The sequence below is a fragment of the Baaleninema sp. genome (genome assembly GCF_049974805.1).
In the GTDB taxonomy this organism is placed as follows: Bacteria; Cyanobacteriota; Cyanobacteriia; order Cyanobacteriales; family Geitlerinemataceae; genus Baaleninema.
In genome coordinates this window covers 1-57,671 of sequence record NZ_JBNGCO010000013.1, presented here as the reverse complement: position 1 = coordinate 57,671, position 57,671 = coordinate 1, and the positions used below count along the sequence as shown (strand labels likewise).

Below are 57,671 nucleotides of genomic sequence, written 5' to 3'. Positions count from 1 at the left end.
ATAAAACGCCGCTAGATTCCTCATTAGTGGTGATTAGTCCGCCGCTGCAAGACGAAACCGTTTTAGACATTCTGGGATTAATTCCCTTTTCTAACGGAAACGGCGGAACCTCCTTAGCGAAGCAGGCGGCGGTGAGCGAACAGGTTCGGGATTATTTGAAACAGGTGTACGCGACGGTGAGTCAAAATGCCATTTCTGCGGCGATGGAAGGCGGGAAATCGAGTCTTTGAAAGTCCGTTAAAATTACGGAACGAAACCCAACATCTCAACGGGTCTTTGTTGGGTTTCACCGTTGCCACCTAACCCACACTTCAGACTCGTCGATTTCTCGAAAATCAGCTAATACAGAAGCCGAATTCCAAATACTGGTTTTGCTGAACCTGACAATCCTCCCGGGGTGAGGGCTTCTTGAAACCTAGCTTATCGGGAACGGATTCCGTATAAGCTAAAATATAGATACCGTAGATCGGTTCGCCGAGTGACACGAGACTCCCATGAAAACGAAAACTTTGACGGCTCTAATTTATAAAGAAGACGATATGTATGTTGCAGAATGCCCCGAAGTTGGCACTGCCGATCGAGGGGAAACAATCGAAGAAGCTTTAGCCAATCTCAAGGAAGCCACAAGACTTTATCTCGAAGAGTCTAATCTTCCCGAAACCAGCCCTCGATTTGTCACCAGTATCGAAGTCAGTTATGCCGAGACTGCCTAGAGTATCCAGTCAGAACGCTATAAAAAGTCTAAAACGCTTAGGATTTTATGAATCGAGGCAAACTGGCAGCCATGTCGTGCTTAAGAAAGCGTTGGATAATGGAGAGATTGTTTGTGTCATGCCGCTACACAGAGAATTGAAAAACAGAGAATTGAAAATAGGTACGCTGAGTAACGTTTTACGACAAGCACAAGTTACGGTAGATGATTTTATCGACCATCTATAAATGGTATTAAAACCTATCGATCGAACCCTCTAAAACCGGTTCAAACTCCCGATTGGGCGTCCACTGAATCGCCCCATCAACATCAAGTCGAAACACCGAAACTCCCATCTCCTCAAATTTCGCCTTCGCCGCATCGTTGATATCAGACGCCAAAATTGCGATCGACGGATTCAAAACCTCCAACAATCGTACATCAAGCGATCGACCCCAAAAACACACCACCGACACCGCCGACAACTCCCCCGACGCCAACAACCTCTCCTGTTCCTCCCGCGTCGCATCCCCCAAAATCGCCCAAGTTTCCCCTCCCCCCGACAACCGCAACATCCCAGACTGAGACAAAACAGATTTCATCTCGAACTTTTCAACCCGAATGTTCTCAAATTCCTCAAATTCCCCACCCTCCAACCCGTAAACCCCAGTCTCCGGTAACATCTCCCCCAGCAAATCCCAACCTTCCCCATCCGACATCGCCACCACCATCTCCAGTTGGTTCACCCCTTCACTTCGCAAAAACGGTAACACCGCATATCGCGTATTATCCTCATCTCCCCCGTGAACCAGCATCGTCTTCCATCCCTGCTGTAACACCATCGAAGGCTGTTCCCGCGTCGCCAACACCGTCACCCGCCGCAAATTCGCCTTTTCCCCCACCGCAGGAACCACCACAATCGCCATCGCCGCGAGACACAAACTGAAAAATCCCGCGAATTTGGGAAACTTGGGTTTTTCCCGCGAGGAAATCCACCAAACCATCCCGAGAATTCCATAGAGAATCGCAACTTGTAACACCGAGATTTTATCGACAGCGATCGCCGTTTTGGGAAGCATCGAGAAAAACTCCACAATTTGCAAAAGTCCCCGAATCGGATAAGTTAATCCCCAAGCAATAAAACTTCCCGCAGGCGGAAACACCAACGCCGCCAACCCACTAACAAATCCCCCCAACGTCACCAGCGCCAAAAACGGCGTCGTCACCACGTTTACCACAACGCTATACACAGGCATTTGTCCGAAAGTGTACAGTTGAAGCGGTAACGTCCAAACAATCGCCGCCACAGGAACCGCCAGTAACGGCGAAACCACCGGAGGAAGCCAATCCAACCGCTTCACCAACGGCGGAACCGTCACCACCAACCCCAGCGTCGCCAAAAAACTCAACTGAAAGCCCAAATCCCGAATCCACAACGGATTCACCAACAGCAGCAACGTCGCCGCCACTAACAACGCCCCCACCGGATTGACGCGGCGTCGCGTCGCCAACCCCAGCAACCCCGCCAAACCCATCAACGCCGCCCGCAACACCGACGGTTGAAATCCCACCAAACCGACATAGAGTAGTAGCGTGGCACTTCCCAGGAAAAATTTCGATCGATCGCCCAAATTTCGCCCAACGCCCAACACCGCCCCCAAAATCAGCGAAACATGGAACCCCGACGCCGCCAACGCATGGGCTAACCCCACACGAACGAATCGATCGCGCACGTCGTAAGGTAAATCTACCGCCCGTCGCCCCAACACCATCGCACTCAATAGCGTTCCCTCGGGAACCCCCAGCCGTTCCACTTGCGTGCGGACGATGCGCTGTCGCAACTGCCACCATCCCCACCCAGACGTTGCCGTAGCGGTATTCCAGTCGATCGAATCCCCCTTCAAACCCGCAAAAATGCCTTTTTTAGCCAAATAAGCCCGGAAGTCGAAACCGCCCGGATTTCGCGGCGCTGGCGGATCGTACAAATACCCCGAAATCGAGAGTTCCTGTCCCGGTGTCAACCCCGTTCCCTGCAAAATCGGAACCGTGACGTAGAGCTTTCCCGAGACGGTTTGCGGCTGTTCCTCAGTAAAAATCGCCCGCGTCTCGAACACGAAGCGAACGTTTTGCTCTCGATTGAGAGTGGGGGTTTCGACGACTGTACCGCGAACCGTCACCTCATTTCCCGCATACCGACTCACATCCATCGCTGTCGGTTGTGGAACCCGAAACAGAAAATACAGCGTCGCCGCAAATCCCACCAACCCCGCCGCAATCCAAACTTCCGCCCGAGGTCCCGTCCGCCAAAACCAGGGTATCGCCGCCGCCAACAGACAGCCCCCCGCCAGCCAAACATACGGAATTCCCGGCCATTCCGCCAACAACACGCCGAAAATAAAGGCCAGTAGTAGAACGTACCCCGAACTTCGCACTTGGAAGGATTAGCCAAAATTCAACAGCATCGTAGGGTGCGTGACTTGAAAAATCGAGTGTAAATGGTTAAACCGAGAAATCGTCACGCACCGCTAATATACATCGCCAAAATACAAGGGTGCGTGACTTGAAAAATCGGGTGTAAATGGTTAAACCGAGAAATCGTCACGCACCGCCCATGTATACCGCCAACTCCAACAATTAACCCAAAGACAGACCGAATTTAATACCGAGAATCGTGTGAACCACGAGAAGCAGCATCAAGGTACTCCCAATGTAGGCGTGAGTCATGCGGAGGTCAGCATTATTCCCCCAAAAATTTCGGCGAGAGCTGATACCCTGTACGAACAGCAACACCAACACCATCGTTCCCGTCCAAAAGTGAGGACTGGAGAACACGGGTTCCTTCTGAATGGCTAACGAAAGGACGCCTCCCGTGTATCCGAGAAACATAAATACTTCCATCAAAGGGGCGAGTTTACGGTGACTCGAGCGACTTTGCATCGAGGTTTCTTTATCCTCCGCGAGTCGTCCTCGCCATCCGGTCCAAGCCACGAAGCTACCCATCACCACAACGACAATCCCCATCATGACGGGGTGTCCCCATTGGGTGACGACATCGGGAATTCCCATATCGCGAAAAGGCGCCGCGATCGGTTCTAGCAATTCGTTCGGGTTCATAACGTCTTTCCTAGTTCTCCTCAAAGTCAAATTTCATTGTAGGGGAGTTGAGGAGGTGATGAGATGAGAAAATGTAGTTGAAATGCGATCGCTCCGCTTACTGCGTCACCCCTCATCCCCTCATCCCCTCATCCCCTCATCTCATCGGAAAGCCCAGTTGTTCCCGCTGTTCCAGGTACAGGTGGGCGACGCGTCGGGCGAGGTTGCGAATGCGTCCGATGTAGCGAGTCCGTTCGGTGACGGAAATAACCCCTCGGGCGTCGAGGAGGTTGAAGGTGTGGGAACACTTGAGAACGTAGTCGAGACTGGGGAGAACTAAGCCTTTTTCCGCCAGTTGTGCGGCTTCCTGTTCGTACAACCCGAAGAGGGTAAACAGCATTTCCGGGTTGGACGCCTCGAAGTTATAGGTACATTGTTCGATTTCCCCTTGAAGGTGAACGTCGCCGTAGTTGACGGTATCGGTCCACTGAATTTTAGTGAAGGCTTCTACGTCTTGGAGGTACATGGCGAGCCGTTCGAGGCCGTAGGTGATTTCGATCGAAACGGGTTTGCAGTCGATTCCACCACACTGTTGGAAATAAGTAAACTGCGTGATTTCCATGCCGTCAAGCCACACTTCCCAACCGACGCCCCACGCCCCCAGTGTTGGGGATTCCCAGTTGTCTTCCACGAAGCGGATATCGTGGTCTTCGGGGTGGATTCCCAGGGCTTTGAGGGAATCGAGATACATCTCCTGAATGTTGTCGGGGGAGGGTTTGATGAGGACTTGATATTGGTAGTAATGCTGGTAACGGTTGGGGTTTTCGCCGTAGCGTCCGTCTGTGGGGCGGCGACAGGGTTCGATGTACGCCACCGCCCAGGGTTCGGGACCGATCGCTCTCAGGAAGGTATGGGGACTCATGGTTCCCGCCCCTTTCTCGGTATCGTAGGGTTGGGCGATGAGACAGCCTCGATCGCTCCAAAATTTGTGCAGGGTGAGAACGAGAGATTGAAAGTTCATTCGGTGACTTGGCGTTGAATTCGGCTTTTCTATTGTTGCTCAAGGGGATGTTCTCCACAATCGCCTCGAGGGGGACGACCGGGCCATCGACTCGCCATCCGCCAGAATTTGTAAATTTTTACGACGAAAAAGCGCCGTTTCTGTAAAATCCCAAACCCCGACGCGATAGATTTAAAGGAGACCTTAAAATTCCCCAAACTAGGGCGCGATCGATAGACGAATTTCAGTGAATTTGTTAACTTAGAAAAAATACCGCGATCGCGTTTTCAACTTTTTGTTTGAATTTCCTCGATCGTCTGCTTTCTTGAATTCCTGAGTGGGAGTGAGTTCACTGGCTCTCGACTCCTCTAAATCCACAAGCGATTCCCGATTTTGCCGTCTCGCCGCAAAATTCCGGAATTCGAGCCTTTGAGTGCAAAAAAATACCGATGAAACCCAAGCCACTTCAGTACGTCTCTTCTGGATTGCGTCAGTTGCTTCCATACACCCTGTTGGGGGCGATCGTCTTTGCCGGACTTTCGGGATCTCAGTTTTCTCAGTTTAACGTCTTTTTGAGAGGATACTTCGTTCTATTAGCCGTCCAATTCGGCATCGTCGCCATCTATTTTGGTCAAAAACGGCTCAAAAAATGGCGCAACTTAAAATGGCGTCAGGGCGATTCTTTTTAGGCAGTTTGAATTATCCAAAAATGAGTTTAGAGTCACGGATTATGGCACTCAAAGAAGAACAAATCGTGAAAAACAAAAATGTTGCGATCTTACTCACGTTTTTCTTAGGATGGCTGGGAGTTCACAAGTTTTATTTAGGCCAAAATTTTGCAGGGTTATTATACCTGCTTTTTTGCTGGACGGGTATTCCAGGGCGGCTGGCAATCTTCGATTTTATCGGATTGCTCTTAATGTCAGACTCCGCCTTTAACGCCCGGTATAATCACATGGTTACGGTGGTGCAAAATAATCCCGTGATGACATCTTCTCCAGGGAAAACGAGAAGTGCCACCGAAATTACTCGCGCGTTATCCGACCTTAAAAAACTCTACGAAGTCGGGGCGTTGACAGCGGAAGAGTATGAAGAAAAACGTCAAAAACTGCTAAAAGAGCTATAACAAAAACTATCATTTCTAGTCGTTTCGAGAACTGAAAGCCGTGTCTCAAAAATCCCCGTTTGTTAAAGTCCCGCAATGGGTTTGGTGGTCGTTTGTTCCCGCCTTTGGAGGATTGGCACTCGTTTATGCTGGCTCGAAAGCGAAAGTCAATAAATGGATTTACCTGGGTGCCGGATTTACTGCCTGTTCTTTTATTTTATCAGAATCGGAAATTGTCGGGTTACTTTGGATCGGACAAATTGTGACATCGTTTTTCCTAAAAAACGACTATTTGGTAAAAATGGGTCGCCAAGAACCTGCGATTTCGGGTGAAAGCAATTCATTTCGAGAACTCACTCTTTCGGGACAAAAAATCGATCTGAATAACTGTTCTAAAGACGATCTGGTTCGTCGTTTGGGAATCCCCATCGTGTACGCCAACGATATCGAAACGCTACGCAGTGAAGGGTATTTATTTACTCATATCGAAGAACTCAACGAAATTGTGGGAATTCCTACAGATATGCTCCAAAAAATCGAACCCTTTGTCACTTTTGGCTATTATCCCAGTCAAGAAGAAGAGGTATCCTGGCGTCGTTTGAATACGTTTTCAGTTGAGGAACTGATGGTAGCGGGACTCGATCGCACAGTGGCGCTCACTATCGTCCGAGAACGCCAAAATGGGGAGTTTAAATCGGTAATGGATATCAAACGCCGGACGAATTTACCGCTGAAAGCGTTTCAGCATTTGATTTAAGTGGTTTTTGAGGGGTCTGTAAAATTTCAGATACCCGGCATCTTCAAGATGCCGGGTATCTAGTTTTGCGTCTAGCGGTTTAAGGTTGCCAAAACCGCGAAAAACTCGATTATTTAAACAAAACGCGCCAAACGATGACGCCTGTAATGCTGAGATAACCGATAACCGTTACCCAATCAACCCAACTTCCTGCAATGGTCGTTTCGTCCATCAGCAAACCTCCCTGAAATTGACTTAAATTAAATTAAACGCTGCTAAATTAAATGCTGCAACACTTCAACCAGCCGACGGCGGAAAAAGCGATCGTTCTCTTCGTACCACGATCGACCCCGTTTTCCAAATTCTCGTCGCTTGGCCTCATCGTACCCCCAAACGGTTTCTAAGGCTCGTTCCAGGGTCGATTTTGTCACGTTGTACTTCGTTCCCCACAGGTGCGGTTCGGTGGAGTCGTACTCCGCCAACACCCCCCGTTCCGGCCTTACAATTTCGTTCATCGGCGGCGCGTTCGTCGTGACTGTCAATGCTTCACAACTCATGGCTTCCACCAGACGATGACCGAATCCTTCCATTTGCGTGGGGTAAACCTGGATTCCGTGGCGGTTGAAATAGGTGACGAGGGTTTCCTCGGAAACGATGCCTTCGATATAGTCGATATTGTCCGCCTTGAAGTCCGACGGTGGCGGTTGCTGGCGGACTAGGGTTAATTGGGGAAAGTCGGGACGCGATCGCCACAAGTCTAACAATACCGTGGTTCCCAGGCGAGAACTGGTGGTTCCTAGATGAAAACAGCGATCGTAATTGGGGGAAATATCGCGGCGAGATCGATCGAAACTACTAAAACTAATAAATTCCGTCGGCGCCAAGGGCGAAAACACCGCTTCGGCTAAATGGGTTTTACATAAAATCGCGTCGAATTGCGATAAATAGGGTTTCCACTCCTGGCGAAACCATTCTTGATTGGGAATCAAACAATTTTTGCGGGCGAAGGGAAACCAGCGAGGTACCACATCTTCAATAAAAAGGTTGATATCGTAGCGGGGACGCTGGCGTAGGGTTTGACTCGTCCATTGTTCGACTGCGGTGGTGAGGCGGCGGACTTTGTGAGGGAGACTCGGCTTTCCGACTGCGTAATAACTGACTGAAAAACCTGCGGCTTCGAGAATTTTCGCTAGGAGTTGCGTATCTCGAGTCAATCCGGAACCGTTATCGCGGCCGATGAGGTTTACAGAGATCCCACGTGGCGTCATTTGTTGTTTTCTCCAGTTTGTTGTCCCCAATTCAGACTCGAATCTGTTGCTAAAGCTCCCGATGGCGTATCCTCTACCGCAGGAGAGAATTTTGGCAAGGGGAAAGCGATCCCCGAGGTGGATCGATCTCTACCCTACAACCGACAGACGCGGTAAGATTCGATCGACTACCATCGAACATACTGTCAACCCAATCACAACTCGGGACATATCTAGTTTCCTCTGCGAAGGGTCGCACTTTCGCAGTTTGATTAGGAGATCGACTGATGTTAGCAAACATCTCGAAGCCAGCTATCGGCGATAGTGCTGAAACCCTGGCCGACTGTGCGGGTGTCCTCCTGACAACTCGAAGTATTGTCTTGAGACACCTCCTCAAACAAAGCTGGATTTGGCAAGTTCCCCCCGTCGGACAGTGGGTCGTCCGACAGGCGTTGAGAACCGCGAGAACCCCCGCCGATGGCGCGATACAGTGCGACTGTCGGCGCTACGGCGAACTCGTGGAACTGGTTCGCGCCATCGTCTGCGATCGCGCCTTGCTGTCTCCGCTGATGGAACGATATCCCGCCATCGCCCGAATTGTCGAACAACTCGATCGCGATCCCTGGCTGAAAGTGGAAATCGCCAGTTACTACGCCGACAAACTCCGAGAACTCGAAAACCGCGAACGAGATTCGGTGGCGTCCCGGTAGCGACGAGGAAGTTTGTGGGCTATCATCGAAAATTTTGGGTTTGAAACCCCGCCCTTCTAGGGCGGCTTTACAGTACAATGGACGTGAATGGTTAAACTGGCTAACGAAACCCAAGTTAGTAAGTTTGCCTAAAACTCCAATTGAATGGGAATTTTGGCGGTGGGACACACCGTTACAGCCTGTGAAGCGAGTGTAAGACTTGAAGGATCTCGATCCGGAGAGCCACTGCGAAAAACTCGAGAGAGAAGGAAGCAGGAACCCAAATCGCGAGGTTTGGGAATCACCGTCCTTCCTTCGGCGGTGAGGATGTCAACGGTCACAGTCGCCCGTGCAACTCCCACGCGCGATCGACCTGTTCTAGATGTTTCTAACGCTGCTAAATCGATCGTGAACGACAGCTACGATTCTCTGTACGTCGGCCTCGTCCGCAACCTTGCCAAACGCAAGCGACAAGCACTCTCTGAGGAACTCGGAACCCTCATCGACGCCATCCAAAACGAAGGCTACACCTTCGCCGACCTCATCGGCGCCACCCGCGACATCATCCGCCGCCAAAAGTCGGGAGGCTACTGGGACGACTGTACCAACGACCTCGATCGCGCTTTCGAGTCCGCGCTGAAAGCCCAAGAAAGCCGCGAGTCTCGGGATGTTCGAGAAAGTTTAACCTCCCGCGAACCGCGCACTGAGGAGGATTGGCGCGAACGGGACAACCCGATTACGGGTTAACGGCCGTTTAAATTCAGAAAATCCCCTAACGCCTCCACCATGCGAGGCGGCCAGCGACGCACCTGCGCCACCCACTCTAAATCGCCGTAGCGGGAATCCAACCCGTAAGCCGCCACCCAGTTACTTTCGGCTTCTCCGAGACTTCCTTTCGCCCACAAACTGGCTGTCAACGCCGCCCGCATATCTGCAAACTGGGGGTAACGACGCACGATATTTTTCATGCGACGCACCGCTTCGTCAGTTTCTCCAATTTGATAGAGGGCTAAAGCGCAATTGGCGCGGGCGAAGGCGAAATCTGGGGCGATTTCCACAGCTTTTTGGTAATCTTCCACCGCCTCTTCCCAATTTCCCCGTCCGGCTTTGGCGTTTCCGCGATTGTTGTAGGCGGCGGGGTCTTCCGGAGAGAGTTCTAACACGCGGTTGTAATCGGCGATCGCATCGTCCCAGCGTTGTAAGGCTTCGTACACCGTTCCGCGATTGAGATAGGGGTCGGGAACCTCGGGGGCGAGTTCGATGGCTCGGTTATAGTCGGATAAGGCGGCCTCGAGGTGGTTTTGGCTGACGCGAACGTTACCGCGATTGCTCCAAAGGGCGGGATTTTCCGGAAAGCGATCGATGGCGTCGCTCCAGTCGTTTTCTGCTTCGGTAAAGTTTCCCTGTTGGCTCGATCGAATGGCTCGATCGAACAGATTTTCTAACTGCTCGAACTGGGTTTGAGTTAAATTACTTTGAGCTAAATTACTTTGAGCTAAATTACTTTGAGCTAAATTACTTTGAGCTAACGGTATCGAACCGTTAATTCCCAGCAACCCGAAACACCAAACCCACGCGATCGACACCGTTACGATCCAACCCACAACCCCATCTCCTCAACTTTTAACATTAACCTTTGACCTTCACGATTCTCACAATTAATTCTCACAATTAATTCTCACAATTAATTCTCACAATTAATCCTGATTGAATATTAATCCTGATTGAATCAGCGCGGTTCGCCGTCCTCCTGCGCCACGGGCAATTCTATAACGATTTCCGTTCCCGAAGAGAGATTGTCGTTGACGTATAGTTTGCCGCCGTGAGCTTGGACTACCACTTGATAACAGGTCGAGAGACCCAATCCCGTGCCTTTACCGACAGATTTGGTGGTGAAAAACGGATCGAAAACGCGATCGCGCACGGTTTCGGGAATTCCCGGCCCGTTGTCGCGCACCGCCACCCGCACCCACTCCGCTGAGAGCCGTTCGGTACGAAGGGTCAACTGTCCCGGCACTTCTAAGTCTTCTAAAACGTCCAGGGCGTTTTCAATTAAGTTGAAAAATACTTGATTGATTTGGCCGGGGCGACATTCGACTTCTGGCAAGGTTTCATCGTACTGTTTGCAAACTTTTAAATCTGATTTAAACCGCCGTTGGAGCATCACCAAACTGCTATCGAGACACTCATGTAAATCGACGGGTTTCAGTTCAGCTTCGTTGAGGTGAGAGAATGTTTGCAGGGCGTTAACTACGCTAGAAATGCGCTGGCTACCATCCTTCATGGATTTCATGACTTTAGGAAAATCTTCCCGAAGATAGTCGAAATCCAGGTCTTCTTTTAACTCCTCGACTTCCGCAATATCTAGCGTTTCGATTCCTTCTAAAAGGGAAGTTCCGTATTCACTAGCATAGTGAAGGTTTGCGAAAATGAAATTATTAGCGTTGTTAATTTCATGGGCGACACCGGCCGCCATTTTGCCCAATCCCGAGAGTTTTTCACTTTGAATGAGTTGCAGTTGCGTCGATTGCAGTCGATCGAGAGTTTGTCGCAACTCTTGAGCTTGAGCTTTCGTTTGAGTGTAGAGTTCCGACTGTTGTACGGCAATGGCCACCTGTTCGGCCAGTTGCGAGAGCAGTTCGATTTCCGTTGGTTTCCAAGGACGGGGGGACTCACAGGCTTGAGCCAGGAGCAACCCCCACAACTGTCGCGATTCCGAGAGTTCCCCCGAATCCGTCCGGCGAGTGACGATGGGAACGATGAGATTGGCTTTCACGTGGATGCGATGGAGAAAATTCCGGTGACAGACATCGAGTTCGGGATCGGTGTGAATGTCATCGATCGCCCGCACGCGCCCTTTCAGATACAGTTGAGCGTGTTCGCCGTGGAAACAGTCGTCGCGGGTTTCCTGGGTTAAAATCGACCACTCAGGACGGGCGACATCTTCCACCACCACTTCCCCCTGCCAACCCTCGACAAACTGATAAACTACCACGCGATCGGTCTCGAGGAGATCGCGAATTCCCGTGACAGCGGTTTGTAAAATTTCCGGTAAATCGAGACTGCGCCGCACGCGATCGGTCATCAACCGCAACAAGCTCTCTCGCTGGGCTTGAGCTTGAGATTTAGCGTACAAGTCCGCCTGTCCGATGGCAATGGCGAGTTGATCGGCCAGTTGCGTCATTAAGTGGCTTTCGCGAGTTTTCCAGCGTCGCGGGGCGCGACAGTGATGGGCGATGAGCAATCCCCAGAGTTGGGGGAGGTCGTTTCGCCTCGGTTTCCCCAAGAGAATGGGGACGATGAGATTGGCGCGAACTTGCAAGCGTTCGAGAAACTCCACGTGACAGCGATCGAGCTTGTCGTCAGCCTGCACGTCGTCAATGGCGCGAACGCGCCCTTCTCGATAGAGGTGGGCGTATTCTCCCGAAAAGCAGTCGTCAGCGCCCATATTGCCTAACACCGAAGTCCAGGGTCGAACCACATCCTCAACGACGACGCTACCGTGCCAGTTTTCGTGAAACTGGTAGATGACGACGCGATCGGCTTGTAACAACCGCCGAGCGCCTTGGACGGCAGTTTGGAGGATGGTTTGCGTGTCGAGAGTGTTGCGGACTTTGTTGGTTACGAGGCGCAGAAAAGCTTCCTGGGCGGCAGCGTCGCGAGTAGCTTTGTAAAGACGGGCGCGATCGATGGCGATACCCAGTTGTCGGGCGACCCCTTCGAGGAGTTGTTGTTCCCACGGTTGCCAGACGCGCTCGCGATCGCACTGATGCAGGCCGATAATGCCGTTGACTTCCCCTTGGTGGCGCGTGGCGATGGCCAGCATCGAGCGAATTTGCAGAGATTCCACGATTTGCAGAGACGCTTCCCCCAAACCGGGAAAATCACTGAAGCGTTCGACCGCTACCGCTTTCGTCGTTTCTTGCAATGCCTGTAAGTGGGCGTTGTCCTTCGGGTTGACTTCGATGCCCAATTGCGAGGGATAGTCCCCGTCGTTGTATTCCCCTCGGGTGACGAATAAGTTCCGGGCTTCTTCTTCCCGTACCAGAACGCTGGCGCGGTTGCACTTGAGGGTACGACAGAGCAACCGACAGGCGGTTGACAGCACTTCGTCTAAGTCGAGGGTACTGCTCAGTTGAACGTTAATTTCGTTAAGAAGCGTCGCCAGTTGGACTTGTCGTTCGAGTTCCGAGCGATCCGGACAGGAAGAAGGATTCTCGTCGATCGTCGTTTCTTCGGACGCCGCCTCTTCGGATTTCGGGGCGATGGCGTCGGTTGAAAGGATGAGATCGGAAGAAGAACCGGGGGAAGGCATAGGAATTTCTTGAACGAGGTTCTTGTGACATTGACGAACGACAATTCTGGGCTGCCTCAGCGCTGGGGTGAAGGGGTCGCGCCAATTTTCGAGTTGACACCCTCAGTGATTCGATCGAATCGATTGATTAAGCTTATTGTATCGTCATTAAAAAAATATTAAATTGCCCTGACAGGTGTAGTTTTCCCGACTCCCCCTCACGCCGGCCTTCTCCCTATTCTAACGAGGTCTCTCGAACGATGTCTGATTTTTCCGACCTGCGCCATAACCGCCGTCCCTGGCTGGGGTTGGGCATTGGCAACTCGCGCTTGCATTGGGCCCGATTCGAGGGAGAGGCGATCGCGGCTGCGTGGGACACGCCCCATTTAACGGCAACGGAGATCGATCGCCTTCAAGAGAGCCAGTTCGACTTTTCGCCCTGGTGCGCCGTCTCGAAGCAAGGGGATCTGCGGTTAATCGTCGCCTCAGTGGTTCCCGAACAACTGCGGTTGTGGCGTTCCCGCCTTCCCCTGACGAATTTGAGTCTCGACAACGTACCGTTACGGGGATTGTATCCGACCTTGGGGATCGATCGCGCCTTGGCGGTATTGGGAGCAGGAATCCGTTTCGGGTTTCCGGTGTTGCTTGTCGATGGCGGTACGGCTTTGACGCTGACCGCTGTAGGGAGCGATCGATCCCTCGTCGGCGGTGCCATTTTACCGGGGTTGAGATTGCAATTGCGATCGCTGGCGCGAGATACCGGGGCCCTTCCCGAAATCGCCCTGGACGCGGACGCTTCCTGTCCTCCCCGCTGGGGGAAAGACACCCCCAGCGCCATCGAAAGCGGCATCACCTACACCGTTCTCGCCGGATTGCGCGACTTCATCGAAGTCTGGTGGCACGATTATCCCAATACGTCGGTGGTGTTGACGGGGGGCGACGGTTGGCGGTTGCGAGGGGGATTGGTGCAGTGCGTTCCCCCCTGGGCGCCCCAGCTTCACTACGATGCTCAGGCGTTCTTTATCGGGCTGAAAACTGCCGTTTTTGAGAATTAATCGAGAACAGACAACAAACAGATCCCCGGCCTCTCGAAGAGACCGGGGATCTAGGGGTGAGTTAAATTTGGCAATACCAGGCGTCTCAGAAGCTTGCCCGGTTGCGATGGCGATTAATCGGGATTGACGTTGTAACTTCCCACGATGACGTTGGCATCGTCGAGATAGCGATCGTAAGACTCGTCAATGCCGTAAAGATTTAAAATATAGATGCGAGAGCGGTGCTGTTCGATATAGCTCACCGCATCGACATCTTGACCCTGGGCGTTTTGACCTCGCCAATCGACACGAACGCTTTTATCCGGCTGGAGTTCCGTATTTAACCAGCCGAAATTGTTGTAAGTGGCTTTGTATCGATCGATAAACAGTTCCTCGAGTTCCTCGTCCGTCAGTTGTTGGCTTTCCTCTAAATAGAGAACTTCGCCGCCAAAGTTTCCGTCCGAAGAGAGAAACTCTAACCCGTTGACTCGAGGTTGTTTGGCGTAATCGTCCGGAAACGAAATCGAAAACGCCCCGTTGGGATCTCGATACAGATTCCCGTCCGACTCCGTTGCTTGTGCCTCCTGGCTAGACGCCGCCGGAGACGGAGAAGGCGTCGGCGTCGCAGAAGCGGTAGCGCTCAGTTCCGGGAGAGCCTCCGATTCGCCGTTGGCGGAGGCGTCTGTCTCGCCATCTCCACCGCTACAGGCCGTCAGGAGACAGGCACAAGCAGCGATCGAGAGCGAGAGGCGCAGGAAATCTTGCATAGCTGGTGATTCGATTCAGTTGAGGCTCGATCGTACAGATTCGATTTTACGGGAAAGTCGCAGAAGAGACAGGGCGATCGCGCACCGACCCCAAGCCTGCGATCGCCCTCGACTTTTCGTCCTCTGTCTGGTCGATCGCTCTCCAAGGGGCGATCGTTTTCTCTTCTCTCAGACCGTTTAATGGACTTTTGTAACATCAAAATCGCAATTCATCAACAAACCCATATTTTTGTAAAAAATATTGAATATTTTTGCATTTGAATTTGCTTTTTCATCGAAAATTGGTAGCGTATATATCAGAAAAAATAACCCAATCTATTTAGTCAAGATTTGATGACATTTTAGCCATAAATCGAACCCAACAGATTAAAAATGTCATCGCAAAAGCAGCGAGATCGAGCCATTTGGAGGCTTAAAAAGGGGAAGAATCCCCAAACCTCCGCCGATAAAACAGAATCCAAAAAAAAAGGGAATTCCCCCAAAGTGGTTTCGGTTTCAACCCAGTCAAAACATACTCATTACGGGAGTTTAGCCATGAGCGATCGACGTCTCCTTGAAAATACGAACAACCTTTATCGCGACATTTCGATTTCGACCCTAATCGAACAGCAACTGTCCCATCGAGAACGCTTAGACGGTTATGCCAGCGAACCCGTCGATTTTTACAGAGCCGAATTTCCCACCTACGGCTTAGAAGCCATCGGCATCAAACATCCCGGTCGCGTCTACCGCAACCTCTGCGTCTCCAAACTCATCGAACATACCCTAGCCCGAGGCGAAGGCGTCCTGGCCAGCAACGGCGCCTTGTGCATCAAGACCGGAAAATACACCGGCCGTTCCCCCAACGACAAATTCATCGTCGACGAACCGAGCAGTCGCGACGAAATCCACTGGAACCAACTCAACGTTCCCATCTCAGAAGATAACTTCAACCGCCTGTACCGCCACGTCCGCGCCTACGTCCAAGGGCGAGACCTCTACATTTTCGACGGTTACGTCGGCGCCGATCCCAAATACCGCATGGGCGTTCGCATCATCAACGAACTTCCCGCCCAAAACCTCTTTGCCCATCAAATGTTCGTGCGTCCCACCGACGAAGAACTCGACGGCCACCAAGCGGACTTCACCGTTCTGGCCGTACCGGGACTTCACGGCGACATCGACGACGGCATCAACTCCGAAGCCTTCATCGTCGCGCACTTCGGCAAAAAACTCATCATCATCGGCGGCTCCCACTACGCCGGAGAAATCAAAAAATCCGTATTCTCCCTGATGAACTACTTCATGACCAAACGGAACGTTTTGCCGATGCACTGTTCCGCCAACATGGACGATCGCGGCAACACGGCCTTGTTCTTCGGACTATCGGGGACCGGAAAAACCACCCTATCAGCCGATCCCAACCGTCGCACCATCGGCGACGACGAGCATGGTTGGTCTCCCGAAGGCATCTTCAACTTTGAAGGAGGCTGCTACGCCAAAACCATTCACCTATCTCGAGAAGACGAACCCCACATTTGGGACGCCATCCGCTTCGGGGCTTTAATGGAAAACGTCGTGCTCGATCGCGCCACCCGCAACCCCGACTATCACGACAACAGCCTCACCGAAAACACCCGCGCCGCCTATCCCATCCACTACATTCCCGATGCCGTCATTCCCAGCATCGGCAGCCATCCCAAAACCGTCATTTTCCTAACCGCCGATGCCTTCGGCGTCCTGCCGCCGATTTCCAAACTCAGCAAAGAGCAGGCCATGTACCACTTCATCTCCGGGTACACCAGCAAGCTGGCCGGGACCGAACGGGGCATCACCGAACCTCAAGCCACCTTTTCCGCCTGTTTCGGCAAACCCTTCCTGCCCCTATCCGCGTCCGTCTACGCCGAAATGCTGGGGCAGCGCATCGAACAACACAAAATCCAAGTCTATCTCGTCAACACCGGATGGTCTGGCGGCGGGTACGGCGTCGGTCGCCGTATGGAAATCAAACACACCAGGGCTATGGTCACAGCCGCTCTCAACGGCGATCTCGACGACATTCCCTTCTCACCCCATCCCGTTTTCCGTATCGGTATCCCCGAACGAGTTCCCGGCGTCCCCAGCGAGATTCTCGATCCCAAACAAACCTGGAGCGATCCCGACGCCTACGATCGCCAAGCCCTGAACCTCGCGCGGCGTTTCGCCGAAAACTTCCTTCGCTACCCCGACGCCGCCCCTGAAATCCGCGCCGCCGGGCCGGTATTTTAATCATCATCACTCACCACCTCACCATCACCGTAGAGGCTGAAATAGGCTTGTAACACTTGCAAGACCTTCGGACCCGTAAAAGAACCGCCCCCCTGTCCCGAATGTTCGCCAAAAGCAACCACCACAATTTCGGGGTCGTCCATCGGACCGTAAGCCCCGAACCAGGTATGGGATTCGTAAGGGGGCGCTTCTGCCGTGCCGCTTTTGCCCGCAAACGGCGGAATGTCCGACGAGTTGATTTTCGATCCCGTCCCCATCGTGATGACCTCTCGCAACCCTTGGGCTAAAACATCGAGAGTGCCTTGGCTGATATTGAGAGATTCTCGCCACTGACTGGCTTCCGTGTCGTCTTTCCACAGGTGCGGTTGTACCCGGTAGCCCCCGTTAGCGGGAACGGCGAACATGACGGCCACTTGTAGCGGCGACGCCTGTAAATAGCCCTGACCGATGGACATATTGATGGTGTCGCCCATGTACCAGCCTTCCCCGATAACCTCTTTTTTCCAGGCTTCGTCAGGAACTAGGCCGGCGGCTTCTTCCGAGGCCAGTTCGATGCCCGTTTTCTCCCCGAATCCGTAGCGGCGCGTCCATTGAATCAGGGGTTTTTCGCCGATAGCTTGGGCAATTTGATAGAAAAACGTATCGCTACTCCAGGCCATCGCCCCCGCAAAGCCCAGAGGGCCGAAACCGACTCGGTTCCAATCCCAAAACCGGATCCCCCCGGCAGTAATGTAGGGATAAGTCGGAAGAACCGTTCCGGGGGGAAACTCGCCCGATTCGATCGCCGCAGTAGTGGTCACAATTTTAAACGTACTGGCGGGGGGAAAGCCCTGTAAAGCGCGGTTGACGAAGGGGTGGTCGGCGCTTTGGAGTTCTGCCCAATCCTCGCTACTGATGCGCGTCGAGAAAATATTGGGGTCGAACGCCGGACGGCTGACCATCGCTAAGACGGCACCGTTGCGGGGGTCGATCGCTACGATCGCGCCTTTGGTGTTGCCCAGGGCAGCTTCAGCGGCTTTTTGCAACTCCAAATCCAGAGTGATTTGTACGTCTCGACCGCCTCGCGCCTGTTTTTCGCCCAAGACGCGCACGATTTGACCTCGGCTGTCCACTTCCACTTGACGGCCGCCCCAATCGCCACGCAGTTGGTCTTCAAAGGCGGCTTCGACGCCCATTTGACCAACAATATCTCCGAGGCGGTATTCTTCTTCGCCGTCTTCTCGATACTCAGCCAGGGCTTGTTCGTCGATTTCTCCGGTATAGCCCAGAACGTGGGCAGCAACAGAACCGTTGGGATAGGTGCGGACGGCTTCGACGCTGACTTCGATACCTTTTAAGTCCTGGCCGTACTCTTCGAGGGCGGTCACTTGGGCGGAGGTGAGTCGGCGAGCCACGCGAATCGGCAAGGCAGAATTGTAGCCGATTTGCTCGAGGCGATCGAGTACAGCATCCGTGGGAAGGTTGAGGATTTCACACAGCCGTTCGATGGTAGCCGGCCAGTCCTCGGGTCTTTGTGCCAGCGGCCAGAGATAGACCGTGTGAGACAAACTGGAACTGGCCAGGATATTACCGTGGCGATCGAAAATATTGCCGCGAACCGGTTGGGTGGGAATCAAGCGAATTCGGTTATCTTCAGCCAGTTGGCGGTTGCGGGAACCTTGAATCAGTTGCAAGTACGCCAGACGCGCCCCGATTCCACCGACGAGAACCAGGGTAATCGCCAACATCATGACGATCGAGCGGGAAAATTCCCCGACAGTACGAGTGTTAGCGCGGTTTCCGAAGTGGGAAGACGGGATGGAGGTCATGTCGAGCTTTTGGAGAAGGGCAGAAGGACAGATGGGGAGATGGGGAGAGGGGGAGATGAGGAGAAACTATCAATTATCAATTATCGACTGTGTTCGCTGTCGAATTCATTATGCAACATGGGTCAAAGGTGAAAGGCGATCGCGATCGAGAAGCGATTCCGGGTATCGCGACGATCGCCCGTCCTCCCGATACAATGAAGTGAACGTGCGATAAAGACGAACAGTCAACCGCTACCACGCGCCTCGTTCGCCGCGCTCGGGGTGGCCGTCAGACCGTCCCGACTGCTCGATCGTTCCTAAACCCCATTGGAGACCCGACGCGCGATCGGGGATACGACTAACCAGGAGCCGCTATCATGCTGCAAACTGCCACCCATAACAGCGATTTGCCCACCCTCGATTCCGACTTCGACGTCGAACTCCGTAAAGTCTTCAAAGTCTTCAACGGTGAAACGGCCGTGCGCGGCGTCGAGTTTAACATTCGACGCGGGGAGTTTTTCAGTATCCTCGGCCCCTCGGGATGCGGTAAAACCACCACCTTACGCCTCGTAGCCGGGTTCGAGACGCCCTCGGCGGGGGAAGTCCTCATCCGGGGGAAGTCTATGACTCACGTTCCGCCACACCGACGCCCGGCCAATACGGTGTTTCAGAATTACGCCCTTTTCGACCACATGACCGTTTGGAACAACGTCGCTTTCGGCTTGCGAATCAAACGCCTCAGCCGTAGCGAAGTCCAACAACGGGTGGACGAGGTGTTGCAACTGGTGAAAATGGAAAGTTTCGCCAACCGCTACCCCAAACAACTGTCGGGGGGTCAGCGTCAACGGGTGGCTTTGGCCCGAGCGTTGGTGAACCGTCCGGCGGTGTTGTTACTCGACGAACCCCTCGGCGCGTTGGATTTAAAACTTCGCAAGCAGATGCAGGTGGAACTGTCGAACCTGCACCAAAACTTGGGGTTGACCTTCGTGATGGTGACGCACGACCAAGAAGAAGCCCTGTCTCTCTCCGATCGCATCGCCGTGATGAAAGACGGCAAAATCGAACAGGTGGGGACGCCCAACGAAATTTACGAACGGCCGCGAACTCCCTTCGTCGCGGACTTTATTGGCGATACCAATTTATTTGAAGGCCATCTCGAAAGCGCCGATAGCTCGAGTTTGCTGGTTCGCACCCACTCCGGTTTGAAAATCGTCGTGGCGCGAACCTCCGACTGGAGCGATCGCACCCGTCAAACCATCGTCAGCGTGCGTCCTGAAAAAATCCACCTGCACCTCGAGCGCCCCGACACCGCGCACAACATCTTGGAAGGACGCCTCCAACACGCCATGTATCTCGGCACCCACGTCCATTGTGTCGTCGAACTGGCTTCGGGAGAACCGTTAACCGTGCGTCAATCGACTCGTCTCGAAACCTTACCCGAAGACGGTGCGACCCTTTATCTGTCCTGGTCGCCGTCGGACTGCATCGCCCTTGACGCGCGAGCGACCTGAGAAAAAGTCTGGTGAACCCTCCCCGGAGAAAACCACGCCGCCTGTCGCGGTAAGATACTCATGAATCGTCGCGTTTTGACGTTTCGTCCGATAGCTCGCTCTTGGTGCCGTGCCTTCGACTCGTGTCTCGTTTCCGGGCGGTCGCTCGACCCGCCGTCAGTTTTTGAAAGCCTCTGCTGCCGCCGCCTCCGGTTTGGCACTCTCGAGCTGTGGTTGGACCCTGGCCAACGTCCGCACGAACGTCCGCACTGCCTCTGACGTTCTCTATATCTATACTTGGGCGGGTTATACCGATCGCGAACTGATCGACCAATTTTATAAAGAAACTCAAATTCGCGTCATCGCTGACGTTTTCTCTTCCAACGAGGAAATGTTGGCGAAGCTGCAAGCGGGGGCGGGTGGGGCCTACAGCGTCATCTATCCCTCCGATTACATGGTGCGGAAACAGATCGACCTCAATATGTTGATGGAACTGGATAAGTCCCGTCTGCCGAGTCTCGATCGCCTGTTTCCTAAATTCCGCGATCCCAGTTACGATCGCGAAAATCGCTACAGCGTTCCCCTGAGTTGGGGAACCACGGGTCTCATCTACAACCGCAAAGCCCTCAACCCCACCCCCCAAGACTGGCAGTATCTTTGGGACTACCGCCAACAGTTGACGAAACGCCTGACCCTTCTCAACGACCAGCGAGAAGTCTTCGGCGCCGCTTTGCGGTCTCTCGGATACTCTTACAATTCCACCGACCCCGATCGCATTCGCGCCGCTTACGAAAAACTGGTACAACTCAAACCCGCCATCGCTGCCTTCAACTCCGACGCTTGGCGCACGCAAATTTTGACGGGAGACCTCAAAATCGCCATGTGCTACTCTTCCGACGCCAACGAGGTCATCCCCGAAAACGCCGATCTCGCCTACGTCCACCCCGAAAGCGGCTCTTCGATTTGGACGGACGCTCTGGTGATTCCCCGCACCGCTCCCAACGTCGAAGGCGCTTACGCTTGGCTCGAATTCATGCTGCGTCCGGAAGTGGCCGCCCGCATCTGCGAACGTCTCAGTTTCGCGACCCCCAACGCCGCCGCCTTCAACCTGTTACCGCCGGAGGTGCAAACCAATACAACGCTATTTCCGCCCGAATCGGCCATCGAAAAGTCCGAAAGTCTCGAACCGATTCCCCCAGAAGTCGGGGAAATCTACAATCGCTATTGGACTCGCCTCACGAGCGGCTGATTTCCGTCAAGAGGGAAGCGGGAAGAGTGAAGACCCAGAATCGATCGTTTCTCCCCCTCTCCCCGGCTTCCCGGCTCCCCCTCCAGTTTCTGTCGTCCACCCAAAAACCCGTGTCTGTATCGCCTCCCCCGTCTTCGTCAAGTTCCGATGTGACCCCAGACGCCAGCCAACCGCGCTTGGGGACTCGCTGGGTCGGCCCTTTGGTTCTGTTGGGTCCGGCTGGGCTGTGGCTGCTGTTACTGCTGGTGCTGCCCGCGTTGGTGATTTTCCAGTTAAGTTTGGTGCCGAACATCCGTCCCGGCGATCTCGTCAATCCTTCGGGCATCGATAATTACCTGCTAGTTTTCAATCCCACGAACTTTCGCGTGATCGTGCGCTCGGTGGGTTTGGCAGTGGGAACGACGCTTCTGTGTCTGGTGTTGGGCTTTCCCGTGGCCTACTGGATTGCCGTTCTCGCCCCCAAAGGCTGGCGTAACCTGCTGCTGTTGGGTTTTATTTTGCCCCTGTGGACGTCGTCGCTGCTGCGAACCTACGCCTGGATTACCATTTTGCGGCCGACGGGGGTTCTCAATTCCATACTTTCGGCGATCGGACTGCCGACGCTGGAAATTCTCAACCGCACGCCAGCAGTGTTGGTGGGGATGAGTTACAGTTTTCTGCCCTATATGGTGTTGATTTTGTATTCGTCCCTGGAAAAGCTCGATCTCGCCTTACTGGAAGCGTCGGCGGATTTGGGGGCGACGCCGCCTCAAACCTTTTGGAAAATTACAGTGCCTCAAGCCTTTCCCGGTATCGCGGCCGGTTCTCTATTGGTGTTTATCACCAGTCTCGGCGATTTCATCGACCCGGAACTCCTCGGCGGCGCTTCCAGTATGACGGTGGCTCGCTTGATTTACAACCAGTTTTTGGGACAAACTCAAAATTGGGGATTTGGCTCGGCCTTGAGTATGGTGTTAATTTTTGCCGTAAGTCTGTCGATCGCCTTGTTGCTGAAATACGGCGATTCCTCTGCCACCCAGCGCTAATCGATCGCGAGGGCATGGGCGCGAGGCGGTATCCCCGATGCGATCGACGCTTCGACCTGTTTTCCCGAAACTTCGGCGGTGCCTGTTTCTCCCCCCGTTTGAGTCTATGACCGAAATCGTTCGTAACGCTCAATCCGACTCCCCCGATACCCTCACGTCTCCAGAGGAGCTTCCCCCCAACATGGCAAACCCTTCGCCCCTACCGCGCATCTCCTGGCAAGCGTTGTTTGTCGGCGCGATGTTTGCCTTTATGTACCTTCCCATCGCGGTTTTGGCGGCTTACAGTTTTAACGAATCTGCCTACAGTGCCAATTGGGAAGGTTTTACCCTGCAATGGTACCAACGGCTGCTTACGGACGTCCGCATCTTCTCCGCCCTCAAAAACAGTCTGATCGTGGCGCTGACGGCCGTGGTGGTTTCGGCGGTTCTCGGAACGCTGATGGCGGTGGGTTTGGCGCGATATCGCTTCCCCGGGAAAAAACTCTATCTGGGGATTTCCTATCTGCCTCTCATCGTGCCGGACATCGCGATCGCCGTGGCCACGTTGGTTTTTCTGGCGGCGGTAGGGTTTTCCCTCAGTTTGTGGACGATCGTGGCGGCTCATATCGTCTTCTGTTTGGCTTACATCGCTATCGTCGTCTCGACTCGTTTGGCGGATTTAGATCCCAACTTGGAAGAAGCCGCCCTGGATTTGGGGGCGACGCCAACTCAGGCGTTCTTGAAAGTCTTGTTGCCTCAGTTAATGCCCGGTATCGTCTCGGGCTGTTTGCTGGCTTTCGTCCTCAGTATGGACGATTTTCTCATTGCCAGTTTTACGGCCGGGGCGGGGGCGACGACGCTGCCGATGGAAATCTTCAGCCGCATTCGCACGGGGGTGAAACCCGATATCAACGCTTTGAGTGCGATTCTGATCGGCGTGTCTGGGGTGTTAGCGTTCGTGGCGGAATATTTGCGATATCGCAGCGAAGCGGGAAAAGCTAGATAAACTCGAATTTCAAGCGGGCCAGCAAAAGCTAGGCAACCCAACCGAACGGTTGGGTCAACCTAGCTGCGTACAGTTGAGAACCATTACTGATTCAGACGATTCAGCTTTTAGCTGAGTTCCGTCGGAAGAGTCGCCCTTCACACCACACTAACTTTATCGATATTAGTCGAGGGTTGAGGGGCTTGAAAAGCTCGACTGTGACAGTTGAACGGCGGAATCGAGCGGAGGTTGCGCGATCGCATCTGTATCTGCCAACGGCTGACAGGCGAGAACCCCGGTATCTTGGAAATACCGGGGTTCTCTATGGCAGAGGATGTCAAGGGATTTGCTCTCGTCATCCTGTCGTCCAATTGTTTCAACCCCTCTTGTTTCAACCCCTCATTTCCCACGTCGATGAAGTTTCAAACGCGAAAGTCGAACGCAACCGGGCCCAAGGCGACGCGGTGGTGGCGTTTCGGCGGGTTTCTGGCATGGGTGGCGATGGTGGCCACCTGTGCGATCGCGACCGGGGCGCTGGCACAGGTTCCCTCGGCCGGGCAGGCTCCGGCAGTGGAGGCTCCGGCTGGAGAGGCTCCCCCAGAAGAAACGGTCGATACAGATCGAACGGCTCGGGCGATCCTCGATGGTGAAGTACTGTTCGAGGTCAGTTCTTCGGGTCAGTTCTTCGCCCCCGAACGCGCCAATTTTATTAACGAACAACTGCAAAAAGCGGCCGAGCGTCCTGGGGTCGAAGCGGTGGAGGTAGTCGAACGCAACGATTTGCCGACGATTTTACTCGACGGCATTTATTTGATGACCGTCACGGAACGGGACTCGGAAGCCGGACGCACAGCCGAAGAGCAGGCGGAAATTTGGGCCGACAATATTCGCCAAGCCCTTCGCCAAGCTGATCGAGAACGGAGTCAGACGTTTTTACAACAGTCGATTTTGCGGGGCGTGGCTTTAATCGTGGCGGCGGTGGTTCTCCATTGGTCTTTTGGCAAACTGGCTCACCTCCCACCTTGGGGAACGGAGGACGACCCCACGGTTCGGGCGTGGCGCTCGCTGCTGCTGGTGTTGGGACGAGTCGTTCTCTGGATAGCCACCCTCTACTATCTGGTGGATTTGCTACCGGTGACGCGGCGGTGGAGTTACGAAGTTCGCCAACTGGTCTTCGACAGTCTGACGGCGCGGATTCTGCCGGTGGACGACGATACGTATTCGGTTATCGACTTGCTGATTTTGGCGGCGCTGTTGGTGGGGTTGGTGGTGGCAGCCAACCGTTTGACGCAGTTGGTGCGATCGCGGGTCTTGCAAATTGCCAGCTTGAACCGAGGCGCTCAAGATACCATCGCTACGGTTCTCAAATATTCTCTGATCGTGGTGGGAACGGTCGTCGTCTTCAATCTTTGGGGTCTTAACATTACCTCGATCGCGATTTTTGCCGGGGCGTTGAGCGTCGGGATCGGTTTCGGTTTGCAAGATATCGCTAAAAACCTCGGTAGCGGCATCGTCTTGCTCTTCGAGCGTCCGATTCAGGTGGGGGATTTCGTGCAGGTGGGGGAATATATGGGAACGGTCGAGCGCATCGGCAGCCGCAGTACAGTCATTCGTACTCTCGATCGGGTGTCGATTATTGTACCCAACTCCCGGTTTCTGGAAACGGAGGTGATTAACTGGAGTCACGATAATCCGGTCTCTCGTTTGCGCCTCCCGGTGGGCGTCGCTTACGGCTCGGATATTTCGGCGGTGAAGTCCGCTCTCTTGGAAGCGGCGCAGCAAAACGCTCAGGTGTTGAAAGTGCCGCCGCCTCGGGTGCTGTTCGTGGAGTTCGGCGACAGTTCGCTCAATTTCGAGCTGTTGGTGTGGTGCGCCGATCCCAGTCAGCAGTACGTTCTCAAAAGCGACTTGTATTTTGCCATTGAGGAGCAACTCAAGGCGGCTGGGGTGGAAATTCCTTTTCCTCAGCGGGATTTGCACGTGCGATCGGGTCAGTTTCCCCTCTCCTTGTCCCCGGATTTGGAACGGTTGGTGATGCGATTGTTGGAAAAATGGACTCGGTGAGATGGGGGTTCGGGGGGAGAACGTTCGTTAGCCTTTCGCGATCGCCGGGGCCGCCGATGGGGGAATTTCCCGTTTTGCGGGCGCGTCCGGGCAGTAGCGGACACGGGACTCGGTAGAATATATCTCAAGACCCGCGCGACGTGACGGTAAATCTAGCCCCACTCGGCCGGCCTCCTGGCCTCGATCGCTCGCTTCGGTAGCGGGGGGATAGATGCGGGACAGATGTATTTATTGTTTCAATTGATTGAGATTGCTTCGTTCAATACTGTTCGACGGGAGAGACCATGTTGTTACCGAAAGGCTTTGAAGTAGAAATGTACACGGGAACCCCCGAGGGGGAGATCGTGGGTCTCTCCGATCGCATCGTGGCCGACCTCGATCGCTTTTCTCGGGAACCGGATAAGCGCAACGTGGAATACACCACCGCGCCCCTCTGTAGTTACGACCAGTTACTCTGTGAATTGGTGCGTCCCCGCCAGATTTTACGGGACTATTTACACCGCCTCGGCTCCTATACGCTCGTTCCCGGCAGTACTTTGTCTTTGGGGGACTCTGGCCAGTTTTTCCGCTCCGACCCTAACAATCCCTACCACGATTTTATCGAACGGTCTTATGGGTCTACGGTGGTGACGGCCAGCGTTCATATCAATGTGGGAATCGGCGATTTGGAGGTGTTGATGCGGGCGAACCGCTTGATTCGCGTCGAGGCGCCGTTGTATTTAGCTTTGAGTGCGTCTTCGCCGTTCCTCGATGGGAAGGTGACGGGGGACGATTCGACGCGCTGGCAGGTGTTCCCGCAAGTGCCGGAGGAAGTACCGCTGTTCGACAGTCACGGCCATTTCGTGCGCTGGACTGAGGAACAGTTGGCGCTCGGTACGATGCAAAACGTGCGCCATTTATGGTCTTCTGTCCGTCCTAACGGCGATCGCCGTCCTTACAATCTCAATCGTCTGGAACTGCGAATTTGCGATTTGATTGCCGATCCGATCGATTTGTTGGCGGTGACGGCTTTGTTAGAAGCTCGGATTTGGCAGACGATCCTCGATCCGAGTCTAGACCCCCTCGCCAGCAGTCGGCTTCCGGAAAATACCCGCGCCGAGGCGTTGTTGGAACTGACGCGGGACAACGAACGAGCTGTTGCTAAGGACAGCCTCGACGCGACGTTACGTCATTGGGAGGACGGCCGGGAAATTTTAGCTCGGGATTGGATCGAACAGATGTATCAGACGGTGTTGCCGACGGCTAAGGAGCGGGGAATTCGCTGTTTTCTCTCGCCGATTCGCCAGATTTTGCGGGAGGGCAATCCGGCGCAACAGTGGCGGCGAGCCTGCGAGAATGGAAGTTCGCCACGAGAGCAGATCGTTGGGGCGATCGAGGCGGAAATCCGCCGGGAACGGGAGCTAGAGGACAAACTCTGTCGTTTGTTGGTGGCCTAGACAGCACAATCAGAATATTTAATCGATCTGCCTTTTGCCGATCTGATTAGGAAAACCTATCGATCCGCCTCACGGCTGACGGCCTTGAATTGGGGCGATCGCAGGGTTTTTCGGATTGTTTGATGGCTGGATTTCGAGTTTTTTGTTGTTTTTGGGTAAAATGCCGAATTTAGTTTTAGTTAACCCTCAAATTCCTCCGAACACGGGAAATATCGCCCGAACTTGTGCGGCAACTCAAACGCCGCTGCATTTGGTGGGGCCGTTGGGGTTTGAGTTGAGCGATCGCTATCTCAAACGGGCGGGGTTGGACTACTGGCCTTATGTGACTTGGCACTACCATGAGACGCTCGAGCAATTTCGCGGCACTCGTCAAAGCGAGAGCGGACGTTGGATTGGATTCAGCACTCGAGGACGGTGTAGTTATACAGAGTTTGAATTTCGCTCCAACGATTGGTTGTTGTTTGGCAGCGAAACCGAGGGTCTGTCCTCCGAAACCCTCGAGGACTGCGACGAGACGGTGTTCATTCCCATGCTGGAGCCTCGCGTTCGCAGCCTGAACCTCTCAGTCAGTGCGGCGTTGGGCTTGTTTGAATGCCTGCGACAAACGAATCGTTTTCGCGACGCCCCCTCTCCTAAAGGAAACACTTCGCCCTCGGTTCTCGAATCGTAACGGGGGAGGGGGGAGCGAGAGCGTCGATCGCCGGTGGGAGACCTCAAAGATCGCCGGACGCCCAAGTGGCCGTTTCCCCACCCCTGAGAGCGATCGCCCGCGTTGTGTTTCCGACTCCCTTTCCCCCCAATTCTGACGCGATCGCGCCACCGTTATCGGGCGTAAAACCGATAAGAAATTTCTATCGACCGATCCCCACTTGGGCGAGGTGCGGCCGATAGATTTTTTTATTCGACTTTTCTCGTTTGAGAACCGAACAAACCCTCGACGGTTCTGCGATCGAGCCGTTTTCCACAAGTCTGCGATCGGACCTCAACTTAAGATCGAGCGATCGCTTCTCCGCAAATTCTCCAGTAGACGAAGGGGCTGAGTTCGGCGTACAGTTTCGTCGATATCTAGAAATTGTCGAGTTTGACAATTTCAGCAAATCGTACCGTTAAGACAACCCGCAAATCTCCGACCGTTTAACGGGCGATTGGGGTGTGTCTGTTCCCGAAACCCTCGGTGGCCATCGCTTAAAATCTAGAGCGAACAAGGTCTTCAGCCGTGTAACCTTGTGTAAATCAAAAAACCAGGGTACGCTGTCCTAAGCATTATTGCTGTCAGCGATCGACATCAGCTAATCAGCGTGATTTGTATCACTAATAGCCCGTCGGTTCGGGAAATCAAAAGACTGCTACTTACTCGCTATATCGTCTAGGAGGTCGTTGCTTGAAACGAGCGTTCCCACACCCAATCCACCCTGTCCCTGCTGGCGCGGCCAACCCGCTTCTCTCGGCAGGGCAGACGCGGTCAGTCGTGCCAGAAAGCTATCGTCGAGTACGAACTTCGGCGGCTGCCCTCGGCATCGCGCTATCGATGGGCGCTTCGGGCGGACTGTTACCCAAACAAGGGGACGCGGCGTTCGCAGCCGAACCCGCGACTGCTAAAACCGCCGCGACGTTGATGCCCCCGTCCGTTGATAAAACGGCAGTACTCCCACTCGACAAAGTGGCGACGTCGGAGGCCACAGCCCAAGCCGCCCCATCTCTCGAGGTGCGAGCGCAATCTGACTCGTCCGAGTCTGTGACGCACCTCGTGCAGAGCGGTCAAACCCTCTGGCAAATTGCGAAAGCCTACCGCGTCGAGGCGAGTCTCATCGCAGCCGCCAACGGGATCTCCATCGACAGGGTTCTAGACATCGGGCAGATTCTCGAGATTCCCGTCACCGAGGGTATGGTGTATCCCCCCTTGGAAATTCTCGCCCCCGAGTCGGAAAGTGTTGCCGCACTCTCACCGAGCGAGACGAAGGGACTCGATAAAAGAAGCGAGGTTGGCAGTGAACCCTCTCGCATCGCCCGACGTTCTCCCAATTTTAACTCGAAATACGAACTGGCTCGCCTCGAACGAAGCGGTTCTCTGTCGTCTTCGGAATTGGCTTTAGCGAAAAAGCCCCGTCTGGACGATCGCGATGGAAGCGGTATCCTCGCCGCCGTCGAGTCGCCCGAGGAACTCGACAGCATTCCATCCGAGATTCCGGAAACAGCAGAACCCGAAACGCAAGCTACCGAGGCAGATTCCTATCAGATTTCCGAAGGGGAAACTCTGGTTCAGGTCGCCAGCAGCCACGGCGTCACGGTTGAAGATCTCGTTCGGGCTAACCAACTCGACGATCCCGATCGCATCGTCGCCGGACAAGAAATCGAAATTCCTGCCGCCAGCGATGGCCAACCTCAACCGCTGACGGTCTTCGGTCGCGAAACCACGCTCGCGGCTCTCCCCGATAAAAAAGTCCGGACGATCTCGGAATCGGAAGACAGCGAAGTGGAACTGACGGCTCTGCCGAACGTGGTTCTCCCCGACTCCCCAATCTCGGAAAACGACGTTCCCGACCTCGTGTCTTCCACAGCTTCGGACGCACGCGAACCCTCGGAAGTTCCCGTCCTCAGCGCAGAAGATACGACGCCAGTCACTCCTTCGCAACTTCAAGCTTTTAACTTACCCGAAGCTGAAAATCCCTACGCTAACGGATTGCGCTCCGATATCGATCGCCTGCGCGATCGCTACGGCCATACTGACGACGACAGGTTGGCAACATCCCTCAACCCCCGGTCGTCTCGAAACGCCCTCCGCCGGGAATCTCGGCAACTGGCCGCCGCCACTCGGGTAAACCCCGACTTCGACGCCGAACGCCAAAACGCTCCTGAAAGCCGCGAAACGGAGTCCGCCGAACGGGTCAAACCCCAAAGCGATACCCAAGAAGTGGCCGTCGCCCCGATGGGATCGGCCAACTACGCCCCTATCCTGCCTCCTCGAGCTGTGTCTCCCGATTTACCGGCTCTGTCTGCTCCCGGTGCGTACTTGCCCAAGCCCCAAGCTCCTGAAGGAGCTGTCGGGGCTGATATGGACTTCAACGGCTATATCTGGCCGGCACAAGGGGTCTTGACTTCTGGATACGGTTGGCGCTGGGGTCGCATGCACAACGGCATTGATATCGCCGGACCCATCGGCACTCCTATCGTGGCTGCCGCTCCCGGGGTGGTGACTTACGCTCAGTGGAACGCTGGCGGGTACGGGAATTTAGTCGAGATTACCCACCCCGATGGCAGTTTGACTCTGTACGCCCACAACCACCGCTTGCTGGTTACGGAAGGACAGCAAGTCGCTCAAGGGCAACAGATTGCTGAAATGGGGAACACTGGGTTCACTACCGGACCCCACTTGCACTTTGAAATCCATCCCTCCGGACAGGGTGCTGTCAACCCTATGGCCTATTTGCCGTAAGTGAGGGTTGGCTGTAACTGGCGGAAGCTGCCGATTTTCGAGCGACTTACCCGTGTGATGTGTGTGTGAGATCCATCTAGAGAGAGAGAGTCGAGGGATTCTCTCTCTTGTTCGGTCTCGGCTTTGTTTTTTCCTACAGGGGAATTTCATAACTCTGAGGCGTTTTTCTGGCTCCCTAGGGGGGTGTTGACTAAAAAATCAATATTTTAGCAATATTTCCATTATATTAAAATAGCTTTATCTTATCCCAAAACGGCGTCGAAGTCAAGAAAAAAAAGCGCCGCCGTCGAGCAAAAAGTTTATTTTTTTTAATAAAAAATACTTTTAATAGTATTGAATCTTATATTTATATGGTCTACCCATAGGGAGTTTCTTGTCAAGGGGGCATCGGACTCAATTGGGCTGAAACGATCGATCCTGCCAGGGGTGCGATACAATCGCATCAAGTCCCAAAAAGACCCGAGATCGAGCATTCTCGCCATGGGCATCATGACAGAAGACCGTCCGTTGGTCGTTGAAACCTTCGACCTCAAAAAAACCTATCGCACGGGATTTTGGCTCAACCAAAAAGTCCGCTCTCTCAAAGGTTGTTCTCTTTCCGTCAGCGAGGGCGAAACCTTCGGCTTACTCGGACCCAACGGAGCGGGAAAAACGACCCTATTGAAAATTTTACTGGGAATCCTGCGACCGAGCGGCGGTGGGGGAACTCTCCTCGGACGTCCCCTCGGCGATCGCTCCGTCCGCCAGCGGGTCGGCTACCTTCCGGAAAATCCCTATTTTTACGACTATCTCACGGCGAACGAATTTCTGAACTTTATCGCCGGACTGTTCGACATTCCCGAAGGGGATCGATCGCACCGAATCGCCCAACTCCTCGACTGGGTGGGCATTTCCCAAAAAAACGCCCGTCACAAACAACTTCGACAGTATTCCAAAGGAATGTTACAGCGGTTGGGCATGGCTCAAGCCCTGGTGGGAAATCCCGATGTCTTGTTTCTCGACGAACCCATGTCGGGACTGGACCCCCTCGGACGCTATCAAATGCGAGAAATCATCCTCGCCCTCAAAGACCAAGGAAAAACCATTTTCTTCAACAGTCATATTTTGTCGGATGTAGAAACCATCTGCGATCGAGTGGCAATTCTCGCCGAAGGCGAACTCCTCTGTAGCGGACGCTTGGGCGAACTCCTCGGCTACCCCGAGGGCTACAAAGTCCGAGGCTGGGGCGGAAAGCTAGAAGTCCTCGAAAACTGGCTTCCGGACTTAGACTTTGAAGACGGACAGTGGCAAGGCACCCTGAAAGGAGAACTGCCCGATTTCCTCTCCACTCTCAATTTAATGGATGCCAAACTCACCCACCTCACCCTCGCCCGTCCCAGCTTAGAAGAATTCTTCGTCCAGCAATTGCGCGATCGCGGCTTCGTCGTCAGTCAGGGGTGATGGGGAGGGTGATGGGGAGAGGGGGAGACAAGGAATCGGTGCGTGACGCGGTAACATCCCATTGACCGGATTTCAGCGACCTTTTGACGCCCGCGTCACGGCATCCTACCCCTGTCGACTGTATAAGGCGCGTGTGGCGTTGGCGATAGCGAGTAAGGCCACTCCGACATCGGCAAAAACGGCTTCCCAGAGGTTGGCGAAACCTAAAGCCCCGAGTACGATGACGATGCCTTTGACCCCTAAGGCGATGGCGATATTTTGCCAGACGATGCGGCGAGTGCGACGGCCGAAATTTACAGCAGTGACCAACTTGGAGGGGGCGTCCGACATTAACACGACGTCGGCGGTTTCGATGGCGGCGTCGGACCCCAAACCGCCCATGGCCACGCCGACGTCCGCCCGGGCGATGGCGGGGGCGTCGTTGATGCCGTCGCCGACAAAGGCGAGGGTTCCCTCGGCGGGGGCTTCGTGAAATACGTCGTCGAGGGCGTTGGCTTTGTCTTCGGGTAAGAGTTCGGCCCGCACGTCGTCGATGCCGATCGATTTGGCTATGGCTTCGGCGACGGCTTTTCGATCGCCCGTCAGCATGACTATACGATCGACCCCCAAAGCTTTTAACTGGGTCACGGTCTCGGCGGCGTCGTCCCGCAATCGATCGGAGACTAAAATATCGCCGATGTAACGGTTGTCAACGGCGACGCGCACCCCCGTCCCCAGGGTCTCAAAAGGGGGAAAACCAGCGGACTCGAAGAGTCGATCGTTGCCCACGGCGATCGATCTCTCGATGCCTTCTCCGTCCGTTACCGTCACGCGCAGGCCTCGGCCGGGGATTTCTTGGTAATCGCCGAACGTCGTCTCGGAAGGGGGAGGGGAAGCGGCGCGACAGATGGATTGGGCGATGGGATGGGTCGAGTGGGACTCGGCCAAGGCCGCCCACTGCAACACTTCCTCCGTCGTCCAACCGTCGGCGGTTCGTACCTGCGTCACTTCAAACGAGCCTTCAGTGAGGGTTCCGGTTTTGTCAAAGACGACGGTTGTTAAGGCGGCCAGTCGATCGAGAAACACCGATCCTTTCACCAAGACCCCCTGTTTGGCCGCCCCGCCGACGCCGCCGAAATACCCCAAGGGAATGCTAATGACCAAGCCGCAGGGACAGGACACCACCAGCAAAATCAACGCCCGATAGCCCCATTCGAGGAAGTTGGCCTCGGGCAACACCAACGGCGGAATCGTGGCCACGGCCAGGGCTAAGCCCACGACGATGGGGGTATAGCGACGGGCGAACCGTCTCATAAAGGTTTCGGTGGGGGCTTTCTGGTGGCGGGCGTTTTCGACGAGTTCTAGGATTCGCACGATCGACGATGCGCCGAAGGGTTGGGTGACGCGGACGGTTAACGCCCCGCTTTGGTTGATGGTGCCGGCCAGGACGCGATCGCCGTCTTGGACGGATCGGGGAACGGATTCGCCGGTTAAGGCGGAGGTGTCGAGATAGCTGCGTCCGGACAACACTTCGCCGTCGAGGGGAACTCGTTCCCCCGGTTTGATGAGGATTTCTGCGCCGACTTCGACGATTTCTGGGGAGACGGTTTTCCAGCCGTCGGCGGTTTTGATACGGGCGAGATCGGGACGGACTTCCAGCAGCGATCGAATGGAATCTCGGGAGCGATCGACTGCCACATCCTGCACGGCTTCGCCGATGCGGTAAAACAGCATCACTCCCACGGCTTCCGGGGCGGCGTCGATGGCGATGGCGCCCAGGGTCGCGACGCTCATTAAAAAGGTTTCGTCGAAGGCTTGACCGCGTGCGACATGGCGTCCGGCGGTTTTTAAAACGTCCCAACCGACGGCGAAGTAAGCCGGGAGAAACCAGGCTGAAATCCAAATTCCCGTCAATACTTCGCTGCTAATGAGTACCAGTCCGACAGCAAACCACAGGCTGACTCCCCCGAGAAGCCAGATTTCTCGGCGTTGGGCGGTTTGAGACGAAGAGGATGCGGTTTCTCCGTGACAGCTACAGCAGCCCGTGGTGGGTTGGGTGGAAGTCTTCATCGACGCCAGCCTCAGAAACGACTCTTGAACAGTTATTCAGATTTTAAGGAATTTTCCTCGATCGAGCGAGCCGCTTGAGGTGATGGCAATTCTGCGCCGATCTGGAGCATCTTCCCAGCTTTCTGAAGGGCTTCGAGGGGTTATTACCATAATAAAACACAAAAGTCAAGGTTTCGGTCAATTCCCCAATTGTGTCTAACGAGAAGGGTCTAACGAGAAGGGTCTAACGAGAACTGGCAACTCGAACCGCATAGATATCTCGTTCTCGTCCTAGGGCAAAGCGCAGCGAATGGGGAAGGTCTTTACTGTTGCGGGTTACAAAAATAGTAAAGGCCAACACCGCCAAGGCCGCCGCGATGGCGAACAATACCGAATAGCTCACGTAGTCAGCGATCGATCCCAACAGCGGCCCGGCGATGGCGATCCCCAAATCGAACCCGCCCACACAAATCGAAAACACTCGTCCCCGTTCATCAGGGGAAGATCGATCGGTAATCAGGGCGATGGTGGTGGGAATGAGAATACCAGCGGCCATTCCTTCAATAAAACCGGCCAGCAAAAACAAGGCGCTGCGGTCGGCCGCCACCAGCGTCAGCATCGAGAGGGCGTAACAGACCAATGCCCCACTAATAAAGAGTCCCCGTCCGAATCGATCGGAAGCTTGGCCGGCCAACAGGCGCATACTAAAACTGGCGATGGCGGTAGCCGTATAGAACCACCCCGGATTGAGATCGATCGAACTCGCTTTAATATGGAGCGGAACGAAAGTCGTCAGCGTCCCGAAAATCAACCCCACCGTCAACATCACCAACGTGGGAACCCGCACCCGAGGACTCGCTAACAACTGCCAAAACGTCGAGGGTTTCTCCCTTGAATCCCCCTCATCTGCCTCCATTTCCCCAGACCCTTCCGACATTTCCAGCGGTGGTCTCGCCGACGCCTCCACCTCAAACGAGGGTGGTTCCACCAACGGCCAGCCACAGAGTCCGCTGACCGCCCCAAGGGTAGCCGTGGTCAAAAACAACGCCGGATAGCCCCATCCCTGCTGAATAAAACTGCCCAATGCCGGACCGAGACCCACCCCCAAAGGAGTCACGAGGGTCATATAACCGATGAGTTCCCCCCGTTGTTGGGGCGGTGACAAATCGGCCACCAAGGCACTATAAGCTGTCGTAAAGGCGGCGATACTGATTCCGTGAAAGGTCCGCAACAGCATCAAACTGGGAATCGACGACACCAAAAGATATCCCAACGGGGCCACCGCCGCCACGGCGGTTCCGACGCGCAACACCAGCGTCCGGCTGCGGGCGTCAGCCCAGCGTCCCAAGGTCGGCCGGGACAGCAACAAGCCGATGGCGAAAGACCCCATAACCAAGCCGATTTGTTGGTCGGAACCGCCGACGAATTCCACATAAAGGGGCAAGGTCGGCAACAGCGACGCCGTACTCGACCAAAAAAACAGCCCAGCCACAAAGAGCAGGGACAAACTTCGTCGTTGCGATGGAGTTAATGCGTTAAAAACAGTCAAAACGCGCAATCTCCGGGAACCCACCTCTGAGTCGATCGTCGAGACCGCCAGAACTAACCGAACCGAAGACGCGGATCGTCGTCAGAGGATTGTTTACGAACTTATGTTAACAAAGCCTTTTCTATCTGGGAGTTGCAACCTTTTTTAACCAACAGATTGTAACCAACAGACGACAAAATCAAATGGCGACCGCTACACTGAAAAAGCCTATATGGTCTGAATTACGAGTTTTCATTGTTTCTCAATTGTGGAACCGACTTCTTTTCGCTTTAACAACGGGAATACTGCCACAGGCATCTATTTGGAGTCTCCAACAGACTTTCAACGCGGCCTCGAAAAACTGCAAGTATGCCGTTCCCGCCCCGTTCTCGTCCTCGTCGGCGGTGCCAGCAAAATGGAACCCGCCGCCTTCGATCGACTCAAAACCCTGTTCGACGAGGTTCTCGCCCCCACGATCGATCGACTCGACGCCATCGTTATCGACGGCGGCACCGATGCCGGGGTCATGCAACTGATGGGACAAGCCCGCAACCGCCTCAGCGCCAACTTCCCCCTCATTGGCGTCTGCGCCGTTGGAACCGTCGAACTTCCCGACGGAACCCCTCCCGCTTCCGACGACGCCGCCCCTCTCGAACCCAACCACAGCCACTTCGTCCTGGTTCCCGGTTCCGACTGGGGGGCAGAAAGTCCCTGGATGGCGCAACTGGCCAGCCACATCGCCGACGACGCCCCAACCTGTACCCTCGTCAGCAACGGCGGCGAAATCACCTGGCAAGACGTGACCTACAGCGTCAAAGAAGGACGAACCACGGTCGTTTTAGCCGGAAGCGGGCGCACCGCCGACAAACTGGCCGCCGGACTGCGAGGGGAACCCACCGAAGATCGCGCCGAACCCCTCATCCGCACCGGATGTTTGCAAGTGTTGGATTTAGACAACGAGATCGAGTTTCTGCAAACCGTCCTCAGCGACTTGTTAACCCGGCCGGCGGCGTAACCCGAAAAACTCGATCGCCACACTGTTCGCCCTTGGCAAATTCCCATATACTGCTTTTGAGCGCCCTCGCTGGCAGCAGGTTCCAGTAACCGGCGTTTTGGGTAAAAGGCGTTTTGACCCTCGAAGCCATTCGGATATCGGTTGAGAAAAATCGTTTGAGACTGTTCCCCTCAAGCGTTCCCCTCTCGAGATTTCCCCCCTCGAGATTTTACTTGGAAACGTCGCGAGCTTCGATCGTTCGAGAAGACAACCATGGCCAAAAAAGATTCCTATACTGCATATCTCAAAGAACAGTTTGGAGAGTTAATCGACCAACTCGACATCACCGAACTGCAAAAACAATTTCTCAAATCCCGTTGGCTCGACCAACTGATTTGGCTCGAAAAGAAATCCGGTCAAACTCAGAAACAATATTATCGCCTGCGATTAGTGACGATTATTGGCGGTGTCATCATTCCGGCAATGGTGAGTTTGAACGTTCAACAGGGCCGCATCAAGGAATTCCTGTTTTGGGGAACTTTCGGTTTGGCGCAAGTGGTGGCGATTAGTGCCGCCATCGAAGAATTTTTCCACTACGGCGACAAGTGGACGCAATATCGAAAAACTGCTGAAACTCTCAAAACTGAAGGTTGGCAGTTTTTCCAACTTAGCGGTCCTTATAAAGATGCCAAAAGTCACGGGAGCGCCTATCGCAGTTTTGCCAGTCGCGTCGAACAAGCGATTCAAGAAGATGTCTCCGCCATTACTGAGGTGGTGCAAGACAAACAAACCGACGAAGAGAAAGAAAAACTCTACGAAATGGCCAGTTCCATCGGCGCTCAGTACCAGCCGACGCCGAGGCCCTCGCCGGGTGCGCCCCTGCCCCCTCCACCTCGCCCTCGGGAGGTAGCCGCAGCGCCGCCAGCCCCCGCTACGGAACCGACGGTGCCTCGTTATGGTGACGATCTCGCCGCCGACGCCGATACCGACTTTCCGCCAGCTGCGCCGATTACTTCCAGTCCTCCCCGTCGCGTGCCGCGCAATCAGGAGGAACCGGATACTAGCGATCTCGAAAGTTTGAATATCGATGAGTCGAAACCCCCTGGCGCTCCTATTACTTCTCGTTGGGAATAGCATCCCGTCTTCGGGGGCGATCGATAGGGGACGCCCCCAGTTTTCAACCCTTAATTTTCAAATCTTAATTTTTAAATCTTAATTTTTAAATCTTAATTTTTAAATCTTATTAATTTTTAAATCTCAAACCGAGCTGTTTTGGGGATTCTGAAGGCTGTACGAAATTATAAAAAACTAGCTGCGTATCGATTTCAGCCGCTCGTATTCCTTCGAGGTGTTTGATAAAAACAAAACTATAGCCATAGGAAATGATTCGTGGCCAAATCCCCGATCGATCCAGGGCTGTGCTAGATCCCCGGCATCTTGGAGATGCCGGGGATCTAGAGACAGATCTAGAGACAATCCGATCTTCGTTCGATCTTGAGTTTCACTTCTATGAATTGCCACAATTGACTTAGGATTGCTATATATTAAATAAATATTATTTTTTTTGAATATTTTTGAGTTGTAGACTATCGGTCTCATAGTGGGTCGAGGCTTTAAAGGGTAAGATTTTTAGGGTCTCCGCCGTTTGCGGGGGAAAATGTATAGCAAAATACAAATACCTGGAGAATCGAGAGCCAAAACCCCTGAAATCTCGTGAAGTCAGTTTTTCTGTCACCCTAAACGGCGAAGAGCCGATTTTTACAATATATCGCACCGCAATATTGGGATTTTATCTCAATATTTCAGGAAATTCGTATCATCGGTATCGTTTTTATCGAACCGAACCAATGGTATGTTAAAAGCGTTGTTGAAACCGCGCTGCCGAGCGTGTTTGCAACATCAAGGGTCACAGATTATCTTAACCAGAAATTCTCGTACCAGGCCCTCTCGCGACCGAAAGTCCCGTGTCGGAGATGCTCGTAGCCAGAAGTCTCGCGATCGAACTTTCCGCGTCGCCGCTTCTCATACGAAAAAAATCCTGTGTGTCTAACCATTAGGAGAACCGATCGTGGGTGAAGAAAAAACCCCTCAGACCTTAGCCAAATCGACCCACAAAACCCAGTGGCTCGTGCGGGCGGCGGCAGTCTTGGGCGCGGTCAGCGTCTTGGGCACCCTAATTACCGCCGTGTCCTACATCAGCGAACGCAATCGCAAAATCGAAACGGCTACCGAAGGTGCCATTGCCGAAACCCACCGGGCTGTCGAAGAAGTCAATAGCGAACTGGAAAACCTCGAAGGCGTGGTCGATGGCTTAGCCGAGGACTTAAACAGCGGTGAAGTGAGCAAAGAAGACCTCGACGACTTGCTCGAAACGCGCTTGCGAAACGACCAAAACCTCTCCAGTGTGGGGGTGGCTTATGCGCCCTACGGCTACAACGCAGAAACGCGACTGTACGCCCCCGTTTACAAACGGATTGTCAACCCAGAAAACCCGGACGAAACGACAATCGAGCGTTTTAACGTCGAAGATACTTACGATTACACCGAACCGGATATCGAGTGGTTCAACCAGCCCTTAAACGAAGGCGCTCAGTGGTCCGAACCCTATCTCGGACGAGTTCTCAACCAACTGCTGGCTGAATATAGCGTACCCTTTACGACCCCGGAAGAGGCAGAAGCGCCCGAAGAAGAGGCGGAAACGCCGGAGGAGGAGGCGGAAACCCCCGACCCCAACGGTATCGTTTACGCCAACTACGATTTCGATCGTCTAGCGACCTTGATGGAATCCCTGGATTTGGGAAAAACCGGCTACGGCTTCGTCATCTCGAAAACCGGGAAGTTCGTGTACCATCCCGTCGAAACCTTCGTAAAAGAACGCCAGTCGATTTCTGACCTGGCCGAACAATGGAAAGCGCCCGAGTTTAAAGAGCTGGCCGAAGCTATGCTGGCCGGCGAACAGGGCATCATGCAAATTAACCGGGGCAGTCGTTCGTCAGCTTGGATTGTTTACGAACCCATTCCCTCCACGGATTGGTCTTTTGCGGTCGTCTTGTTTGAAGACGAAGTGTTTCAGAATACGACGGGGTTAGAACGGAAACTGGTTTGGCTGACGCTGTTTGTCGTGGCCAGTTTGGTGTGTGGTGCTGTTCTGGTCGTTCCGCCCAGGGACGATCGAATCGATCGACTGTGGGGCTTGGTGATTCTGATTTCCGTGGTTTTAGCTGGGGGAATCGGCGGGATTTGGGGCTTGGAAATGAGCAAAACCAGCCTCGAAGACGATACGGGTATCAAACTGGCCAACCCCGCTCGCTTGCAGAAGTTTCTCGCCGAACAAACCCAACAGGCAAAAGCCGCCGGAGAAACGCCTCCGGTTTTCGTCCCGACTGGGATTTTCTTGCAGTCGTTGGAGTTCAGCGGCGCCAACGATATATTTTTTACGGGATATGTTTGGCAGCGGTATCTCGATGGCGTTCACGATGGCTTGTCGCGGGGTTTCGTGTTACCCGAGGCGATTTCGCCGAGTATCACTGAAAGCTATCGTCAGGAATTCGATGGCGGAGAACTTATTGGGTGGTACGTCGAAGCCAAGTTACGACAGCCGTTCGATTACTCCAAGTATCCGTTCGATCGCAAAGACGCTTGGATATGGATGTGGCACGAGGACTTTACCAGTAATGTGGTGCTGACGCCGGATTTTGCCTCTTACGACATTTTGTCTCCTTCGACCTTACCGGGACTCGAAGAAGGCGAAAACTTCGTGTTACCGGGGTGGGTTTTAGAAAAAACCTTTTTCCAGTACAAACTCAACAGCTACAACACCAAATTCGGCTTCCAGGGCGAAACTCAGCTTAAAAACTTCCCCGAACTCTATTTCGATGTGGTGATGCGCCGCGATTTCCTGACCGTATTTATCTCGAAAATGATGCGGACGATCGTGGTCTCGGTGCTGTTGTTCGGGGTGCAAACGACGATTCGCTTTAAACTCGAAGAGGACGAACTCGGGTTTAGTGCCTCTGGCGTGATTTCGGCTTCCGGCGCTTTCACGTTCATTCTGATTCTCGACCAAATTAACTTGAGAAGTTCTTTGCCCACGGGTGGAATTCTTTACATTGAGTATTTTTACTTCGTCTTGTACGTAATGATTCTGCTGGTGGCCATCGACGGTTTGCTCGTGGCGAAGCGATCGAACGCTTTTCTGTTGCGTTACCGCAACAACCTGATTCCCAAACTCTTGTACTGGCCGGTGTTGCTGACGTGGCAACTGCTCGTCACGGCCATGGTGTTTTATTAAAGTGTGCGGCCGAGGTAAATGAGTTTCGCGGCGTGGCGAGGGTGTTTCTTGAAAAAAATGCCCTCGCCATCTATCTCCCGATTCAGAGAAACCTGTTGAAAACCGACCTCGAGAAGGCGGTCAAGCGCCGTTCCGCCTCGCTCCCTCCCTTCGGCCAATGAGTCCCTCAATTGTCCCGAGTCGATCGTGAAATTTAAACAAATTTTAAAAGTTACGTAAAGCCAACCTTTTTTACCGTTACAACTGCCGGGTGAATCGAGTACGCTAGAACATATCTTCCGAATCCAGTATCGCCACGGGTAAGCCGATGAGCATCTCCCTCGTCAACGTTGCCAAGTATTACAAAGACCTTCCCCATCAAGTCAAAGCTCTCAAGCGATTGCAAGAACAAATCGCGGCGGTGCGTCCCGATTTACTCGCCGATAACTCCGAATTTCTAAACATCTGGCGCAAGTCTTCCAAAGCTAAAAAAGGCGCTGTCGCGTCAGCCAGCAGTACTTCCGCCGGACAAACGGCCAGCAAAACCGCCGCCGTCAGCCAAGCCGTGGCGGCTGCCGTTACCCAAGCGACGGCTACCGCCACAGCGGAACCGCCGAGTTACGTCAAACCGGACGGTTCCGTCAAACTCGACGTTCCCTTTCTCAGCCAACTGGACAATACCAACAATCCTTACGGCTCTTGTAACGTCACCTGCGTGTCCATGTGCATGGCGTATTTCGGCCATCCCACGAAAAACAGCAGCGGCCAGCAACTCGAAGACGAACTCTATCAGTTCATGCTCGATCGCGGTTTGTCCCGCCACTCCCCCCACGACCTCGAACAACTCCTGAAACTCTACGGCTACCAAGACGACTTCCAAGAAGCGGCCAAATGGGACGAGGTGAAAGCCTGGTTGCGTCAAGGGAAACCCTGCATTACCCACGGTTGGTTTACCAGTTCCGGCCACATCGTCACCATCATCGGCTACAACGATAGCGGTTGGATTATCAACGACCCTTACGGAAAATGGAGTCGCAGCGGTTACGACACCTATGCCAGCGGTGCGGGTGTGGTGTACAGCTACGCCGATCTCAAAGATGTGTGCGGTCCCGACGGCGACCTCTGGATTCACTACGTAGACGGCAAACCGGGACAGGCGACCCCGTTACCGAAAGGTTCAACCGCCAGCAGCGGCAGTTCTGCGGCCGCCGCGACAGCTTCGGGAACGACGCAACTGAAGCTGCAAGATATTCTGCGCGAAAATAAAACCTTACCCTTGGCACAGGCGGCGAAATCCCAAGCTCTCGTCAAACAGATTCAAGTGCGATTGCGGGCGCTGAAGGTGTTACACGATAAAGCCGATGGCTTGTACGGACCGAAAACCAAATCGGCCATCGAACGGTTTGCCAAAGCCTTCGACTTACCAACCGACCAAATCACACCGCAATTTGCCAAGAAAATTATCGAAGTGAAGGAAGTCCCGGGACTCAACGATGTCAGTCAGTGGATTGACTTCGATACCGCCGCTCGCGTCATGGGGGCGAAACTCGAAGACGTTCAAACCTACTTACCGCCGCTGATTCAAGGGTTAGAAGAGCGGGGCATCCTCAACAAACCGACGCTGATCGCGGCGTTGGCCACGATTTCGGTGGAAACGAACGGTTTCCAACCGATTAAAGAGTGGGGCGGTCCTCAGTATTTTACGGATATGTACGAAGGCCGCGAAGACCTGGGTAATATCTATCCCGGCGATGGCGTGCGGTTCCACGGACGGGGTTTCGTACAGATTACCGGTCGCGCCAACTATAAGCACTATGGTGAAAAACTCGGCGTCGATCTCGAAAACAATCCCGATCTGGCCCTCGATCCCGATGTGGCGTCGAAGATTCTCGTGGAGTATTTCTGGGAGCGATCGGTCGACCAACGAGCGTTAGAAGGAGATTGGCAGGGGGTGCGACGGGCAGTCAACGGGGGGTTGAACGGTTGGGATCACTTCTGGCCGGTGGTGCAAGACCTCCAACAAGCGATCGGTTAAGGGGGTGGCGTTGGCCGCCGTGAGTTTCTCTGTGCGGGAAACCCGCCCAAGGCGCCACGACTCAACGCATGACGAACCCACACATAACGACTAGATTTGTACTGTTGATTTAGGGGCGATGACTATCTCACTTGTAAACGTTGCCAAATACTACGAAGGTTTAGACCATCAAGACGAGGCGCTGGCCTATCTCGAACGGGAGCTGCGACGAACCAATCCAGAACTGCTCGAGGCTGAATCCGATTTCGCGACGATTTGGCGCACGCCTCCCCAACCGGAAGCGGTGCAAAAGACTAAACCCGGATTGGCGGCTCAGGTGAATTTACCGATTCCCTATTTGTCTCAATTGGACAATGCCAACAATCCCAGTGGTTCCTGTAACGTCACCTGCGTGGCCATGTGCTTGGCCTATTTGGGACATCCGGCGAAGAACGCCCAGGGACAACAGCTTGAAGATGAGTTGTATCAGTATTGTTTGGATTACAACTTATCCCGCCATTCTCCCATCGATTTGGCGAAATTGGTGCGGGCTTATGGATACAAAGATAACTTTCAACCGGATGCAAAATGGGGGGAAGTTAAGGAATGGTTAGCTTCGGGGAATCCAATTATTACCCACGGTTGGTTTACGCGGTCGGGTCATATTGTGGTGATTCGCGGGTATAACGATCGAGGGTGGGTTGTCAACGATCCCTATGGAGAGTGGTACGAATGGGGATACGATACCCATCGTACTGGGGAAGGACTGACTTATTCTTACGGCATGATGAGCCACGTTTGTGGAAGCGATGGCGATTTGTGGATTCATTACGTTGCCAAGTAGCCGCAGCCGTATTCCCGAGAAACCCAATCTGCTTTCGTTTCCCAACTTTCGGACGAAGGCGAGCGCCGCCTGTGGCGCTTTGTTGCTGTTTTCCGTTCGGGAGGGACAGCATGGATTATGGGGGGCGATCTCCCCCGACAGCAGCGATCGATTTGTTTCGATCGAGACGGGCGATCGATCTCAAAAGTTCCCGAAACTTGCCGTTCCTTGTCCTTGAGGCATTTAACCGTTTATCTATCCTATATAACCCAACACCAGTGCATCGAGCCAAACCATGACAGACGCTTTCATTTCTTACTGCCGCCGAAACAAAGAGTTCGTCCAGCGCTTACACAAAGCCTTCTCCGAACACCAACGAGAAGTGTGGGTCGATTGGGAAGACATTCCCCTCAACGCCGATTGGCGACAAGAAATCTATCGGGGTATCGAAGCCGCCGATAACTTCATCTTCGTGCTGAGTCCCGATTCTGTGGCGTCCCAGGTTTGCCGCGAAGAAGTCGAACATGCCATCGAAAACAACAAGCGCCTAATTCCCATCGTTTGCGAAGAAGTCTCCTACGACGAAGTTCACCCAGAACTGGCCAAACTCAACTGGATTTTCTTCCGCGAAACCGACGATTTCGACGCCACCTTTCCCAAACTCCTAGCCACCGTCGATACCGATCTCGACTACGTTCGCGCTCACACGCGACTGCTCAAACGGGCCATCGAATGGGACAGCAAAGAGCGCGACGCCAGCTTCACCCTGCGGGGCAACGACCTGAAAAACGCTGCCGTCTGGCTCAGTCAAAGCCAAAACAAACAGCCCGAACCCACGCCCCTGCAAACCCAGTACGTCCTGGCCAGCGAACAACAGGAAAGCAAACGCCAGAAAATGACCCTCGGGGGCGTCGCCGCTGGCTTAGTCGTCGCCGTCGTCCTAGCCGTCGTCGCCGTGAAAGAACGGGCGGTTGCCGTCGGAGAACGGAACCGCGCCCAAGAACAGAGCGTCCGCGCCCTGGCCGCCCTCTCCGAAGCCCGACGGCTCACCGACGACGGCCTCGAAGCCCTGCAACACGCCGTTCACGCTGCCCGCGAACTGCCCAAATCCAAGCCACCTGCGGACCTGGTGGCCACCACCACCGACGTACTCCGTCAAGCGGTGTACGACGTTCAAGAACGCAACCGATTGGACGGTCACGAAGACCAAATCAACCGCGTCACCGTTTCCCCAGACGGTCAACTGATTGCTTCAGCCAGCGACGACGAAACCGTTCGGGTTTGGAAAACCAACGGGGAAGTGTTGCATATCCTCCAACACGACGACAACGTTCGCCGCGTGACCTTTTCGCCGGACAGTCAAATCGTCGCCTCTGCCTCCAAAGACGGAACGGCGAAACTGTGGAACGCCGAAGACGGGTCGTTAGTCCAAACCCTCGACCACGGGGCGCGGGTGCGGGCGATTCGCATAACTCCCGACGGCGAACTCGTCATCACCGGAGACGACGACGGACAGGTGTGGTTGTGGACAGCGGACGGAGAGCTGTTAACCCGCTTTATCGCCCACGAAAGTGAAGTCAACGACCTCGATATCAGTCCCGATGGTACGAGTTTCGTCACCACTAGCCACGACCTGGAGGTGAAACTGTGGGACATCGAGACGGTCCTCAACCCCAATGCCGAGACGGAAACCACGGCAGAAACGGGAGGAGAGGCTACCGCTGAAGACCCGGAAGCAGCGGCTGAAGATGCGGTAGATGTGGCTGTTGAAGAGACTGAAGTTGTTGCTGAAGATGCGGTAGACGTGGCCGCCGACGAGACGGAAACGATGGCGGAAGAGGGAGACGCGGAAGAGGGAGAAGAACCGACAGCGGAAAACGCTCCTCAACCCAAACAAGTCTTCACAGGACATCGGGATAAAATTTGGGACGTGGATTTCTCTCCCGACGGCAACCTCATCGTCACTGCTAGTTCCGACAATACGGCCATTATTTGGGACTTAGAAGGGAAACCTTTACGGCGACTGCGGGCCCATACGAACTGGGTGCGGAGCGTGTCTTTTTCTCCCGACGGTAAAGCGTTGGTGACGGGTAGCGACGATAACACGGTCAAACTTTGGAACGTGAGCGGCGTTTTGTTGAAAACCTTTGTCGGTCACGATGCCAGCGTGCGCAGCGTGGTCTTTTCTCCGGACGGAAATACCATCGTTTCTGGAAGCGACGATACGACGATTCGCCTGCGGAGTATTGAAGGGGCGGTGGTGGAAATTCTACAAGGACACCGTTCGGGGATTAAAGGGGTGCGCTTCAGCCCGGATAATCTGGTGGCGTCGGTGGGAACTGATAACACTTTGAAGATGTGGAAGCGAGACGGGGCGCAACTGCTGCGCAGTATTGAATACGATGCGGGGTTGCGGAACGTCAACTTTACGCCTAACGGGGAGTTTATGATTACGGCCAGTTACGATAATTCTCTGCAACTGTGGAACGTTAATGACGTTCTGGCTTTGGACGAGGCGACCCCGGTTCGCCGCTTTGTCGGCCATACTTCGACGATTAAGAACTTGAGTATTTCTCCCGACGGTCAAATGATGGCCTCGGCGAGTTCGGACGGGTCGGTTCGGTTTTGGAACGTTAATGATGGTACGGTGTTGAAGGTCCTTGAGGGGGTTCACGACCCGGAAGTGACGGACGTGAGCTTTTCGCCGGATGGGTCTCGCCTGGTTTCGGTCGGCGGCGAGGGGAAACTCAAGGTCTGGACGATGGAGGGGGAGTTGGTTCAGGAATTGCAAGCTCACGAGGCTTGGATTAATGCGTTGCATTTTAGTCCGGACAATGAGTTTCTGGCGACTTCTTCTGGGGACAATACGATTCGGGTGTGGAAGTGGAAGGAGGGTCAGTTGGTGACGACGCCCCACGCGGTTTTGGAAGGCCATACGGATTGGGTGTGGGACGTGACTTTCAGTCAAGACAGCCAGATTATCGCCTCGGCGGGTAAGGATAATACGGTTCGCTTGTGGGATACGGAGGGTAAATTGTTGAAAACCCTCGCGGCTCATAGTAACTGGGTGCGGGCGGTGAGTTTTAGTCCTGACGGTAAAAAGTTGGCGTCGGGTAGTGCGGACAAGACGATTATTTTGTGGGATGTTCAGTCTTTGGAACAGATGGAGAACGATTCGGCTGAGACGACGGTTGACGATTTGTTGGTTCGGGGCTGTGATTGGCTGGCGGACTATCTGACGACGAACCCGACGTTGACGGATTCGGAAAAATCTATTTGTGAAGGGGTTTGATGGGAAGGCGGTTCGCCAGGTCGCTGTTAGGTGATAATTGTTAGGATGCCGAAAACCGGGTTTCTCTTGTGGGAACCCGGTTTTTCGCGGGATAGGGAGGGGAGGATGTCACGTAAGACTGTTGAGTGTTGAGGTTGAAGGTTGTTTGGAGTTCGATATCCGGGTTGGATCGATCGATTGAAACGAGAACGGGCGATCGCGGTGGTTCGATCGACCTCGTTGGGGTCGGGATACGAGATGGCGAAGGCGGTGCTGGCGGCGGGGATGGAGTTCGTGGAAATTGGCTGGAACGGCGATCGATCGGCGGAGTTGGTGCGGCGGTTGCGGGAGGAGTTCCCTCACTGTCAGATTGGGGCGGGTACGCTGGTGAACGGGGAACAGGTACGGGAGGCGATCGCGTCGCGATCGCAGTTTTTGTTTTCTCCCCATACGGATATGGAGGCGATTCGCATGGCTGCGGAGGCGGGGGTACCGATGGTACCGGGGGCTTTGTCGCCGACGGAAATTCTCGCGGCTTGGAAGGCGGGAGCGGCGGCGGTGAAGGTGTTTCCGGTGCGGGCGATGGGCGGCGACCGTTATATTCGCAGTTTGAAGGGACCCCTCGATTTTGTGCCGCTGGTGCCGACGGGAGGGGTGACGCTGGAGAATGCGAAGCTGTTGGTGGAGGCGGGGTCGATCGCGGTGGGGATTTCCAGCCATTTGTTTCCTCGTTCTCTGGTGGAGGCGGAAGACTGGGAGAGTATTACGGGCTTGGCGTCCCGGCTGCGATCGAATCTCGGGGTTGGGGGTTAGTCGTTGCGACTGTCGTTCGTCAGCGGAACGCGCAGGTTAAACTGACTGCTTTGCTCTTGGGGTAGGTTTTCGGGGTCGTTGAGTTCGATGGTGACGGGTTCGAAGACGATCCCTCGATAGCCTACGTTTTCTCGAAGTTCGGGGTAGTTGGATTGTACGCGATCGGGTGTTGTGGAAATTTCGTCGAGATAGAGGTCTTCGACGCGGGTACTGATGGCGTCGTCGTCGAGTTCGATCGCTTGCGGTTGTTGCGCGATCGCCGAACCGGCCAAGGTTAGCGATCCGATGGCGGTCAGAGCCAGGGTGAAGAGTTTCTCAGACATAGGTTGCTCCTGGGCGCACCAATCATTTACGGGTCGTTCTCTTTCTATCCTATCGATTCCAGACGGCAGGAAGAAGCTGAAATGTTTCGATTTCCGGAAAACGTCACAAACTGATAGAAAACTCTCGCAAATCGTGAAGAATTGCTAAAAAAATGGCAATCTCGACGAACTTTTTGTATAATTATAGATTGGGGTTTGTTATAATGAAAACGAGAATTCTCAAGCCCTCGATCGAAAGGGTTTTATTCGAGAATTTCCACGATTCCGACCTCTCCATCTAAGCGAACGCGCTGGCCGTCTTGAAGTTCCTGGATGGCGTCGGTAACGTCCATCACTGCCGGAATGCCGTATTCTCGGGCGACGATGGCACCGTGGGACAGGCGACCCCCCACTTCGGAAATCAAGCCCCCCGCTTGGGCTAAAAGGGGCATCCATCCGGCGTCGGTGTAGGGAACGACTAAAATGGTCTGACGATCGATCTTCGAGGCAGATCCCAAATTCCGCACGATTTTGACGTACCCTTCTACTTGACCGGCACTGGCACCGATACCGCGCAATCGCGATCGAGCGGGACGGTCTTCGGTGGCTAACAGGGTCATGGGGGGGGTTCCGTAAGTAACTGTGGGGACGCGGGATAACTGGCAGTCTCGATCGAACTTCGCCCGTCGCTGCGTCACCAACGCCGGCACCAATTCCACTAAATCGGGATTCTCTTCGGTGACGAGGGTGCGAACTTCGCGCACTTCTAAAAAGAAAATATCACCAGTTTCCGACAACCATCCAGATTTTAACCCAGTGTTTTCCAAGGCGACGAAACTCCAGCGCAACTGTGCCAACAGGCGACTGTAAACCTCCGCCACTCGCGCTTTCAAGTCTAAGGATTTTTGAACTTGCTTGTGTCCCCGTTGGGAGGAAGTGGGTTTCGACGGGGGCGAGGTGGGGTTGGCGATCGATGCGGCGAGGAGTTCCCGAACCGGGTGGGGGTCTTCCCGCCAGGTGGGAATCGAGATATCGGTTCCGACTTGGCTGAGATAGCCGAAGCGATCGAGGAATCGATCGAACGCCTCGAGAACGCTACTTCCATCGGTAGTTTCCGCCAACTGTACGAACAGAGAAGAGGCGTCGAGGGAGTTTTGGATACTGCTAACGCCCTCGCCCCGAAATTCCGGTAACAACAACCGGGCTGAGGTGGCGATGTCCTGCAACGCCCGCAAAGCCGCCACTTCGGGGACTCGCGTAGTATCTAAGGCGTCGTCGTCCACCTGGAACAGAGCTTTTTGGGCGGCGAATCCCAGGGGGGCGAGAATATTGTAATAGGTCGCCCGTTCCAATACCTCTAAAATGCGATCGATGCGGTTGAGCAGTTGCGACGGCGAGGGTGGGGGGTCGATGGTGCGCGGGGTTCTGTCTGTTAGATCTAAGACGGGGGAAGACTCCAAATCCGTCAGGAGGGGAGTAAACAGATGGCGATCGTCTCGGGCGAAATCTTTGCCCAAACGACGCTGACGCCCCAACAACCGCAGCAATCCCGGCAAGTTCCGCAACGTCGAAAACAGCGGCGGTTTGCTCATAGACGCGCCTCGGGTCAAAAATTCCAAACTTTCCGGCGGAAGCCCCATACGTTGGAAAATTTCCCCCAACAGGGAGGCATTGAAATAGGCGTGGGAGTCGTGTAGGGTCGCCGTGTCGTGAAAGGCTAAACCTTCAGCGTGATCGCCCAAGACGATAGAAAAAATATCCCCCCAGACGCCGCAAGTGAGGGGACGGTTAATCGACCACGTGAGGGGACGAATGCAGCCGGGAATCACTTCAGCGGCGATTTTGCGCGTCCAAATCGGCAGCAGGGTGGGAACGGGACGGGACTGTAACACCCACAATCGATCGCCGTCGAAACTCCATTCCACATCCTGGGGTACCTGGTTGAAGCGGCGTTCCAACTGGCGGGACAACACCGCAACCCGTCGTAACAGACTGTGGGGAACATCTCCCGCTTCCCCTTCCACAACTAACTCCGGATGGTTTCCCGTTTCTTCGTCGTTCCAATCGAGGGAAGTCAACTCGTCGGGGACGAACACCCGATAGCGTTCCGGCGTCACCTGTCCCGACACCACTTGAGATGGCTCTCCGGGTAAAGCTTCGATGGCCACTGCATCGCCGCAGCGTAAAATCGGGTCGCGGCTGAAGGCGACGCCAGAAAACACCCCTCGGATTTGTTGCTGAACGAGAACCGCCATATCGCTGTCTTCGATACCCCGTTCCTGGCGGTACTGGACGGCGGCGGAACTGGAGATGGAGACGAGACAGCGTTCGATGGCGTCGGCGAGTTCCTGACGGTTGGTGAGGTGGGCGACGCTTTGGTACTGTCCGGCGGCGGAAGAGCTTTCTGTGTCTTCTCCCACCGCCGACGATCGCGCGATGAGGGGGTTTTCCGGGGAGGGGTGCAAGGCGTTTAGCAATACTTCCGGGTCGTCTCCCGGTGTCAGCACCCATCCGGCGGGGACGGGATAGCCCCACCGTCGCAGTTGCGAAAGGGTGGCGGCTTTCGGTCCGACTTTTTGGGGGTCGAGGGGTCGATCGAGCGTTGTCAGGGCGCGATCGGCGCGGAAAAAGCGAAACATCTTGCGGGTTTCTGGTCGTCCGCTGGAGGGGGATAAATCCAAATCGTCAGGCATTGATCGATAGCTCCAATATAAGGCGGCACTGAGGGCAGCGGAGGCTACCACTCGCCCGAGAGCGTGGGGATACAGCATCCACATCACCGCCGGAAACAGGACTAACACCAGGTTACGGCCGGATTTCCGTTCTCGAACGATGGTAAAACTCAAGCCGCTGATGAGGGCAACTAATACCGCCACCCGCCAGTCGTGGGTGATCGTACCCCAGACGACGTTGGTGGTTCCGGCCCCTTGTCCCAGGGTATAGCGTCCCAGGACGAGGGCGAAGAGGGCGATGAGTTCCCAGATGGGGGCGTCGGGAAGCAGCGATCGCGCCAGCAGTACCGCTGCAATGCCTTTGGCGGCTTCCGAGAGTACCGCGACAATGCCCAGCCCGCGGCCGCCGTGGTAGAAGGCTGCCGAGACGCTGATGTTTCCGGTTCCCAATTGGCGTAAGTCTTTGTGACCGAGGGCGAGAACCAGCCCACGGATGAGGGGCAATGCCCCGATGAGGAAACTGGCCAGCAGTAGGATGGGAACGCTCGCCCAAATGGGAATCATGTTCGATGCGGAATTGACGACTATTGCAATGCTAATGGATTCTTTGCCAACGGGATGCTTGTCTGACGAGGCGAGTTTTCGATCGCGGGACTGTAAAATTTATAATCCGTCGATTTCGATGTTTTTTATGATATAATTATAGGTTTAATATAAATAAAATAAGTGCGGATTGGATGAGCTTTAACGCCGAAACGCGACGCTTAATATCTGGACTCTGTTGGTTAATATAATATATTAAAAATATATTAACCCGAGGGAAAGCTTAGATTTGACAATAATATTTTAATAATAGTTTGTTGATGGTTAAAAATCGAAAAATTCCCGAATTTGTCTCTGCCAATATTTTTGAAGTTTTGCAACTCGTGCAAGACCAACACCCCGAGTTTTTGAAAATAAAAGCTCGGAAAATTAATTGGAAGAGCGATCGCGCTCGAGCGGGACTCGAACAAAAGATGGCTGAAATCGTCGAGTCAACCAGAGATTTTAACGAGGCGATCGCCAGAGTAAAAGCCTTCTTGAATAAGCTCTTGACTGAAGATTTTTTTGAGTCAACTATTTACGGCGAGCTTATCCAAACTTTTCAAAATTGTGAAACTCCAAATTGCGAAAATCAAAATTACAAAAATCAAAATTACAAAAATCAAAATAAAAAACGTCAAACAACCGTCGTTCGCTCGACGAGCTTACCCATACAACCCTCGAAAATTGCCGTATTATTGCTCGATGCAGAAAACCTACAACTCGATCTCAAAACCGAACAAGCCATCGCCAATCTTTGCCCCTATCCTCTTCAAGTCAAAATTGCCTTTGCTGACTGGCGACGGTTGGGAGAACTTGATCGCGAACTACACGCACGGGGTTACGATTTAATTCAAGTTCCTGGCGGCCGCGACCACGCCGACGGTAAAATGATTGCAGTCGGTTCGTCGATTCTTTCCTATTATCCAATGGCGAGAGCTGTTTTTGTTTGCTCGTCCGATACGGTGATGACCAATCTCTGTAATAATCTGCAAAAAAATGGCTTGCGGGTATATCGCGTCAGTCGAAAAAGCGATATTGTCGAAGTATTTGACTATCAGAGCGATCGAACGCGAACCATCTCCATCGACCTCGATATCCCGTCACTTCGGGAATTCAATTCCCAATTACAAGAGATGGTTCGCCAAGAGCAGCAATCGATTCAAAATCCTTGGGTTAAGCTTTCGCGACTGTCGCAACGCTTTCAAGAAACAACCCAACTGACCCTCGCTCAAGTTATTTCCTATTACTTCCCTGATAAAAAAGTAAGTGAGTTTTTTGCCGAATATTCAGAAGAGGTGGTAATTTATCGAAATTCAAAAGTTAAGGAGGCTTATGTAACGCTATTTCAAGTCGATCGATCCGGGTTTCAAGGTTCGCCCCAAAATTCGACTGCGACGGGCATCCCCTCAGCGCAAAATGCCGCTTCGATTGAGTCTTCTCAGACTCTCGAAAAAATCCTGTTGCAGCTTCTCGAAGAGCTAATAGAACAGGGGGGCGATCGCATCAAATTAAATATTTTAGGCGCGAGTTTTAAGAAAAAATATGGAGAACGTATAAATCAAGTTGTAAAACGATTAAATGACGGGAGTACTAAGTTTCTCTACTTTATCAAAAACTCAGATTTATTTGAAGTCCAAAAACAGGGAAATACCTACGATATTTATATTCGCGATCGACCCAGAGAAAGCCATGCTGAAATTAATGTTTCAGACCGTTCTAGAATAACGTCTTTACAAGCCTCGGCGATCGCTTCCCAAAAAGAGCTAGAATCCGTTCTGTTGGAAATTATAAAAAACTTCAGCCCCGCCGGACAAAACTCTATAATTATAGAAAACTTGAGCGGTGAATTTTCCAAGCAATACGGACAAGGGGTTACGAAAGTTTTAAAGCGTTTAAAGCTACACCCTAACTTTGTTAAGTTTTTGGAAAAATCAAGTATATTCCAGATTAAGAAATCTGGAAAATCTTATATTGTATCAGCTCGGAAGACTTGAGGCTGGAGAGTTAATAATTTGTCGATCTCGATCCGGTTCGATCTGATGAGATGGTCGATACTGGAACAGAGTGGCGTAGGTTGGTTGTAGCGCCAGGGAAACCTAACAGCAGTCAGCTTGATTGCGTCTCGCTGGGTGTCCTCGATCGATCTAACCTAAAAATATCGATAGTAGCGTTATCGGGTCTTCGGAGATTAGGGTGTAATTTATTAATTTGAATACAAAATCTGGGTAGGGGCGAACCGCCGTTCGCCCTTAGCCCCATCCCCCCTTCCCTATGAAATCCGCTTATCACCTCAAATTCAGAATACCCGTAAAATTTTAAAAAAGTTGATGGTGGATAGGACTTTTAAGCCAAGACCAACAGTTCTGAATCTTGTTTAACTCAGAGGAATAGGGGAGGGAGATTCCAAACAGCACACCCAGCATTTTGACCTGAATTCGAGCAAAATTGCTCGCCGCGTCACCCAGCCAACAGTTCTGCTCCTCTCCGGAAGCGCCCCCTCTCCTAAGCTAACGCTCTCAGGAGGGCTTGGAATTTGAGTTGGATTTCGGCGAGTTCTTTTTCCGGGTCGGACCCTTGGACGATACCCGCCCCGGCGTAGAGACGGGCGCGATCGCCGTTGAGGAGGGCCGATCGAATTCCCACGACAAACTCGCCGTTTCCGTCGCCGTCTAACCAACCGAGGGGGGCGGCGTAAAGCTGGCGATCGAAGGGTTCCCATTGGCGAATGGCGTCGCAGGCGAGGGAACGGGGAACTCCGGCGACGGCGGGGGTAGGGTGCAGGCGATCGAGAATTTGTAAGGGATGTACGCCCTCGGGAACGGTAGCTTGTACGGGGGTCCAGAGATGTTGAATGTTGGACAGTTGCAGTAGGCGCATCGGCGGAACGGGATGCAGGGTCAAACCGAGGTCTTGCAGGTGTTCTTGGATGAAGTGCAACACCACTCGATGTTCGTGGAGTTCTTTGGGGTTGCACAGCAGGCGGTTGGCCAGGTGAGCGTCTGCGGTGGTGGTGGTGCCTCGGGGGGCTGACCCGGCCAGGGCGTCAGCGAGGAGTTGGCGGTTGCGGATTTGAAGGAGACGTTCGGGACTGGCTCCGATGAACTGCTGGCCGCGACCGTTTCCGACGGCGAAGGTGTAACAGTCGGGGTAGAGGCGGCGCAGGTTGTGCAGAGTTCCGGTGAGGTGGTAGGGACTGCTGGCGTGCAGGTCGATGGCGTGGGAGAGAACGACTTTTTGGAGGGATTGGGTGGCGATGGCGTCGAGGGCTTTTTCGACGGACTGTTTGAAGCGATCGATATAGCGGAAGTCGGTTTGGCTGCGTTTGGGGGAACGGGGGGTCAGGCGGCGACCGCCGAGCGAACGCAGGTCGCGCCAGACGCGCCAAATTTGACGGGCGAGGCGATCGAGGTGGCTGTCGGCGTCGATGCGGAGGTTGCAGACGGCGGTACTCTGGCGGCCGCGTCGGGAAATTTGCCAGCGGGGAAGGAAGACGGTGGCGGCGGGGAAGGGGGCCTCGGGGGAATTGCTGCTTTCAAAGAAGGTGAAGCTACAAAAAAAGCGCATTCCGCCATCGGGGTGGGGAGAGTCTCCGGCGACGATGGCGCGATCGAGGCAGGTTTCGACGAATTCTCGGGCGACCTCGAAGCGGTTTTCGCTGTCTACGTTGAGATGACAGGCGGTTCCGACGGCGGCCACGGCGGTGTTTTGGTTGGGGTTTTCCAGGTAAAAAAGCCGCTGTCCGCCATCGAGGAGGCGAGAAAAGGCCACGAGGGGATCGATCGCGGGCAGTTCCCACGACAGACTGACCCAGTGCGGTTGACATTTTTCAAGGGATCTTTTCTGACAATTGAAAAGAAATGCTTCGATCTCTTGACAACTTTGAAAAAGTTTTGTCGGATTGGGTTTAACTGCCATGAACCGGACGGATGTAAATTTTTATTAAACTCAGAACGGCGTCCGACTGCTGCGAACGGGTCGCCAGTCCGGTAGGGGAGTTTGGCGCAGATGTCCCGTCAGACTCGCCGCCTGAGTACCAAATTACCACTGATGTCTGGGAAACGCGGGATTTAAAGGTGTCGCTGGGGGCGATCGCGCTGGGGGAAAGCAGACGGTTTAAAAACGTTCGAGGGCGTTCTCCAAGAATGTCTATGGTGTTTTTAAGAACGGTTGGTAGAATACATAAGACTTCAGAAACTCACAATTCAAAAGCCATAAAACGCAAAAGATGACAACGCTCTCCGATCCTTCACAAGTTCCAAAACCCTCAAAACTCTGGTTAGCTGCCATCAAACCACCCATGTACACCGTTGCGGTGATTCCGATTTGGGTGGGGACGGCGGTTGCCGTTGCGGAAACCCATCGTCTCGAGGTGCGATCGTTTTTGACGTTTTTAATTTCTGCCATTTTAATTATTGCCTGGTTAAACCTCAGTAACGATGTGTTCGACTCGGATACGGGCATCGACAAAAACAAAGCTCATTCTTTAGTGAATTTAACCGGGAATCGATCGCTGATTTTCTGGCTATCCAATCTCTTTTTAGCCTTGGGCGTTGCGGGGATTTTCGCCATTTCCGCATGGCAACAGGATCTTACCGTCCTCGAAATCGTCCTCGCCTGCTGTGTCTTGGGTTACAGCTACCAAGGGCCGCCGTTCCGCCTGGGGTATCACGGCCTCGGGGAGTTGATTTGTTTCGTCACCTTCGGCCCGATGGCGCTGGCGGCCGCCTATTACAGCCAAACCCAAAGCTGGATGGGACTTTTGGCGAATCCGCTGCCCTTTGTAGCCACGTCTCTCTTCGTAGGAATTGCCACGAGTTTGATTTTGTTCTGTTCTCACTTCCATCAGGTCGAAGATGATTTAGCCGCCGGAAAGCGATCGCCCATCGTGCGCCTAGGTACCGAACGGGGTGCGAAGTTGTTACCTTGGTTGAGCGGTGCGATGTTTGTGGCGGTGGCGGTGGCGGTGATGTTGGGTAGCGTGTCGCCTTGGACGTTGCTGTGTTTGGCCAGTCTTCCCCTGGCGGTGCAATTGGTGCAGCATGTAGGGGAAAATCACGATCGCCCCGAACTCGTGAGCAACTGCAAGTTTATCGCCGTAAACTTGCACTTCGCCAGTGGGACCTTGCTGGGGTTGGGATTAATTTTAGGGTGAAGCTTTAGCGTTCTCGGCCGGCGATTTTCCGTCGCAACGGCTAAAGTTTTCGGAGGTTTGGAGCGCGATCGTGTATGAAGGGAAGACGGCCAGCGTCGAACACCGCGATCGCGCTTTAGTATTTGTCCTATTGCGTTCGATCGCCTTGGATACAGAGTCCTCGTAATTGGTGAGACCCTATGAATCTAGAACAACGTGATTTCAAGCTCGATATTTTAAAAGCCATTGGTCTCGCCTGTATTATTCTGGCCCATGTCTCTCCGAATGAGACGATTTCACAACTTCGTAACTTCGACGTTCCATTAATGGTATTGGTTTCGGGGGCATTGTTTGAAATTTCATCGCGACAGAAAAATTTAGCAACTTTCGATTATGTGAAGCGCAGAATTCCAAGGCTCATCGCTCCCGTCTGGATATTTTTCGCGTTTTTCTTTCTTTTTACTTACATCGTTTGCACTCTCAGCGGACAAGCTTATCCCTATACGGCTCGTGAAACTGTAGATACCTTTTTACTCATTCAGGGTATCGGATTCGTTTGGATTATTCGAGTATTTGTCGCGATCGCCTTAGTTGCACCCTGGATTAAAAAAGCACTATCTTTTACGGAAAACAACAGACTTCGATTAATCGCAATTTTTGGAGTATATGTCCTATTTGAAATTTTAAACTATTTTTGGGGAGATCTCGATACGCCCGTTTTGGGAATTGCATTCATTTATTTTTGGTTTGGGAAATTTTATTTTATTCTGTATCATCTCTTTTTTAAGAGGGTTGTTTTGTATGTTTTACCCTATGGCTGCGTTTTTGCCCTGGGGATTGTCATCAGTCAGCTTCGGCGAAAAACTATTTTGCTGATGTCAGCTTTTTTCCTGGCTGTATTTTCCGCGATCGCTTTATTTTTATTTCTAGATAATGGAATGATTATCTCAACACAAGTCTATAAATACCCGCCTCAAACTTACTATTTTTCCTATGCGTTATTTGTCTCCTGTTTACTGTATTACTTATTCGATAAATTCTTACAACACTACCCACAGATTATTTTTAAATCGAAGAGGTTATCGCAGTCGATCGTTTTTGTAAGTACCTCATCAATGTGGATTTATCTTTGGCATATTTGGTCTCTTGTCTACTTACCTGAAATCTTGGGTGATTGGTGGATTTGGAAGCAAACTGTATTCGGCAGATTTTTAATTGTATTCCTTTTCTCTAGTTTAATAACTTACACTCAAAAAATAGGGGTTTCACGTTTAATACAGAAAACTCAATTGGGTCGTTCTCATGCGAGATGGATTTCTGTGCTGTTTTTAAAATAACGGCAAATTTGGAGATGTCGAAATCGCGATAAATGTAGCCGAGACTTCATAAAATTTAAGGTTCTTCGTAAGTTAAGGTGATACCAGTATAATGGTATACAAGTATAGGAGA

44 protein-coding genes (1 of these 44 running past the window's edge) are annotated in these 57,671 nt (G+C 53.5%); 31 read left to right on the top strand and 13 right to left on the bottom strand.

Annotated elements, in window-relative coordinates; translation table 11 throughout:
• The 3 genes from ACP5D4_RS04695 to ACP5D4_RS04685 all read left to right on the top strand — a co-directional run.
• Positions 1-230, top strand: the 3' portion of a protein-coding gene (locus ACP5D4_RS04695) for an SWIM zinc finger family protein (RefSeq protein WP_428010469.1). 619 nt of this gene lie to the left of the window's left edge; the window shows 230 of its 849 coding nt (coding positions 620-849); its start codon lies off the left edge, out of view; it ends in the stop codon at positions 228-230.
• A gap of 264 nt (positions 231-494) precedes the next feature.
• The gene (locus ACP5D4_RS04690; RefSeq protein ID WP_428010468.1) at positions 495-713 is read left to right on the top strand and encodes a type II toxin-antitoxin system HicB family antitoxin; all 219 of its coding nucleotides are present in this window, start codon (positions 495-497) and stop codon (positions 711-713) included.
• On the top strand, positions 697-939 hold the full coding sequence (locus tag ACP5D4_RS04685; protein WP_428010467.1) for a type II toxin-antitoxin system HicA family toxin: 243 nt from the start codon (positions 697-699) through the stop codon (positions 937-939). Before ACP5D4_RS04690 ends, ACP5D4_RS04685 begins: the two co-directional genes overlap by 17 nt.
• 6 nt (positions 940-945) lie before the next feature.
• On the opposite strand, the gene ACP5D4_RS04680 is transcribed toward ACP5D4_RS04685, so the two are convergent.
• The 3 genes from ACP5D4_RS04680 to glyQ form a co-directional block, all read right to left on the bottom strand.
• Positions 946-3,123 carry a ComEC/Rec2 family competence protein gene (locus ACP5D4_RS04680; protein ID WP_428010466.1) on the bottom strand — a complete coding sequence of 726 codons (2,178 nt, stop codon included), beginning with the start codon at positions 3,121-3,123 and terminating at the stop codon, positions 946-948.
• Between the two features lie 202 nt (positions 3,124-3,325).
• Positions 3,326-3,805 carry a DUF4079 domain-containing protein gene (locus ACP5D4_RS04675; RefSeq protein ID WP_428010465.1) on the bottom strand — a complete coding sequence of 160 codons (480 nt, stop codon included), beginning with the start codon at positions 3,803-3,805 and terminating at the stop codon, positions 3,326-3,328.
• A gap of 136 nt (positions 3,806-3,941) precedes the next feature.
• Positions 3,942-4,805, bottom strand: a complete 864-nt coding sequence (gene glyQ, locus ACP5D4_RS04670) for a glycine--tRNA ligase subunit alpha (protein WP_428010464.1) — start codon at positions 4,803-4,805, stop codon at positions 3,942-3,944.
• Positions 4,806-5,233: 428 nt separating this feature from the next.
• Here glyQ and ACP5D4_RS04665 point away from each other — a divergent pair, with 428 nt between their 5' ends.
• Genes ACP5D4_RS04665 through ACP5D4_RS04655 form a run of 3 tightly spaced genes read left to right on the top strand, consistent with a single transcriptional unit; the run spans position 5,234 to position 6,646 of the window.
• Positions 5,234-5,473: a hypothetical protein gene (locus tag ACP5D4_RS04665; RefSeq protein WP_428010463.1), complete on the top strand. Its 240-nt coding sequence runs from the start codon at positions 5,234-5,236 to the stop codon at positions 5,471-5,473.
• The gene (locus ACP5D4_RS04660; protein ID WP_428010462.1) at positions 5,434-5,910 is read left to right on the top strand and encodes an NINE protein; all 477 of its coding nucleotides are present in this window, start codon (positions 5,434-5,436) and stop codon (positions 5,908-5,910) included. Before ACP5D4_RS04665 ends, ACP5D4_RS04660 begins: the two co-directional genes overlap by 40 nt.
• A gap of 40 nt (positions 5,911-5,950) precedes the next feature.
• Positions 5,951-6,646, top strand: a complete 696-nt coding sequence (locus tag ACP5D4_RS04655) for a helix-hairpin-helix domain-containing protein (RefSeq protein ID WP_428010461.1) — start codon at positions 5,951-5,953, stop codon at positions 6,644-6,646.
• A gap of 254 nt (positions 6,647-6,900) precedes the next feature.
• Here ACP5D4_RS04655 and ACP5D4_RS04650 read toward each other — a convergent pair whose 3' ends face one another.
• Positions 6,901-7,893: a glycosyltransferase family 4 protein gene (locus ACP5D4_RS04650; protein ID WP_428010460.1), complete on the bottom strand. Its 993-nt coding sequence runs from the start codon at positions 7,891-7,893 to the stop codon at positions 6,901-6,903.
• Positions 7,894-8,159: 266 nt separating this feature from the next.
• Between ACP5D4_RS04650 and ACP5D4_RS04645 the strand changes: the two genes are divergently transcribed.
• Both ACP5D4_RS04645 and ACP5D4_RS04640 read left to right on the top strand, forming a co-directional pair.
• On the top strand, positions 8,160-8,582 hold the full coding sequence (locus tag ACP5D4_RS04645; protein WP_428010459.1) for a hypothetical protein: 423 nt from the start codon (positions 8,160-8,162) through the stop codon (positions 8,580-8,582).
• Positions 8,583-8,888: 306 nt separating this feature from the next.
• Entirely contained in the window at positions 8,889-9,308 is a 420-nt protein-coding gene (locus ACP5D4_RS04640; RefSeq protein ID WP_428010458.1) for a hypothetical protein, read from the top strand.
• Here the strand turns inward: ACP5D4_RS04640 and ACP5D4_RS04635 are convergent.
• Together ACP5D4_RS04635 and ACP5D4_RS04630 are read right to left on the bottom strand one after the other, a co-directional pair.
• On the bottom strand, positions 9,305-10,165 hold the full coding sequence (locus ACP5D4_RS04635; RefSeq protein WP_428010457.1) for a tetratricopeptide repeat protein: 861 nt from the start codon (positions 10,163-10,165) through the stop codon (positions 9,305-9,307). The genes ACP5D4_RS04640 and ACP5D4_RS04635 overlap by 4 nt on opposite strands.
• Before the next feature lie 125 nt (positions 10,166-10,290).
• Positions 10,291-12,876 (bottom strand): GAF domain-containing sensor histidine kinase, encoded by a 2,586-nt coding sequence (locus ACP5D4_RS04630; RefSeq protein ID WP_428010456.1) that lies wholly within the window; start codon positions 12,874-12,876, stop codon positions 10,291-10,293.
• Between the two features lie 239 nt (positions 12,877-13,115).
• On the opposite strand from ACP5D4_RS04630, the gene ACP5D4_RS04625 reads away from it, so the two are divergent.
• Positions 13,116-13,910 (top strand): pantothenate kinase, encoded by a 795-nt coding sequence (locus ACP5D4_RS04625; RefSeq protein ID WP_428010455.1) that lies wholly within the window; start codon positions 13,116-13,118, stop codon positions 13,908-13,910.
• 113 nt (positions 13,911-14,023) lie between these two features.
• On the opposite strand, the gene ACP5D4_RS04620 is transcribed toward ACP5D4_RS04625, so the two are convergent.
• Positions 14,024-14,656, bottom strand: a complete 633-nt coding sequence (locus tag ACP5D4_RS04620) for a hypothetical protein (protein ID WP_428010454.1) — start codon at positions 14,654-14,656, stop codon at positions 14,024-14,026.
• Between the two features lie 534 nt (positions 14,657-15,190).
• On the opposite strand from ACP5D4_RS04620, the gene pckA reads away from it, so the two are divergent.
• Positions 15,191-16,903, top strand: a complete 1,713-nt coding sequence (gene pckA / locus ACP5D4_RS04615; RefSeq protein ID WP_428010453.1) for a phosphoenolpyruvate carboxykinase (ATP) — start codon at positions 15,191-15,193, stop codon at positions 16,901-16,903.
• Here pckA and mrdA read toward each other — a convergent pair.
• Entirely contained in the window at positions 16,900-18,711 is a 1,812-nt protein-coding gene (mrdA, locus tag ACP5D4_RS04610) for a penicillin-binding protein 2 (RefSeq protein ID WP_428010452.1), read from the bottom strand. The two genes, pckA and mrdA, sit on opposite strands and share 4 nt — an antisense overlap.
• A gap of 356 nt (positions 18,712-19,067) precedes the next feature.
• Between mrdA and ACP5D4_RS04605 the strand changes: the two genes are divergently transcribed.
• The 10 genes from ACP5D4_RS04605 (at position 19,068) to ACP5D4_RS04560 (ending at position 31,791) form a co-directional block, all read left to right on the top strand.
• Positions 19,068-20,201, top strand: a complete 1,134-nt coding sequence (locus ACP5D4_RS04605; protein ID WP_428010451.1) for an ABC transporter ATP-binding protein — start codon at positions 19,068-19,070, stop codon at positions 20,199-20,201.
• 109 nt (positions 20,202-20,310) lie between these two features.
• On the top strand, positions 20,311-21,429 hold the full coding sequence (locus ACP5D4_RS04600; protein WP_428010450.1) for an ABC transporter substrate-binding protein: 1,119 nt from the start codon (positions 20,311-20,313) through the stop codon (positions 21,427-21,429).
• Between the two features lie 149 nt (positions 21,430-21,578).
• Entirely contained in the window at positions 21,579-22,454 is an 876-nt protein-coding gene (locus ACP5D4_RS04595; protein WP_428010475.1) for an ABC transporter permease, read from the top strand.
• Between the two features lie 181 nt (positions 22,455-22,635).
• Positions 22,636-23,439, top strand: a complete 804-nt coding sequence (locus ACP5D4_RS04590) for an ABC transporter permease (protein ID WP_428010474.1) — start codon at positions 22,636-22,638, stop codon at positions 23,437-23,439.
• Between the two features lie 393 nt (positions 23,440-23,832).
• Positions 23,833-25,482 carry a mechanosensitive ion channel family protein gene (locus ACP5D4_RS04585; RefSeq protein WP_428010449.1) on the top strand — a complete coding sequence of 550 codons (1,650 nt, stop codon included), beginning with the start codon at positions 23,833-23,835 and terminating at the stop codon, positions 25,480-25,482.
• Positions 25,483-25,766: 284 nt separating this feature from the next.
• Positions 25,767-26,918: a glutamate--cysteine ligase gene (gene gshA, locus ACP5D4_RS04580; protein WP_428010448.1), complete on the top strand. Its 1,152-nt coding sequence runs from the start codon at positions 25,767-25,769 to the stop codon at positions 26,916-26,918.
• Positions 26,919-27,078: 160 nt separating this feature from the next.
• The gene (locus ACP5D4_RS04575; RefSeq protein ID WP_428010447.1) at positions 27,079-27,588 is read left to right on the top strand and encodes a tRNA (cytidine(34)-2'-O)-methyltransferase; all 510 of its coding nucleotides are present in this window, start codon (positions 27,079-27,081) and stop codon (positions 27,586-27,588) included.
• 245 nt (positions 27,589-27,833) lie between these two features.
• Positions 27,834-28,028, top strand: coding sequence for a hypothetical protein (locus ACP5D4_RS04570; RefSeq protein WP_428010446.1), 195 nt, complete (start codon positions 27,834-27,836; stop codon positions 28,026-28,028).
• Positions 28,029-28,386: 358 nt separating this feature from the next.
• Complete coding sequence (locus ACP5D4_RS04565) at positions 28,387-30,351, top strand: peptidoglycan DD-metalloendopeptidase family protein (protein ID WP_428010445.1); 1,965 nt, start codon at positions 28,387-28,389, stop codon at positions 30,349-30,351.
• Positions 30,352-30,840: 489 nt separating this feature from the next.
• Entirely contained in the window at positions 30,841-31,791 is a 951-nt protein-coding gene (locus ACP5D4_RS04560) for an ABC transporter ATP-binding protein (RefSeq protein ID WP_428010473.1), read from the top strand.
• Between the two features lie 105 nt (positions 31,792-31,896).
• Here ACP5D4_RS04560 and ACP5D4_RS04555 read toward each other — a convergent pair whose 3' ends face one another.
• Positions 31,897-33,840, bottom strand: coding sequence for a heavy metal translocating P-type ATPase (locus ACP5D4_RS04555; protein WP_428010444.1), 1,944 nt, complete (start codon positions 33,838-33,840; stop codon positions 31,897-31,899).
• Between the two features lie 223 nt (positions 33,841-34,063).
• Positions 34,064-35,368: an MFS transporter gene (locus ACP5D4_RS04550; RefSeq protein WP_428010443.1), complete on the bottom strand. Its 1,305-nt coding sequence runs from the start codon at positions 35,366-35,368 to the stop codon at positions 34,064-34,066.
• 247 nt (positions 35,369-35,615) lie between these two features.
• Between ACP5D4_RS04550 and ACP5D4_RS04545 the strand changes: the two genes are divergently transcribed.
• The 8 genes from ACP5D4_RS04545 to ACP5D4_RS04510 all read left to right on the top strand — a co-directional run bounded on the left by ACP5D4_RS04545 (position 35,616) and on the right by ACP5D4_RS04510 (position 47,532).
• Positions 35,616-36,362: a hypothetical protein gene (locus tag ACP5D4_RS04545; RefSeq protein ID WP_428010442.1), complete on the top strand. Its 747-nt coding sequence runs from the start codon at positions 35,616-35,618 to the stop codon at positions 36,360-36,362.
• 252 nt (positions 36,363-36,614) lie between these two features.
• Entirely contained in the window at positions 36,615-37,475 is an 861-nt protein-coding gene (locus ACP5D4_RS04540) for a DUF4231 domain-containing protein (RefSeq protein WP_428010441.1), read from the top strand.
• Positions 37,476-38,409: 934 nt separating this feature from the next.
• Positions 38,410-40,632, top strand: a complete 2,223-nt coding sequence (locus ACP5D4_RS04535; RefSeq protein WP_428010440.1) for a PDC sensor domain-containing protein — start codon at positions 38,410-38,412, stop codon at positions 40,630-40,632.
• 307 nt (positions 40,633-40,939) lie between these two features.
• Entirely contained in the window at positions 40,940-42,646 is a 1,707-nt protein-coding gene (locus ACP5D4_RS04530) for a C39 family peptidase (protein WP_428010439.1), read from the top strand.
• Between the two features lie 118 nt (positions 42,647-42,764).
• Positions 42,765-43,469 (top strand): C39 family peptidase, encoded by a 705-nt coding sequence (locus ACP5D4_RS04525; RefSeq protein WP_428010438.1) that lies wholly within the window; start codon positions 42,765-42,767, stop codon positions 43,467-43,469.
• Entirely contained in the window at positions 43,459-43,686 is a 228-nt protein-coding gene (locus ACP5D4_RS04520; protein WP_428010437.1) for a hypothetical protein, read from the top strand. Before ACP5D4_RS04525 ends, ACP5D4_RS04520 begins: the two co-directional genes overlap by 11 nt.
• A gap of 57 nt (positions 43,687-43,743) precedes the next feature.
• A complete protein-coding gene (locus ACP5D4_RS04515) occupies positions 43,744-46,740 on the top strand; it encodes a toll/interleukin-1 receptor domain-containing protein (RefSeq protein WP_428010436.1) in 2,997 nt (998 codons plus the stop codon).
• Positions 46,741-46,881: 141 nt separating this feature from the next.
• Positions 46,882-47,532 carry a bifunctional 4-hydroxy-2-oxoglutarate aldolase/2-dehydro-3-deoxy-phosphogluconate aldolase gene (locus ACP5D4_RS04510; protein ID WP_428010435.1) on the top strand — a complete coding sequence of 217 codons (651 nt, stop codon included), beginning with the start codon at positions 46,882-46,884 and terminating at the stop codon, positions 47,530-47,532.
• Here the strand turns inward: ACP5D4_RS04510 and ACP5D4_RS04505 are convergent.
• Positions 47,529-47,855: a hypothetical protein gene (locus ACP5D4_RS04505; RefSeq protein ID WP_428010434.1), complete on the bottom strand. Its 327-nt coding sequence runs from the start codon at positions 47,853-47,855 to the stop codon at positions 47,529-47,531. The genes ACP5D4_RS04510 and ACP5D4_RS04505 overlap by 4 nt on opposite strands.
• A 242-nt stretch (positions 47,856-48,097) precedes the next feature.
• Entirely contained in the window at positions 48,098-51,070 is a 2,973-nt protein-coding gene (locus ACP5D4_RS04500) for a glycerol-3-phosphate acyltransferase (protein WP_428010433.1), read from the bottom strand.
• Positions 51,071-51,432: 362 nt separating this feature from the next.
• On the opposite strand from ACP5D4_RS04500, the gene ACP5D4_RS04495 reads away from it, so the two are divergent.
• Positions 51,433-53,085 carry a hypothetical protein gene (locus tag ACP5D4_RS04495; protein ID WP_428010432.1) on the top strand — a complete coding sequence of 551 codons (1,653 nt, stop codon included), beginning with the start codon at positions 51,433-51,435 and terminating at the stop codon, positions 53,083-53,085.
• A 508-nt stretch (positions 53,086-53,593) separates the two neighbouring features.
• Here the strand turns inward: ACP5D4_RS04495 and ACP5D4_RS04490 are convergent.
• Positions 53,594-54,859, bottom strand: a complete 1,266-nt coding sequence (locus ACP5D4_RS04490; RefSeq protein WP_428010431.1) for an isochorismate synthase — start codon at positions 54,857-54,859, stop codon at positions 53,594-53,596.
• Positions 54,860-55,316: 457 nt separating this feature from the next.
• On the opposite strand from ACP5D4_RS04490, the gene menA reads away from it, so the two are divergent.
• Positions 55,317-56,243, top strand: a complete 927-nt coding sequence (menA, locus tag ACP5D4_RS04485) for a 2-carboxy-1,4-naphthoquinone phytyltransferase (protein ID WP_428010430.1) — start codon at positions 55,317-55,319, stop codon at positions 56,241-56,243.
• A gap of 179 nt (positions 56,244-56,422) precedes the next feature.
• Positions 56,423-57,559, top strand: coding sequence for an acyltransferase family protein (locus ACP5D4_RS04480; protein ID WP_428010429.1), 1,137 nt, complete (start codon positions 56,423-56,425; stop codon positions 57,557-57,559).
• The last annotated feature ends 112 nt before the right edge of the window (positions 57,560-57,671 follow it).

Excerpts from the sequence above, each read along its gene's own strand:
- ACP5D4_RS04690 (WP_428010468.1), top strand. The coding sequence starts at position 495 with ATGAAAACGAAAACTTTGACGGCTCTAATTTATAAAGAAGACGATATG.
- ACP5D4_RS04685 (WP_428010467.1), top strand. The coding sequence starts at position 697 with ATGCCGAGACTGCCTAGAGTATCCAGTCAGAACGCTATAAAAAGTCTA.
- ACP5D4_RS04675 (WP_428010465.1), bottom strand. The coding sequence starts at position 3,805 with ATGAACCCGAACGAATTGCTAGAACCGATCGCGGCGCCTTTTCGCGAT.
- glyQ (WP_428010464.1), bottom strand. The coding sequence starts at position 4,805 with ATGAACTTTCAATCTCTCGTTCTCACCCTGCACAAATTTTGGAGCGAT.
- ACP5D4_RS04665 (WP_428010463.1), top strand. The coding sequence starts at position 5,234 with ATGAAACCCAAGCCACTTCAGTACGTCTCTTCTGGATTGCGTCAGTTG.
- ACP5D4_RS04660 (WP_428010462.1), top strand. The coding sequence starts at position 5,434 with ATGGCGCAACTTAAAATGGCGTCAGGGCGATTCTTTTTAGGCAGTTTG.
- ACP5D4_RS04650 (WP_428010460.1), bottom strand. The coding sequence starts at position 7,893 with ATGACGCCACGTGGGATCTCTGTAAACCTCATCGGCCGCGATAACGGT.
- ACP5D4_RS04645 (WP_428010459.1), top strand. The coding sequence starts at position 8,160 with ATGTTAGCAAACATCTCGAAGCCAGCTATCGGCGATAGTGCTGAAACC.
- ACP5D4_RS04640 (WP_428010458.1), top strand. The coding sequence starts at position 8,889 with ATGTCAACGGTCACAGTCGCCCGTGCAACTCCCACGCGCGATCGACCT.
- ACP5D4_RS04630 (WP_428010456.1), bottom strand. The coding sequence starts at position 12,876 with ATGCCTTCCCCCGGTTCTTCTTCCGATCTCATCCTTTCAACCGACGCC.
- ACP5D4_RS04625 (WP_428010455.1), top strand. The coding sequence starts at position 13,116 with ATGTCTGATTTTTCCGACCTGCGCCATAACCGCCGTCCCTGGCTGGGG.
- ACP5D4_RS04620 (WP_428010454.1), bottom strand. The coding sequence starts at position 14,656 with ATGCAAGATTTCCTGCGCCTCTCGCTCTCGATCGCTGCTTGTGCCTGT.
- pckA (WP_428010453.1), top strand. The coding sequence starts at position 15,191 with ATGAGCGATCGACGTCTCCTTGAAAATACGAACAACCTTTATCGCGAC.
- mrdA (WP_428010452.1), bottom strand. The coding sequence starts at position 18,711 with ATGACCTCCATCCCGTCTTCCCACTTCGGAAACCGCGCTAACACTCGT.
- ACP5D4_RS04605 (WP_428010451.1), top strand. The coding sequence starts at position 19,068 with ATGCTGCAAACTGCCACCCATAACAGCGATTTGCCCACCCTCGATTCC.
- ACP5D4_RS04590 (WP_428010474.1), top strand. The coding sequence starts at position 22,636 with ATGGCAAACCCTTCGCCCCTACCGCGCATCTCCTGGCAAGCGTTGTTT.
- ACP5D4_RS04585 (WP_428010449.1), top strand. The coding sequence starts at position 23,833 with ATGAAGTTTCAAACGCGAAAGTCGAACGCAACCGGGCCCAAGGCGACG.
- gshA (WP_428010448.1), top strand. The coding sequence starts at position 25,767 with ATGTTGTTACCGAAAGGCTTTGAAGTAGAAATGTACACGGGAACCCCC.
- ACP5D4_RS04575 (WP_428010447.1), top strand. The coding sequence starts at position 27,079 with ATGCCGAATTTAGTTTTAGTTAACCCTCAAATTCCTCCGAACACGGGA.
- ACP5D4_RS04560 (WP_428010473.1), top strand. The coding sequence starts at position 30,841 with ATGACAGAAGACCGTCCGTTGGTCGTTGAAACCTTCGACCTCAAAAAA.
- ACP5D4_RS04555 (WP_428010444.1), bottom strand. The coding sequence starts at position 33,840 with ATGAAGACTTCCACCCAACCCACCACGGGCTGCTGTAGCTGTCACGGA.
- ACP5D4_RS04540 (WP_428010441.1), top strand. The coding sequence starts at position 36,615 with ATGGCCAAAAAAGATTCCTATACTGCATATCTCAAAGAACAGTTTGGA.
- ACP5D4_RS04530 (WP_428010439.1), top strand. The coding sequence starts at position 40,940 with ATGAGCATCTCCCTCGTCAACGTTGCCAAGTATTACAAAGACCTTCCC.
- ACP5D4_RS04525 (WP_428010438.1), top strand. The coding sequence starts at position 42,765 with ATGACTATCTCACTTGTAAACGTTGCCAAATACTACGAAGGTTTAGAC.
- ACP5D4_RS04515 (WP_428010436.1), top strand. The coding sequence starts at position 43,744 with ATGACAGACGCTTTCATTTCTTACTGCCGCCGAAACAAAGAGTTCGTC.
- ACP5D4_RS04505 (WP_428010434.1), bottom strand. The coding sequence starts at position 47,855 with ATGTCTGAGAAACTCTTCACCCTGGCTCTGACCGCCATCGGATCGCTA.
- ACP5D4_RS04500 (WP_428010433.1), bottom strand. The coding sequence starts at position 51,070 with ATGATTCCCATTTGGGCGAGCGTTCCCATCCTACTGCTGGCCAGTTTC.
- menA (WP_428010430.1), top strand. The coding sequence starts at position 55,317 with ATGACAACGCTCTCCGATCCTTCACAAGTTCCAAAACCCTCAAAACTC.
- ACP5D4_RS04480 (WP_428010429.1), top strand. The coding sequence starts at position 56,423 with ATGAATCTAGAACAACGTGATTTCAAGCTCGATATTTTAAAAGCCATT.